This is a genomic window from Roseburia sp. OF03-24 (genome assembly GCF_003463035.1).
GTDB classification, from domain to species: domain Bacteria; phylum Bacillota; class Clostridia; order Lachnospirales; family Lachnospiraceae; genus Roseburia; species Roseburia rectibacter.
The window spans coordinates 327-57997 of the sequence record NZ_QSCK01000027.1 but is presented as its reverse complement, the minus strand read 5'-3'; the positions used below and the strand labels follow the sequence as shown (position 1 = coordinate 57997).

At 41.5% G+C, this 57671-nt stretch carries 46 protein-coding genes, 1 tRNA gene and 1 rRNA gene (2 of these 48 cut by a window edge); 1 reads left to right on the top strand and 47 read right to left on the bottom strand.

The window, feature by feature from the left end:
* The 32 genes from DXA60_RS13775 to DXA60_RS13615 form a co-directional block, all read right to left on the bottom strand.
* Positions 1-2605 carry part of the coding region annotated (locus DXA60_RS13775; protein ID WP_199536233.1) for a DUF6531 domain-containing protein on the bottom strand (this coding region is incomplete at its 3' end). Its footprint begins 1116 nt before the window's first position, so 2605 of the 3721 annotated nt are shown.
* 48 nt (positions 2606-2653) lie between these two features.
* A complete protein-coding gene (locus DXA60_RS13770) occupies positions 2654-3124 on the bottom strand; it encodes a DUF4280 domain-containing protein (protein WP_015520294.1) in 471 nt (156 codons plus the stop codon).
* A 1-nt stretch (position 3125) separates the two neighbouring features.
* Positions 3126-3638, bottom strand: a complete 513-nt coding sequence (locus DXA60_RS13765; protein WP_147345398.1) for a hypothetical protein — start codon at positions 3636-3638, stop codon at positions 3126-3128.
* Complete coding sequence (locus DXA60_RS13760) at positions 3610-4620, bottom strand: pentapeptide repeat-containing protein (RefSeq protein ID WP_117921953.1); 1011 nt, start codon at positions 4618-4620, stop codon at positions 3610-3612. The genes DXA60_RS13765 and DXA60_RS13760 overlap by 29 nt, the downstream gene beginning before the upstream one ends.
* Positions 4621-4637: 17 nt before the next feature.
* A complete protein-coding gene (locus tag DXA60_RS13755) occupies positions 4638-6104 on the bottom strand; it encodes a contractile injection system protein, VgrG/Pvc8 family (RefSeq protein WP_117921952.1) in 1467 nt (488 codons plus the stop codon).
* Positions 6105-6119: 15 nt separating this feature from the next.
* On the bottom strand, positions 6120-6743 hold the full coding sequence (locus DXA60_RS13750) for a hypothetical protein (protein ID WP_117921951.1): 624 nt from the start codon (positions 6741-6743) through the stop codon (positions 6120-6122).
* Positions 6744-6800: 57 nt separating this feature from the next.
* On the bottom strand, positions 6801-7574 hold the full coding sequence (locus DXA60_RS13745; RefSeq protein ID WP_117921950.1) for a hypothetical protein: 774 nt from the start codon (positions 7572-7574) through the stop codon (positions 6801-6803).
* Positions 7575-7588: 14 nt separating this feature from the next.
* The gene (locus DXA60_RS13740; RefSeq protein ID WP_117921949.1) at positions 7589-10180 is read right to left on the bottom strand and encodes a molecular chaperone; all 2592 of its coding nucleotides are present in this window, start codon (positions 10178-10180) and stop codon (positions 7589-7591) included.
* Positions 10181-10197: 17 nt separating this feature from the next.
* Positions 10198-10890 carry a hypothetical protein gene (locus DXA60_RS13735; RefSeq protein ID WP_117921948.1) on the bottom strand — a complete coding sequence of 231 codons (693 nt, stop codon included), beginning with the start codon at positions 10888-10890 and terminating at the stop codon, positions 10198-10200.
* Positions 10891-10963: 73 nt separating this feature from the next.
* Positions 10964-12208 (bottom strand): hypothetical protein, encoded by a 1245-nt coding sequence (locus DXA60_RS13730; RefSeq protein WP_117921958.1) that lies wholly within the window; start codon positions 12206-12208, stop codon positions 10964-10966.
* 5 nt (positions 12209-12213) lie between these two features.
* Positions 12214-13965: a hypothetical protein gene (locus DXA60_RS13725; RefSeq protein ID WP_117921947.1), complete on the bottom strand. Its 1752-nt coding sequence runs from the start codon at positions 13963-13965 to the stop codon at positions 12214-12216.
* On the bottom strand, positions 13962-14792 hold the full coding sequence (locus tag DXA60_RS13720) for a PP2C family protein-serine/threonine phosphatase (protein WP_117921946.1): 831 nt from the start codon (positions 14790-14792) through the stop codon (positions 13962-13964). Before DXA60_RS13720 ends, DXA60_RS13725 begins: the two co-directional genes overlap by 4 nt.
* The gene (locus DXA60_RS13715) at positions 14789-15295 is read right to left on the bottom strand and encodes an FHA domain-containing protein (RefSeq protein ID WP_006858377.1); all 507 of its coding nucleotides are present in this window, start codon (positions 15293-15295) and stop codon (positions 14789-14791) included. Before DXA60_RS13715 ends, DXA60_RS13720 begins: the two co-directional genes overlap by 4 nt.
* Positions 15296-15318: 23 nt before the next feature.
* The gene (locus tag DXA60_RS13710) at positions 15319-15855 is read right to left on the bottom strand and encodes an FHA domain-containing protein (protein WP_055193079.1); all 537 of its coding nucleotides are present in this window, start codon (positions 15853-15855) and stop codon (positions 15319-15321) included.
* Positions 15856-15907: 52 nt separating this feature from the next.
* On the bottom strand, positions 15908-16351 hold the full coding sequence (locus DXA60_RS13705) for a J domain-containing protein (RefSeq protein WP_015520284.1): 444 nt from the start codon (positions 16349-16351) through the stop codon (positions 15908-15910).
* A 108-nt stretch (positions 16352-16459) separates the two neighbouring features.
* Positions 16460-16885 (bottom strand): membrane-associated protease 1, encoded by a 426-nt coding sequence (locus tag DXA60_RS13700; RefSeq protein WP_117921944.1) that lies wholly within the window; start codon positions 16883-16885, stop codon positions 16460-16462.
* A 17-nt stretch (positions 16886-16902) separates the two neighbouring features.
* Positions 16903-17331 carry a hypothetical protein gene (locus DXA60_RS13695; protein ID WP_006858383.1) on the bottom strand — a complete coding sequence of 143 codons (429 nt, stop codon included), beginning with the start codon at positions 17329-17331 and terminating at the stop codon, positions 16903-16905.
* A 34-nt stretch (positions 17332-17365) separates the two neighbouring features.
* Positions 17366-19546, bottom strand: coding sequence for a hypothetical protein (locus DXA60_RS13690; RefSeq protein ID WP_006858384.1), 2181 nt, complete (start codon positions 19544-19546; stop codon positions 17366-17368).
* A gap of 11 nt (positions 19547-19557) precedes the next feature.
* Complete coding sequence (locus tag DXA60_RS13685) at positions 19558-21315, bottom strand: vWA domain-containing protein (RefSeq protein WP_055193076.1); 1758 nt, start codon at positions 21313-21315, stop codon at positions 19558-19560.
* Positions 21287-21886, bottom strand: a complete 600-nt coding sequence (locus tag DXA60_RS13680; RefSeq protein ID WP_117921943.1) for an accessory gene regulator B family protein — start codon at positions 21884-21886, stop codon at positions 21287-21289. Before DXA60_RS13680 ends, DXA60_RS13685 begins: the two co-directional genes overlap by 29 nt.
* Positions 21883-22035: a cyclic lactone autoinducer peptide gene (locus tag DXA60_RS13675; RefSeq protein WP_241070752.1), complete on the bottom strand. Its 153-nt coding sequence runs from the start codon at positions 22033-22035 to the stop codon at positions 21883-21885. The genes DXA60_RS13680 and DXA60_RS13675 overlap by 4 nt, the downstream gene beginning before the upstream one ends.
* 161 nt (positions 22036-22196) lie before the next feature.
* On the bottom strand, positions 22197-23492 hold the full coding sequence (locus DXA60_RS13670) for a sensor histidine kinase (protein ID WP_117921942.1): 1296 nt from the start codon (positions 23490-23492) through the stop codon (positions 22197-22199).
* A complete protein-coding gene (locus tag DXA60_RS13665; protein ID WP_117921941.1) occupies positions 23493-24209 on the bottom strand; it encodes a LytR/AlgR family response regulator transcription factor in 717 nt (238 codons plus the stop codon).
* A 24-nt stretch (positions 24210-24233) separates the two neighbouring features.
* Positions 24234-24503 (bottom strand): helix-turn-helix domain-containing protein, encoded by a 270-nt coding sequence (locus DXA60_RS13660; protein WP_015560316.1) that lies wholly within the window; start codon positions 24501-24503, stop codon positions 24234-24236.
* A 683-nt stretch (positions 24504-25186) separates the two neighbouring features.
* Positions 25187-25438, bottom strand: coding sequence for a hypothetical protein (locus tag DXA60_RS13650; protein WP_243006892.1), 252 nt, complete (start codon positions 25436-25438; stop codon positions 25187-25189).
* Positions 25439-25539: 101 nt separating this feature from the next.
* Complete coding sequence (locus tag DXA60_RS13645) at positions 25540-26745, bottom strand: ABC transporter permease (protein ID WP_117921940.1); 1206 nt, start codon at positions 26743-26745, stop codon at positions 25540-25542.
* Positions 26742-27518, bottom strand: a complete 777-nt coding sequence (locus tag DXA60_RS13640; protein ID WP_330418430.1) for an ABC transporter ATP-binding protein — start codon at positions 27516-27518, stop codon at positions 26742-26744. The genes DXA60_RS13645 and DXA60_RS13640 overlap by 4 nt, the downstream gene beginning before the upstream one ends.
* A gap of 64 nt (positions 27519-27582) precedes the next feature.
* Positions 27583-28218 (bottom strand): DUF4190 domain-containing protein, encoded by a 636-nt coding sequence (locus tag DXA60_RS13635; protein ID WP_117921938.1) that lies wholly within the window; start codon positions 28216-28218, stop codon positions 27583-27585.
* Between the two features lie 14 nt (positions 28219-28232).
* On the bottom strand, positions 28233-29246 hold the full coding sequence (locus DXA60_RS13630; protein ID WP_117921937.1) for a glycosyltransferase family 2 protein: 1014 nt from the start codon (positions 29244-29246) through the stop codon (positions 28233-28235).
* A gap of 15 nt (positions 29247-29261) precedes the next feature.
* Positions 29262-30425, bottom strand: a complete 1164-nt coding sequence (glf, locus tag DXA60_RS13625) for a UDP-galactopyranose mutase (RefSeq protein WP_117921936.1) — start codon at positions 30423-30425, stop codon at positions 29262-29264.
* 440 nt (positions 30426-30865) lie between these two features.
* Positions 30866-32053: an A/G-specific adenine glycosylase gene (locus DXA60_RS13620; protein ID WP_199536232.1), complete on the bottom strand. Its 1188-nt coding sequence runs from the start codon at positions 32051-32053 to the stop codon at positions 30866-30868.
* 66 nt (positions 32054-32119) lie between these two features.
* On the bottom strand, positions 32120-33298 hold the full coding sequence (locus DXA60_RS13615; protein WP_117921935.1) for a pyridoxal phosphate-dependent aminotransferase: 1179 nt from the start codon (positions 33296-33298) through the stop codon (positions 32120-32122).
* Between the two features lie 179 nt (positions 33299-33477).
* Between DXA60_RS13615 and DXA60_RS13610 the strand changes: the two genes are divergently transcribed.
* The gene (locus DXA60_RS13610; RefSeq protein ID WP_117921934.1) at positions 33478-34281 is read left to right on the top strand and encodes an enoyl-CoA hydratase-related protein; all 804 of its coding nucleotides are present in this window, start codon (positions 33478-33480) and stop codon (positions 34279-34281) included.
* A 70-nt stretch (positions 34282-34351) separates the two neighbouring features.
* On the opposite strand, the gene DXA60_RS13605 is transcribed toward DXA60_RS13610, so the two are convergent.
* From DXA60_RS13605 to DXA60_RS13535, 15 genes are all read right to left on the bottom strand, one after another.
* A complete protein-coding gene (locus tag DXA60_RS13605) occupies positions 34352-35944 on the bottom strand; it encodes a response regulator transcription factor (RefSeq protein ID WP_117921933.1) in 1593 nt (530 codons plus the stop codon).
* 14 nt (positions 35945-35958) lie between these two features.
* Positions 35959-37716 carry a sensor histidine kinase gene (locus tag DXA60_RS13600; RefSeq protein ID WP_117921932.1) on the bottom strand — a complete coding sequence of 586 codons (1758 nt, stop codon included), beginning with the start codon at positions 37714-37716 and terminating at the stop codon, positions 35959-35961.
* A gap of 117 nt (positions 37717-37833) precedes the next feature.
* Entirely contained in the window at positions 37834-39393 is a 1560-nt protein-coding gene (locus DXA60_RS13595) for a glycoside hydrolase family 43 protein (RefSeq protein ID WP_117921931.1), read from the bottom strand.
* A 47-nt stretch (positions 39394-39440) separates the two neighbouring features.
* Positions 39441-41177 (bottom strand): SGNH/GDSL hydrolase family protein, encoded by a 1737-nt coding sequence (locus tag DXA60_RS13590; protein WP_117921930.1) that lies wholly within the window; start codon positions 41175-41177, stop codon positions 39441-39443.
* Positions 41178-41297: 120 nt separating this feature from the next.
* The gene (locus DXA60_RS13585) at positions 41298-44186 is read right to left on the bottom strand and encodes a glycosyl hydrolase 115 family protein (protein WP_117921929.1); all 2889 of its coding nucleotides are present in this window, start codon (positions 44184-44186) and stop codon (positions 41298-41300) included.
* Position 44187: 1 nt separating this feature from the next.
* Positions 44188-46104 (bottom strand): alpha/beta hydrolase-fold protein, encoded by a 1917-nt coding sequence (locus DXA60_RS13580; protein ID WP_117921928.1) that lies wholly within the window; start codon positions 46102-46104, stop codon positions 44188-44190.
* A gap of 19 nt (positions 46105-46123) precedes the next feature.
* The gene (locus DXA60_RS13575) at positions 46124-47770 is read right to left on the bottom strand and encodes a sugar ABC transporter substrate-binding protein (protein WP_117921927.1); all 1647 of its coding nucleotides are present in this window, start codon (positions 47768-47770) and stop codon (positions 46124-46126) included.
* 72 nt (positions 47771-47842) lie between these two features.
* Positions 47843-49246 carry a family 43 glycosylhydrolase gene (locus DXA60_RS13570; RefSeq protein ID WP_117921956.1) on the bottom strand — a complete coding sequence of 468 codons (1404 nt, stop codon included), beginning with the start codon at positions 49244-49246 and terminating at the stop codon, positions 47843-47845.
* 26 nt (positions 49247-49272) lie between these two features.
* Positions 49273-50421: a glycosyl hydrolase family 8 gene (locus tag DXA60_RS13565; RefSeq protein ID WP_117921955.1), complete on the bottom strand. Its 1149-nt coding sequence runs from the start codon at positions 50419-50421 to the stop codon at positions 49273-49275.
* 83 nt (positions 50422-50504) lie between these two features.
* Entirely contained in the window at positions 50505-51401 is an 897-nt protein-coding gene (locus DXA60_RS13560; protein ID WP_117921926.1) for a carbohydrate ABC transporter permease, read from the bottom strand.
* Positions 51402-51413: 12 nt separating this feature from the next.
* Positions 51414-52370: an ABC transporter permease gene (locus DXA60_RS13555; RefSeq protein ID WP_117921925.1), complete on the bottom strand. Its 957-nt coding sequence runs from the start codon at positions 52368-52370 to the stop codon at positions 51414-51416.
* 67 nt (positions 52371-52437) lie between these two features.
* On the bottom strand, positions 52438-54165 hold the full coding sequence (locus DXA60_RS13550) for an extracellular solute-binding protein (RefSeq protein WP_117921924.1): 1728 nt from the start codon (positions 54163-54165) through the stop codon (positions 52438-52440).
* Between the two features lie 62 nt (positions 54166-54227).
* Positions 54228-54614, bottom strand: a complete 387-nt coding sequence (locus DXA60_RS13545) for a hypothetical protein (RefSeq protein ID WP_117921923.1) — start codon at positions 54612-54614, stop codon at positions 54228-54230.
* A 141-nt stretch (positions 54615-54755) separates the two neighbouring features.
* Positions 54756-54826: transfer RNA gene (locus tag DXA60_RS13540), tRNA-Trp, on the bottom strand.
* Positions 54827-55002: 176 nt separating this feature from the next.
* Positions 55003-57671 (bottom strand): 23S ribosomal RNA (locus DXA60_RS13535) (it continues 245 nt past the right edge of the window).

The window sequence follows — 57671 nt, the reverse complement described above, 5'->3', positions numbered from 1 at the left end:
CCAACACATGTGAATCCTGGCAATTCTCTTTTAAAGCCACCTGTGTAATGCGTCCTTCAGGGTTCGTTATGACATCCAGTTTCCTTCCTACACTATCTACCACTTGACATAAATATCCGTTATGGTCATAGAAAAACTGTATGTGATGCCCCTGCGGATTCTGTATCTTAGTAAGTTTATACGGTAAATAACCATTTGAACTCGGATCAAACAGATAACTATATCTGCTTTCCGGATCAAACAATTGGTAATGATCCTCTTTTCTTCTTAAAAGAAGTTTATTTTCATCACTAAAAACTTCTTCCCCTATTATAATATCAGGGAATACACATGCACGCCCATCATTTAAAAAAACTATTACTGCCAGTTCCTCTTCCAGTACTTCCAATCCCATCTCATAATTGTAACGTGTCCCATGTCCCAGATGCCCCGCAACTTGACTAGCGCTGCACCAGATACGCCGCCATTGTAATGGTAAAGGTCCCGGCAATTCAAAATCAATGGTATCATATATCACATTTCCTGTAATTAAATCTACCGGATCTCCACCCAATTTACAAAATGCTTTTTCTAACCATTTAGGCATATTTTTACCAAATTTTTCCAATAGCTTACGAGAAGTCTTTCGAATTGCTACAGATGTTGCCGGCATTATAAAACCTATTCCAAAAGATATCAATCCCTGTTTCGAGTCATAAGTTCCACCTTTAAAAAGAATATCTATCCCTTGCGAAATTGCATCTGTCAAAAAGGAAACTCCACCACTGACGAACATTTTAGTAAGGAGCTTCGCTCCCTTTAAAGCTTTGATTCCCAAAATTGCGCCAGATACTGCTCCCTCGATTGCTCCTTTTGCACCAGCTAAAGCATAATCCTGCCAGTCACTTACCTCTCCCCGCATAATATCTGATACCGCCATCACTCCAACTGCAAGCGTCCCGCTAATTGCAGCCCCCATACCTACCGCAGATGCAGAAACCCCGATAGCAGCCAATGCAGCACCTCCCGAAGCCACTACTGCTGCCGCCGCCACTGCAACCACTGCAACCACTGCCAAGCCAATCAATACGTTTTTCAGTAATTTTCCCCACTCAAATTTCTTTTCTTCATAAGCAATTTCTTCATTCAGCCGGTCAGTAAAAATCGCCTTTTTTCGCCCTTCATAAATCAGATTATTTCCTGCTTTAATATGAGTATCACCATCTGAACCCCCAAGCAAATAAAGTGAAGATTCCTCCTTTGCCCCCGCAACAATATTTCCTGTCTTGGCAAATATCTTTATTAATTCTTTTGCTTCCAGAGAAAGTTTCTGTTTCGTAAAAATATTTAAGTCTTTATCGCTTCGAATAGATACCCCATTTTCGGCAACCATTTTCATAAATAACTTTTCGTGTGCCTCAAAACTAATATCTGTTGCTCCCAGCTTTAATTCTTTTCCCTCCGGTATTCCCATGTATTTCAGCCTGGGGTTGGAGGTCTTAGCACAACTGCCCCCATTTTTCCGCACTGCATTCATCGCAATCGCACTATTTTCATCGCTGCTGGAAAAATACAGCGAAAGAGTACTGCCAATTTCAGGCATACAATAAAACAGGTTATTTGCCTGCGATGCATAAGGAAACCAGCAGGCAGGCCCCATATTATGCCCCCCATCTATCTTAAGTTCTAATTTTACCCGCTGATTTTCTGTTTCCAAAACCTTGCCCAGTAAAGAAATTCCCTGTATATGAGCATTACTTTTTTTAGGTATGCTCAATGAAGCTTCAAATCCCAATATGTAAGTATAGTAAAGTGCACCTTTTATTAAGAAAGTCTGACTTTCTTCTATTACCATTGGATGTCCTTCATACTCTACAATATTACCCAGTTCGAAACGTTCTTTACTTCGTAGATGATACTTTACAAACTGCTCCTCCTGCACCCAAAAACCGGCTGCAACTGCCTCCTGATACTGTGTTGCATCCTTCTGGATGGTTACTTCACCCGCGCTTTTTATTGTTTCAATATTTTTAGGCAGACCAAACCAGAGCCTTGGTCCCCTTCCTAATACATCTGCTACCAACTGTGTTTGAAAATGAGTTGCCAGACGTTTACAAAACTCCCAGTCTGTTTCCCGATACTGAAGAATAAACTTCCCTATTTCCTGATCTGGAGATGCTGTGCTATTGACAAATGCACTCCCCTGGTAATTTGTCAATACCTGTTGAATTAATGCAGAGTAACTCATTTCTTTATTCTGAAAAGAACGGCTCTTTTCCTCATAATCCAATAAACTGCTCCATGATAATCCATTGATTTCTACATAGTAAATACAATCGTGGTAAGATATACTTACATCTGTCACAACACCAGAAAAAAGTAATATTTTCTCCGAATCTTTCTCTCCATATACAACAACAGGGGCTTTGCTCCCTACCTGATGAATGCATTCCTTCCCCGCTTCTTCCTGTAAAACACCTTTTACCCATATCTGACCATGTTGGTTTAATTTTCTGGTAATCCTCAGTTCATAAACCATTTGAAGTAAATATGGACATTCTACTTTTATCTGCCCCTGCATGAATTCATCCGGAATTCCATCAAGAGAAAGTTGATTATCACTCATTTTTATTCCTCCTTTGCGCGTACACGGAAGCCCTATCCCTCTCTTACATTAGTACACTCCCTGTCCGGCATCCATAAATCCAATAACCCCTCCATACTTACAGGTAATTGTGCATTTTACAGTAAGCGCCGGTTCTCCATCCACCAACGTTTCTTCTTGCGCATCTGCCCATTCCTTTGCTAATTCTGGTTCACACAATTTTCCCTCTATAGGCAATGGAACCTCAACTGGATTTCCATCCTCGTCCGTAACTTGTAACAAATCCTTTGTATCCTCAATCTTTATATCTATCCCATCTTTTGTTTCTGACCGACAAGCCCCAAAAGGTGGAATATTCTTATCAATTCCCACTTTACAATCTGTCCTATTCATCATCGCTTTATCTCGTATATACGAGCCATGAGATGCCGGCATATCCAATTTTCTTGTATGTGTTCCACAAGAACAATACATAGTTGCCCCCCGCACTACATAAGGATAGTGCATCTCTTCTGTTTCAGTTTTCATTTCATCTGACATTTTATCTGCTCCTCCCTGCTATCTTCACTGGCTCGAACCAAATTCCATTAGCCTCTCTCCGCAAAATACTTTCTGCTATATCTAACCGCACCACAACTTCCCTGTTAAAATCCTTTGCCATAAAGATTTTCCGCCCCTCTGTCTTTTCCACATCTAATACGAACTCCTGCACATTCCCTTTTTTATCATATTGGGACTGACTTGAATCTGCACATACAATCTCTGCCGGACGTATCAAACAATACGGCGTTTGCTTTCCACTTTCTTTTTCAATCAGCATCACCCGTTGAAGATCCATATCCTGCTGATACTTTTGTAATATTTTTCTATATTTATCTGCAATCAAAGGATATGGTTTTTCCAGATAATCCGGATAGTCTATACACCGCCCGGTATATTCTTTTACATATGCAATAGATTGCTTCATAACATTCGTACCAATACCCTCTTTTGAAAACTGTATTTGCGGCAACAAACGTAATCGTCTATCTGTTTTCATGATAAAGTAATCCACTGCCAACCTCCTCCGGGAACTTACAATCCACAATCTGAGCATCTTGAAAATTAATCTCTTCTGCCAGCAATACTTTTGAAAAATCTACTTGAATCAATTTTGCTCCTGCAAAAGAGACATGCTTTATTTTTGCTCCTGCAAAATCAACTTGTTCTAACGTTGCTCCTGAAAAATCTGTATCAAAAATCTTCATTTTTTCCATCTTTGTGTTTTTCAGCATCGTATTTTGTAAATTACTAAAAAGTAAATGGCTCTTATTCCAACTGCTTTGAGTAAAATTACATCCTACAAACGAAGAAAATTGAAATTCCAATTCTTCATAATTTCCTTTTGACAAGTCTAAATTTTCAAAAATCTCATAACTAAAAAGTTTTTTCTTTTTGGATTGTAGATAACTTCTTACCTCTTTGCTATCTTTTATGGTATTATCTTCCTTATACAAAATATCAAACCGATCCAGATACCCACCAATACAGACTACAAAACACGGTGCCCTCTCTATCCTCTGGTACGCCTCTGTCTGAACAACCTTCCGCATCCCTGCCCGAATCAATTCAGCAATATAAAAGAGATACAACTTGCTTTCTGCAAATACCCTTCTTTGTGCCTCTGCCAAGCTTGTCTTTCCATTGGATTTTTTTCGTAACTCCTCCACCAAATCCCCATACTGCTCTAAATAAGAATAAAATTCTCCCACATGATAACTGTCACTACATTCCACGTAATCCAAAAACCAATTCTCATCATACGCATCCAAACGGATTTCATGCTTTTTCAATAAAATATTGGTTTGCAACACAGAAAAATGGATATAGGCAATGGCTCCTTTTCTTCCCTGCCTCTGCATTTCATAGATTTTATTACAATATTCAGAAAAACAATCTACAAACTGTTCAACTAACTGTTCAAAATGACTTTTCACATAGTAATCCAGTTCAGCAGCCAACTCTTTACCTTTTCGTTGAAGGTCAATTCCTTGCACACACTGCACCCCCTCACCTAATTAGATTTTACTTCCTGTCCTGTTACTTTTATATCTTCTTCTATTTTGACAGATGCTGTTTCATTACAGCTTAAATCAACTCCCGTAAGTCCGATAATATTTATATTTTCCTCCGCACTTAAAACTATATTCTGATCTGATTTGAACTCAATATCTTTATCGCTTGTAATTAAAACACCCCCCTCATCCGTTAAGGTAATAACTGTACCATCCGCAATAATATAAATACCTCCCGGAGTTAAACGAATTTCTTTGCCGTCTTGATTACGAAGAGACTTGACACTAGGATCATCTCTCTGCCCACTATATTCTCCGCTGCCTCCAGAAACACTATCACTGCCTCCACCAGGAGAACTGTTATTTACTTCTTCATGTACAGAACTTATCGCATAGCTATGCTCTTCCACACCATCTGGAAAGTAAACTCTTACACTATCACCAATCTCAGGCATACAATACCATCCACTTCCATCTTGTGATGAATAAATTGTTGAATAAGGGAAAAAACACAATTTTCCCGGATTATGTCCTGAAATTTCATCTATTTCCAGTGAAACCTTTACCTGATCATTTTTAATTGCAACAATTTTTGCATTTAATGAAGCTCCGGCTATCCGTTCATTCCATTGGTGAAGCTGACTCATTCCTTTTCGGGTTGTTAATGTCAAATGGTATACAAAAATTCCCTTTTCCATACGTGCCATAATCTGATACACATATAATGTCTGTCCCTGAAACTGTACTTCATCTCCGATATCCGCAGGTGAATATGTTTCCACCTCATAGTAAATAAAATCCTGTTCGCTCAATCCACTGATACCACTGTTTGACAATTTTAAATACTTGCCAATATCTTGTTTTACAACATAGTTAACCGTTTCTAAGTTCAGTTTTCCATTGTCTGGTACACCAAAATAACATCTTGGACAATTTATATGAACATCATTAACCAAGCCCGTATGAAAATGTGAGGCCAGTCTTCGAGAAAATTCCCAATCTGTCTCTTCGTACTGCACAATAAATTGTCCTATACTTGCATTTTGAGTAATAACATCCCTAAGCGCAGCATCCGCATAATCAGCGGCTACCTGATTTAACAATTCACTGTATAGCATTTGTTTATTCTGAAAGCTCCGGCTCTTTTTCCCTATATCCAAAAGATAACTGTAGGAAATAGCATATACTTCCATATAATAAGAACCCTGTATGGCTTTGACTTTCACATCCTGCACAATTCCCTGAAACAAAATATCTCTATTTCCGTCAGTTTCTCTGACTGACAAACTCACATTGCTTCCCTGACTGTTATTTATCACATAACTGTCCTTTTTTTCCTCTGGAAGCAGTGCCTTAAAATAAAATGTACCATGTTCATTCATTTGTTGATCAATACGTACATCTAATAATTGTTCTACTATATAGGGGGCTACTTCTATATTTTGAAAAGAAATAATTTTTTCCATATTTACTTCTCCCCCCTATTCTATTGTTTCTACCGTTTCGATTGACTGTATCATTTCGAAGGCAACTGGTCTCCAATATTTCATCTCTTTGGTTCGACAATTAAAACTTCCCATCAATGGTTGTCCCTTCACTGCCAAATAGAACATAAGATTGTATAATTTCCCGTCCATAGCAGGATTTGAAAACTCCACATAAGCAATCTTTTTCCCTAAAACATCCACCGAACCTATTTCTCTCTCTTTAATGCCTGGATTTACTCGTTTCATCATACCAAAAATCTGATTACGAAAATTTTCTATTGTTGCATCGCTTACCTCTCCTTCCATATATTGAAACATCAGATTTATGGTTCCTGTTTCATCTGTAAGAATTGTTTCCGGTCGATGTTCAGACGGATATTTATTTTTAGTCATATCTGGATCTAATGGTACAAAATTCTTCGGCAGCATCATGGTAATTGTATCTTTTGCCAGAAGACTACGTTCAAAATATATCCATTTTCCAAAAATCCTGACACCAGTATATATATTGCGTTCTTCCACTGTTTCTGACTGATTAACCTTAGAACTTTCTTTTTTTTGTTCTGCCTTATTCATCATGTCAATAATTTGTTCATCAAAAAATTCTTCTTTTCCCATCTTTTTCTCTCTTTCTTAAACCATCATTCAATTACTATAAATTTGCAGTTTGTCATTTCAATCCACAATAATCACTCTGGTATTTACTTTTTCTTTTTTGAATTTTCCCATATTATCCACGATATTCTCCAGCTTCTCATATACCATTTGGTTATCGTACGACATGATATTAGCCACTACAGCTTTCTTCATCTTATTACTTAAATATGCCGCAATCACTTTTCGCTCCACCCTCCCCTGTGTATTCCAAACCAGACTGCAAAATCCAAAATCAAACTGATCCTTCTCCTCCATGTTCCAAAGCTCTTCACCAAACTGCCTAACCACCACCGGATGCAGTGTTTTCTCCCCAACACCTGCCACCGTAGCATAAATCAGATTTATCGTATCGTACTCCGTTGACATATCCGCAAAATTCTTATAACTATCCCGCAGCACCGACCCCTCCCGCAGATAAAACCGACACATTTCTATCTGGTTCTCCCCCAGTTCCATCTCTTCGTCCAAAAAGAATCTAACCCGGTATGCCTTATAGTCCAGATTTGTCTCATCCTCTGAAAATTCTGCTTTCAACACCTGCCACCTGTTCTTCGGCTGATAATCCACTCTCTCCTCTTCCATCATCAGATAAATAAAATCGTGAAATTTCAACATTCCCTTCCCAATGACAAGCTGACCATCTTCCGCCCGTATATCACAGCCTTTTAACAGACCGTCTGTATACTCCGAATAATACAACTGCCATCCTGCATAGGTGTAATCCCTGATATCCCACAAACTTTCTTTTTTCAAAATACGCCTGCCCGCAAACACCGGAACCCTGATTTCCATGAAACTTCACACTCCTATTTCTTCCCGTCAAAAAAACTGTTCACCCAGTTATCACTCTCGAAACTGAAAAATTCTGCTTTCCCCAGATAAAGCTCATCCATTTCACAGTAAACCGGAACAACCTGAAATCCCCATTCCTCCTGTTCTGCCCATACGAAGAACTTCACATCTCCATTCTCAATACTGTCCGTCTCTTTCTGTAGAATATGGGAACCATAAACCGCCTCAATCTCCTCATAGCTTTTCTGTGAAAAATCTTCTTGCCTGCATACATACTGAAAACGGCAATGTTCCTCCCCGTCCGTATTTTTCAAATACAGCGGAAGAATCAAATCCTCCATATTCCTCGAAATAGTTCCCGCCGTATCCCAGTCTTTAAAACCATCCACCAGTACCACTTCTTTTCCATTATGGGTATAAGCGGTAATCCGATAGGGGAGCACAGCTTTACCATTGTTCAGGTGAATATCTGCCAGCCCATATTTCCGGTCACGCAGATATTTCAGCGCCCCGTCCACACAAGTCATCTTTAATTCAAAATCTGCCGCATCAATATTCGCCCTTTTCCGAAACTGTATCATTCTCCCCGGAACGAACTCTTTTAACGCATCCTTGAACAAATCAATCTTGCAGGACTGCCCCGTCAGCTTAATAAAGGAAAAATCCTGTATTCTTCCGCTGTGGTATAATTCCTCCATAAATTTCTGTACAATGCCGTATATCTCGCCGGATAACAGCAGCTCTATCTCAAAATAGTTCATCATCACTTCCGGTATCATCTTTTCCACCGTAAGGCTGTTCCCTTTCCAGAAAGACAGCTTCCACTTATCCAATAAAACAGTATTTTCCCGCTGTCCTTTTTGTTCCGAAGTAACTGTGACCTCCAATGCTCCGATTTTTCCGTAAAATAATTTTTTTATCTGCTCTGCTGTATTGAACAAGGTATAAAAATTATTTTTCACCTTGTAATACTCGCTGCGGTTATATCTTTCAAAATCGGCAAAACGCGTGGGAAGTGTCTCTTCCGCTTTCTGATATTCCTGCTCTAAATACTGATAAAACGCCTTTACTCCATGAGAATCAATAAAACGGTAAATATCCGTATCCATATATTCCAGGATTTCTTTCACACTGCTTACATTCTGATTTCCTTTGGCACGCACCAGTGCGATTTTCAATATCTGCATGATGCGGTATGTCAGGTTATTTCCACCAAAGTCCGTATCGCCATTCTCATAGGCAGTTTCCATATAAATTTTGTAAGCAGCTCTGCGATCCTGAATACGGAAACGGTACGAACACAAATCCGTTGTTCCTCCTCCACAGTCAATGATAAGCGCTTCGTATTCTTCATTTTCTTCCAGAGTCTCCTGCTCTAACATATTGGAAATGGTGTTATATAATACAGCCATTCCCTCATCGAGCATCGTTTCCTGACCCGTCATATATTCCGGCAGTATCTCCCGGAACATTCTGCGGAAATAATGCTTCTGCTTCACCGGACTTGAGATATGTACCTGAGAAATGCGGCATTTAAAACGGTTCTCCGTTTTTCTTATGATATACAGGAAAAATCGACGTAAAATCTCCGCCCGCTTTACCAGCCTCCTCCGTCCCTGTCTGTCAACAATTTCTTCCTCTTTCTCGTATTCCCCAATCCAGCGTTTCACATCATAAAAGACACAAAAACCCTCATCCACATAACTTGCATTTGCCAGCCTTATCGCATCATAACCGAACAGCAGCTTGTAATCCTCTTCTTCCACTGCCAATACTCCTATCACGCTGGGCAATAGCATACTTTCCCCTGCGCCGTCCTCAAAAACCGTATAATTGATTTCATTTTCCCTGCAATTTTTTACCGCAGCCTGCTCTCCGACATTTTCAAAATAAGCAGAATCCAGATACACCCCGGCAGTGGTATTTACAGAACCAAAATCAATCGCCATGGGCAGCATCAGTGTGACAGGTTTTCTCACCACAAAATCGATCAGTGGTATACTGTAAACCTCGATATGCTCCGGCAATATTGTGTGCTCACCATAATACAAATGATACAAGCTCTCCGATGTCTGACATCCCATACAGAAAATTCTGTAATCTTTTCTCTGTGTCTCCCGTGTCTCTAACTCCGCAGCCTTGGTCAGATACAATTTTTCCCGTTTTCCCCCATGCTCTTTGAGATTTAAAATCGCACAGAGCGTCTTATCGCTTCCCATTAAAAAGGCATTTGTTCCTGCCAACTCTTTCTTATAAGGAATGGTATAGTCGTCATAATACTCGATAGACAGTCCCTCATAAGCTAAAATCTGGGACTGGCAGTATAATTCTTCACTGGGTTTTATTACAATCCTGGTATTTTTTAAAAATTCCTCTACCCGCTCTTCTCCCCCTTTTTTCCTGTCACAGATAAGGAAGTCCTGTCTTTTTCCCATGTAACGCATAATCGTCTGGATCAGTTCTTCTTTATCGAGAGGGTGTATCACACCATTCATAATCTTTTCACGACGGCAGATTTCCCTTAGCTGATAGGTGGTCATCAACTCCAGTTCTGATTTTTCATATTTCATTTCGTTTTTCATCATATCTGTTCCGGTTGCCTTCATACCTATCACCTCCGCATTTATATTAAAAGTACCTTATCTATCACCATGGTTTCTTCCATATCAAGGATTCCAAAATGTTCCAGATAAAAGACTTCTGTCCTCATACCTATTGGTAAAAAAGTGTCTAATAAAAATTGAACCCTTTTCCTTTCTTCCTGCGTTTCTGCACTTCCAACGTAAATATAAAGTTCATTGGCACAATCCATGCTGACGTATATCATGGAATTTATATATATCTCCTGAAACAACCATTTGAAAATTTCAAGATAATTGCGGGAAGCCACCACATCCATGAGAGCCAGTACAAGATATCTTTTTTCATACCGTGAAAATAACCGCATTGCCGCCTTTGCCTTACTTCCAAACTGTCCGCTTTCCAATTCCTCTGCTAAGAACTTAAGATAGTAATCTTTTTTGCTCATGCCCATCCTCAAGTCCGTCAATGCCAGATAATGAAAGACTGTATCCACAAAGATTTCCCTTGTCTTTTCATATCCCTTTTGGTTAATATCCAATATCTCACTGAAGATATCAAAAAAGCGGTAAAATGGATTCACCTCTACGGCAGTCTGCTCCACTGTCTGCGTATTTAAATCGTAAAAGGAAACCTCCAGATATGGGCTTCGCACCTCTGCCACCTCATACCGCAAATCGGCTTCCCTGATTCCGTTTTTTTCCGCTGCCAGCACAACCTCCCAGATATACTGCATACACTTAAACTCCTTTGTCCTATGTCCTGTCTCCCTGTCGTTTTACAAGGCTGTACCGCCTAACATAAAATGGTTAAAGGTGCGAATCCATCAAAATACCAACACACTTATATTCACAGACAGATAGCTGTATCTGTGACACGAAAAAACGTACCATATCTTCGCAAAAGTTCTTTTTCTGTCCCTTTCGTGTGAAATACAATGCCAACGTTTTTCTTGTCTCCATCGGGAAAACGGTATTTCCCAAAAATGGATTCATATCCCCTTCCAGACAGGACTCCGGTGGTGTTTCAAGCACCTCACACTTTTCTAACTCTACATAAACATTATGTTCAAAGCTCTGTACCATCCAAAACAACTCTGTCCGGCTGTCAAGGGAACTTTCCTGCCGTTCTCTGTAATTTTGAAAAAAACTGCTTTTTCTGCTGTTGCTTAACATTTCGCAGGTATACCCATGGGAACTTGTATCTGTCTTTTCAATGAAACGATATGCTTCCCAATCCCGAAAAGATTCTTTCAGCGACGTCATAATAATTTTATCTTTTTCATGCCTGACTTTAAGGATATCTTCATTGATTCCAAGCATATATCCGCTGTCCAAATCATAGTTTTTTAAATCCAGTTCATGTTCATAATATTTCTCATCAATGCACGGAACCATAAATTTACGGCACTGAAATGTGAACTTTTCTATATTCCATAACAGCAGCATGTCATTTTTAATATCTTCCTCATAGCTGCCAAAATCTATTTTCAAACCGTTTCCATCCGTTTCCCCGTCCGTATCTATTTCATAAAATCTATCCAGATATCCCGTATTGACTGTTGTCCAGCATATCTTGTTATAGACGAATACCTGATACAGCTCCGACAACGCCTGCTGATAACATTTTGCTTTGCGCACCCGGACGGTATAGGATTTGCCGCTGTCATCGACCCCTTGAAAATCTGCTGCTTTTTCAAATTCTGCTTTCTTTTGATAACTGCCCGCAAAATAGATAATGCAGGGCATTGCTTCCGTCTTCTCCTGCTCCTTATCCTCCTGCACTAATACAGGAATAACCGGATACAGCGTTCCATTGATGGGGTCATAGTCCTTTTGCTTTATAACCGTCATAGAAACTGCATATTTTTCATTCGGAATCTCTATTTCCCGTTTGATTTGATTTTCCAAATCCAGATACCGTTTTTCCATCAGTTCAAAAATGGGCACAAGACCTTCCAACAATATTTCCCTTGCGTCCTTCCGCTCGTCCAGATCCTCTATTTCTGTCAGCCTTTTTCGTATGTGCTGCTGTAAATCTGTAATACTTTCCACAATGTTCACCCCTCTGTGATCTGCATATCAATATCGCTCAAAATTCCCTCTATCCTCTGCACATCTTCATCACTCCCAAGTTCCTGATAAACCGATTTTGCAGACAGATACTGTGATTTTGCTCCCCACAAATCCCCGGACTGCCGGCAGGCTTCTCCCTGGCTTTCATAGGCAGCCGCCGTATTTTTCTGTTCCTCCTGTTCACTTAACTTTTCTTCTACGGCATCCAATTTTTTCTGTGCATCTTCCTGTCCCGCCGTATCCGCTACTTCACCATACTTGGCAACTGCCATCGTATAATAAACTTTCGCCCCAACATAATCTTTTTCCAGACATGCCTTATCTCCTGCTGCCACCATCTCCGCTGCGGCAACTGTCTGCTGTGCCTGACTGTCTGCTTCTTCCTGTGCCGCGCTCTCGGCATCTGCCTTTTCCTCATAAAGCTTTTCCAGCGAATCCATAACAGTCTGTTTGCCCTCCGCATCATGTACGGACAACGCGGCTTTTTTTGCCAGCAGATACTTCTCTTCCGCCCCATCATAATCGCCCTGCTCTAACAGGGAATCTCCAAGGTTTATATAATCCTCCACCGACAGGAATACACTGATATTCTCCAACTTATTTTCTATGTAATCCGTCCCTACATTGTCCGCATATCTGGTGCGATCCAATGCAGAAAGATAGTATTCTTCGGCCGCTTCATAATCTGCGCTGCTGTAGCTTTCATCTGCCAGTATCACAGTCTCTATCACAAAGGAATATTCCTGCAGACGGTTTCTCATACTGCTGTCTTTCAGCTTTTCTGCCAGTTTCTGCGCCTGCTCGCATTCCTCCTTTGCCCTGACATAATTTCCGGTATTGATATATTCCACCGTATTGGTAAAATGATAATTCATATCCTCAGTACGCTGCACTTTTCTATCACGCAGAAACCACAGCACCACACCGATAACGATTGCCGCTATGACAACAATAACCGTAATCATCACTATTTTTTTTATCCGTTTCCGCTTCTCTGGATTTTGGTATACTTTATTTACAAAAATAACTGCCAGCGTATAGTTGTCCAGATTCTCCGGCTGTCTTGAAAGCAATAAGTCCTCGATATTATCCACCGTTGTCTGCACTTCGTTGTCAGCTTCTGCAAAGACATCATCCAGTTCCGCCTCGTCCACATTCTCCCAGATTCCCCTTGTATACAGAGCAATCATGTCGGTTTCCGCCAGCTTTATCTTCTTTGAAACCACGGGCTTAAAATTTTTCTGTCCCAGATAGGCATAAAGATTATTCCTCTCTTCATGCTGCATCAACTCATCTTTGGCAATTTTCTCCTGCTCCACCATCTCCTGGGCAAGAGACATATCCCTCGTCTGACGGTAAACCGCCCCTCCCCGGTACATGCGGAGCCTTGTGTTCCCCACATAGCCATATCTCATCTTCTGGTAATCCGTTACAACCACTGTAATAGATGCCTTTAACCGTCTGTCACTTTCTTTTCCTAACAATGCCCGGTTTGCCCGCTTTAACAATCTCTTTACAGCCCACTTTGACAGAGATGGATTTTCCTGAAAACTAAGAATGACAGTCTCAATGGCAAGCCTTGCGCTTTCTACATCCGTGACCTCCGTAATTCCGTCTGCGATGACATAGCAGGCGAACTCATCTAATTCCACATACCCAAAATAATCTCTGTTTTTTAACCTGCTTCCCTCTTCGGAAATAAACCGTGCCTCAAAATCACTGTTCTGTTTTCTCATGTCATTTCTCCAACTCTTATCAGAATTACGCTGGCATTATCCTTATCGCCTTTTTTCTGATTTACCAGTTCCACCAAATCAAATGCCATTCTCTTACAGCTTTTCTTCCGGGCTAAGCAGTCTTCCATCTCTTTCCATGTCACGCTCTCCTGCATTCCATTACTGAAAACTGCCACCACATCCCCTTCCTGTAAGCGAACCGGCTTGTCGTAGAACTGCATTTCCTTAAAACCGTCTCTTCCCAGGTAATTGTAAATTCTTTTTTCCTGCAGCATAGACAGGGCATCTTCTCTTGTCAGAACGCCTTCCACATACTTATCCTGTGCCAGCACATCTACGGTGTGTCCCGTTCCAAGGGGAACCAATTCCTCATTTCGGAATACTGCAATCTTTACATTCCCGACAATCCCGTAAAACAGAAATCCTCCCTGTATCATAACGGCGCTGACTGCCGCCATTCCTCTTCCCTCATCCATCTGTTTTAAAATTTCCCGGTTTGCCGTCTGAAACGCTTTCTTAAAAAAATAGGACGGGTGGTCTGCCATGTTGTACGTTTCAAAAATTTCTTTAAAAACCCGAATGACTGTCTTAGCAGCAATTCTGCCGCCCGCTTCTTTTCCCATTCCGTCTGCTAAAACCGCCAGTAAACCATTCTCATTTTCTTCTATTGTAAAGTAATCCATCTGTATTTCACGGCTGCCGATGGTCTTGCAGGCTCCCGTCTCATATCCCTCTCTGCTGCTCTGGAATACCAGACAAAAACGGTACAAAAATGCAATCCCTAAGAAAGCGCATAAGATACAGACTGTCAGGTACGGGACATTCATTTATCGTCCTCCCACATATAATGCTCCCCGCAGAAAGGGACAAAAAGGAATGTGCTCTCCCCCATCTCAATCACGTCATATGCACTTAACGGCTGCGGCAGATAGACCGCTTCACCGTTCAGATAGACCAGACCGTTGCTGTCTCCCGGCAAAATCATGTTCTCCCGTTTCTTCGCATCAAATACAATCACCGCATGATTTCTCCGTGCGATTTTGTTATCCCCCAGAATCTGAATGTCCATATCATCTGCCCGTCCCACAAAATTCTTTCCGTCCATGACCCGGTAATCTTTGCCTCTTCTCGGACCTTTTACGCATACAATCCAGCCGCAGACCGGATTCTCCTCCTCCAGAAAAAGAATGTCCTCAATTTCTTCCTGCGATTTTTCCACTGACTTTTTTTCTTTCGTGGCTGTCTCAATATTGCAGTACGGACACACTGTTCCATATCTCCTGCTTGAAAAAAGATGTCCGTTCTGACAGCGAATTAAATTTCCACTCATGTTTTTTCCTCCATATGTACACGCTATTTTGCCCCTAATCTGGTATTCCCGATAAAAATAATATCGCCTGCGTTAATCCGGCAGGGATGCTCCCTTGACACCTGATACACTTTGCCATCCTTCGCATCCTGGATTCTTACACCGTTTCTGCTTCCTAAATCTTCAATATACCACTGCCCCGCCGCATAATTTAACACGGCGTGCTGACGGTCTGCCATTCCGCCATACTCTGTATTCTGAAGATTAATGTCCACGTTTTCCTTATGCTCGTCCCGTCCGATTAAAAGGGACGTCTTTCCGCCAATATGCCAGGCTGATATTTCGTTTCCCTCTTCATCTAACAGCAACAGTTCCTGTATTCCCCGCCCATTTCCTCTTTTTTTCTGTCTGCCGGACAGAGAATCCGTCACTGCCAGCAGCAAAAATGCCAGAAATACAATCCCGCAGACAGCCATAAGCGTATCCCGCCCCCTGCTCTGCTCCATATATGTAAAACATAGAATTATAATTGCAGCGGAAAGACTGCATATCATCATGTCCATGAAATTTTTCTTATTCATTTTCACCTCAATATCACCGCAAATCTGCGTCTGAAAAATCAAATCGTCTTTCTCAACGTTTCAATCCCATATAACGTTCAAATAAATCTGTCACATCCATGGGATTAATCTTTTGTTGCGTGCGATTCTCCTTTTTCTCACTCTGCTTTCCCATGGAAAAAAATCGTTCAAATTCCTTTTCAATATCTCCCGGATCAATCGTTCCTCCTCCGGTATTCTTTCTGCCCGTCCCAGCACCGTTCCTGCATGTCCCAGCGCTGTTCCTTCCTGCCGCACTTTTCTGTTCTTTCTGCGCTGCCCTAGCGTTGTACTCTTCCCTCTTTTGTTTATCGCTCAGAATCCGGTATGCCTCTCCGATTTCCTTAAACCGTTCCTCTGCCCGCTTATCTCCCGGATGTGTATCGGGGTGGCATTCTTTTGCCGCTTTTCTATATGCCTTTTTTATGGTGTCCTCATCAGCCGTTTGCGAAACCCCTAATACCTGATATGGATTCATATTTGTTCCAACCTTTCATTCATGGCAATAGAAAGCCCGTAAAATGCGCTTTCTATTGCCGATTTAAGGCGCAGGCTGTCCTATTTGCTGACAATCTGCGCCCTGCTGTTATGCTGAATAATTTCCTTCTACCGCTACAGAAGCGATTTTGTCTTTCTTCTGTCTGAGTACTAATGTGAAGGTTCCGGTTCCCTCTACATCGCCAAACTCTTCTTTGTAGTCAAGCACAAATGCGTTTGGGAAACAATATTTTCTCTCCATTACGCCGCCTGCCACATGCTCTACTGTCACCTTCCGATAACAATCCGCTTTCTCCGCCGGAACAACGGACCATAATGCCAGCTTCCTGGTACTGTCAGTAATATCCCCGTCCAAAGCCGCTAAAATCTTTCCGGTAATTACCATAGTTGCGCCGACATCCTTCGTTCTCGCATTAGAATCCAGCGGAATATCAGTAGTAACCTTTACGCTTCTGACACATTCCTTCTCCACTTCAAAGCTCTCGCTTCCTTCGACTTTTACTAAAAATGACATAATTTCCTCTCCTTTCTTTATTCACCGTAGCCGCCTTCGATCTTCACCGCATCATTCTCGTCCTTTTTCTGCTTGATGTGGAGGTAAAATGTACCCACACCGGTTTCATCATCCATATGCTCCTCATATTCCATGACAAACGCATTGGGGATTGTGTACTTTCTTACCACCTGTCCTGCTGATACAACATCGATCTGTGCATTTCTGTAGCAGTCTGCCTGCTCGGACGGAACCTGAGACCATTTGGATAATCCAAGTGTTCCGTCTTCTCCGTCTGCTCCCACCTTATACAACATTTTTCCGGTAATCTTTACTGCAATGCCAAAATCTGTAGCCCTTGCGTTGGAATCTGTTGCGGAATCGGAACTGAACGTAACTTTCTGGATAGTTTTCTCGTCCAGATTGATGTTCTCTGCGCCTCCACTCACTGCTAATCTAAAACCCATGTTCGTTTCCTCCTTCTTTTCTTTTAGACTTTATTTAAAATGTTCTGTCCTCGCTGTTGACCCGGTTAATCTCGATTTCGAGATTCTTCACGTTACCGTTAAATGCGATATCAAGCGTGCAGTATCCCGCTGCCTCGTCGATGGAATACCGGATATCGTCTCCGTTTCCGATAATCGCATTGATGCAATCCTTCTTCTCCATCCATCTGCTTCTCTGGCTGGTAGGCTTGCTGGAGAAAAACTCCACAATATTTTCCTGCTTAAAATCGCCTGTCGCTAAACGCATCACTCTCTGAATGTAAGTAGTCACCTGTGTCTTATAGATTGGCTCATAACTCTTTCCGTCTGTCAGCAGGTTACGTGCCTTGTAGACCATAATGTTCTGGATATTCATATCCTTAAGCACTGCATTTTCGGAAGAAAATACAAATCCGAAATTCTTCCGGTTGATATCGCTCTTGATATCGTTGGTGTATCCTGTAATCTCTTTTGCCATGGTAGTCCGAACCTGCAGTGCGTGATCTCCTGACTCAATGTCAAACCGGACACCCGGAAGCTCATCGTCCACGTTTTTCTTAAACACTTCTTTTAAGTAGTCCGGACTCTGGTAAGCTGCCACCAAACCGGCTGCCACATAAGCAGCTCCTATGTAGACACCATCAATCCAGATTTTCATAACATCTTCTTTTTCTTTAGACAGCGCTGCCGTATTCTGCTCTGTAATGTACATTTTGTTATCCAGAATGACGCCGGACTTGTCTTTTGGTATTACGGTAAAATTCGGGATACAGGGAATTGCATATTCACTAAAAGGCTTGCCAATCAACTGCGTGCATTTTGTTTCATATTTTTCAATTCCCTCTGTCGCCATAACATTAAAGGTGGTCTTATCCCCCGTCTCATAGCTGAAGAAACACTGCACTTCATAATCTTTCAGCGCATCCAGAATCCGAACCAGCGATTCCATGCTGTTCACATCCTCTTTCTCTACGTTCTCATTTCCTTTAAAACGCTCCTTTACCGCCTTCAGCTTAGAACTGCTGTTTAAGGAAACCGACGGAACAATGGCATACCAGATGGTATTCTCAAAATCATTTTTTGCGTTTACCGTATTGAGATATGCTAAAAGTCGCGGAATGTTGCTGCTCTTTGCCAGCATATCGTTGCTCACATTCGATACCACCAGAGAAGGTTTCATTCCCTTGCAGTTTCTCGGATACTGCTCGAAGAAAGCCCATACCCCCATGATTTTTTCCACCAACGGTTTTACTGTCTTGATAAAATCATCCTTGCTCCGCTTGTAGAACTCAAGGTAAGAATTGTAGTTCGCTACTTCTTTCTCAATATCTACCACACTCTCCATCGTAGATGCCAGCGGACAGAAAGTTCTTGCAACCAACGACATAACATACTCATTTCCGTCCTCGTTCAAATCCATATAGTCTTTCTCGATTGCCTGAATCAGTCCGGCGTTGGCATTGTCGTCTAATACCATCAGCTCTTTTTTGTTTTCCTTCGGCGCCTCTAAAATCTTAAGTTCTCCGTGTTCATCCATACTGAGCACGCCAATGCTTAACGGCGCTTCGTCTTTTTTCTTCTGTCCATCGCCCAACAACAGCCTTGTCTTGATATCCTCTATCGCAAGCGGCAGCATTGCCATTACATTGTTGTAATTGACACTTGCTTCTTCAAACATCAGATTCAGCTTATCTGCCGTATCTAACTTCTTCGGATCGCCGTCCTCAAGTTTCGCATATTCGCTGTAGGTATACTGAAGTTCTTTTCGGTTCTGTCGGATATCGTCCATGACCTTTTTGGGTGAAATCATATCCGTCAGTTTCTCAAATTTAAAATCTACGTTGATGCTTCCCTCCGCCCGCTTTGCCTCAACAAGCGTCATCAGCATTTTCAGATAATCATTCTGGCGGTTCAGATGAATTTCACTCAGTAACTCATCTTCAATCGTTTCAGGTTTTTTCAGCGTATAGATTACTTTCTGATTGTTTGCGTCAAAATACGAATACACCACCGGCTCAAATTTCTCCAAAAATTCGTCAAAACTTCTCACCAGCAAGGCATCGTTTATTTCTTTGATTTTGTCGTCACTTACGCTGTTTACCCCCCTGACGTCTCCAACAAGTGTCAGAAGATTCAGCTTTTCCGGATTGATTTCCTCAAAGAGAATCGTCCTGTTTGTCTGTGTTATTGTATTCACTTTGTTCCTCCTTACCTTTCGCTTGGTTTCATATTTTTATAATGAAGTTCAATTTCTGTTCCTCCATTATTAAAAATCAGCAATATTTTTTCTCCATAGTATAAAGAATACTTTCTCTCCCGTTTCAAAATCTGGTTTTCTTTTACGATTGTTGCATAACCACTGTTTTTGAAACACAGTGCATGGTCTTTTCCGCCAGTAAACCTGATTTTATCTGCATCCGATAATTTATAGTCAATCCCGCAGCGGTCTTTGATCCAGTCAAAGGATATACTTTTTCGTGATTTTCCGAATAACTTAATACTGCAGGGCGCAACGTCGTCTTCCTGCTCCCCCTTTAACAAATATACCGCCAACTGTCCCGAGAAATCATATTTCGGCAGCACAGGAGGTTCCGATTTCTCTATGATAATGGAACCCGTCTCACCATCGTTTTTTTTTTGCTTTTTCCTTTCATATAAAACAGAGAGCAAAAGTACCACTGCACATAAAGATATAATTACAATCCAAAGAACCGTATAATCAGGTTCCTCCTCTACAACCGGAACTGTCAATTCCACCGTATCTGCCGTTTTTATGTAATGAACCACATTTCCCGACGGCTGAATTGCAATTTCCACATTCACTTTTGCCGTCTCGTCTGTCTGATACGGAACCATCGCCGTGCCATTTTCCACACGGTAAGACGCTTCCTTGCCATTAATCAAAACAGAAATACTGTCTTTTAAAGTTTCCGAATCCAAAACCGGCTTCTCCTGATGGTTTACAACATTTACCTTCAGGGTAAATGTCCCTTCCTCTGATGTATAGGATTTCTCCATATCAGCTTTTAAAAAATATTCTTTTATCAGATAAGTATGGACATTTCCTCTGTTTTCCAGAGAATAGTCCATTGTAATCTGCCGTTCCAATGGATTTTCCAATTCAGCAACCGCAAACTTGTTTCCCTGAAGCATATTCAGGCTCTCACACTGTCCTGCAACATGAAAATCCTCGATGTTTTCCCCTGACACGAGAAGTATCTTTGCATTCTGCATATAAGTATCCTGCAGATCCACTGTCATATTTCCTTCTCCGGAAACCGCCTCGCCAAGTTCTATTTTTTCTATCTGTAACGTCTGGAACAGATATTTTGCAGTGATTTCTTCAATCGTCTGGTTTTCGCCTACTGTATACTGCTCTCCTGACGTCACTTTCGTTCCATACGAAACCTCATTCTCCGTCTTATCATTGGGGATTGCAAACATGTCAATTTTTATTCCCTGTTCTGCAATCTGATCCACCATATTTTCAAACTGCCTGATTGCAGTTTCTGTTTCGCTTTGATCCCGCAGAGAAATTTCCCCGTCGGAAATAAATACCACTCTTTTATCTGCCGCCGCACTGTCAAACATATCAGCCGCCGTTTCCAACGCCACCGCTGGGGTGGTGTAGCCCTGCAGTTCTACCGTCTCGAGTGCATGTCTGGTTTTCTGATTAATGTTTCCGAAATCTTCCTCATAAACAATTTCCGTGTTATATACCAGCAATGCCACTTCGTATTCTTTCGGCAACGCCGACGCTATCATGCATGCGCTGTCCGCTGCCTCAATCCACTGTCCGTCTCCCTGCATTGATTTGCTTGCATCCAGCAAAAATATAATCTGCTTTTTTTCGGTGATTTCATTGATTTCATTCTTCTCCGCTGCCAAAACCCTTGCCGGAAACAGCAAAGAAAGCCCTATGAACAGCATTGCCAATTTAATTGTTATCTTCTCTACTTTTCCCATTTTTCTCCGTATATCTTTTTACTGACCATGCCAGATAACTCACTCCACACCAGATAACTGCGCCCAAAACCGCATATGCAGCTCTCTGATTTACCGCTAAGAATACCATTCCGAGTATCAGCTCTGTTACAACTATGATTCGCGCCTTTTTTCCGATTACTTTCTTTTCTGCTTCCTCCAGAGGCTTATTTTTATCCTCCAGGGGAGCAAATAGAAATATCCCCATCCCCGCAGCCAACGCCGCAGCGATTGTAAGACAGGTCTGATAAGCAAATTCTGCTTTTATCCATAACAAGGTTAAAACCAGAATCCCACATGAAAGAAAATAGCAGCTCATCCATCCCGGTGCGTGATATCCTCCTGCTTCCTGCCGCAACAGCATAAATGCAATCAGAAATATCATGCAATATAACAATTCCCCAAAGGCCGCGCCAATGACAACACCCGTTCCAATATTGAAAGCATATACAGCAATGGTCTGCAACGCAAATAGATATATATCCCTGTACTCCGATTGAATGCTTCCATTTTCTTCCATGAAGTCTACGATTCTTTCAAAAAGTTTTCTCATTTCTTACTCTCAGAAAACTTTTTGAGATTTTCCGGCACCTTGGGCTGATGCAGAATAAAATAGCAGCATTTTGTTGCAGCGCCTGTTGCTACTTTCTCCAGTCCAAATGTCATTAAATTGCTCAAATAGCGGTTTAACAGATTTCTCATCTTGATTCCCCCTCTCTTTTTTCCTAATAATACCATTTTTCGACACAGAATCTTCAAAACGTCAAGAATCGTATGGTTATCTGTAACTTTTTTATTTTTATGCAAAAAAAAAGAGACGCCTGTCTCTCACTCACGCATCTCTTATTTCCCTTTACATTTTTTTACATAGAAAAAATCTCATACAATAATACTGTCACCACAAATTGATGATTCCCATCATCAATGATAACCTCCCCATCATACCGTCTGGCTATCTTCCTTATTATATTCAGTCCAAATCCATGCCTGTGTTTTTCTTTTTTTGTTGTCATATAATGATTTCCGCTCTTTTTCCGTTCTTCTTCGTAATGGTTAGAAACCATCATCATAAGGTTTCTTCTATCCACTCGTATTTCTACGCAAACACTACGTTCTTCTGCTTTCACTTTTTTGGATGCCTCTATCGCATTATCCAACAAATTTCCAAGACAGATACAGATATCTTCTGTTTCCACTTTTAAATCTCTCGGTATCATCAGCTTTGTTTCAAATTTAATATCAAATGTCTCAGCAACCGCCGCTTTATAGTTAATAATACTGTCAAAATAGAAACACCCTGTATTAGATACTTTTCTCTGCTTATGTAACTTTTCTAAAGAATTATCGCAATATTTTTTGAGTGCCTCATAGTCTCCTTTCTCCAGATACATTTTCTCCATCAGATACCGTTCCGTCATATTATGGCGGAACTCACTCATTTCTACCCACAGATTCATGTTTTCATTGTACTGTCTGAGATAATATTCACTTTGCTCCTGTAAAACCTCTTCCCGTACTCTTTTTTCTGCTGTTTCTCCAATTTTATCATACAAATAATATGTAAAAATATTTATCAGCATTACCATAAGCGCTGCCACAAAATCCAATGTCTCGCTCATGCTTTCCTTTTGACAGATCATTTCAGCTAAAATGACAATGCTTCCTCCGGGAATCATAAAAATTTCAACCCATTCCTGTGTATTCAACCTGATATTTTTATGCCGCTTGATAAGCGCCAGCAATATTTTTATAAAGAAAAACATAACTAGCTTGGAAACCAGCAATAGTAAGTAATCCTCATTTGCCGTATCTACTTTGGCTCCACTTTTCTGAACAAATATCTGCCATCCATAATAAGTCAATACTTCTGATAATGCTCCGCTAATTGCCATAAAAGCAGTAACTGCCGATAAAACCCATGCAGAATCTATATATAAAATACGTAAAGCCAAAAAAAATGAGACAACAAATATTCCTGTATTGTCCCACGCACTTTTTGCAAAACTGTAAGTAAAAAAATTAGAAATAACAAAATACATTCCCCATACAAAACACTCCCACACTCTGCCATGCTTTCTTTGTGTCAGGACTTTTTGTGCAAAAATTCTCTGATACACTAAAGAAAAAATTTCAATGGCTGCCAGCATTACTTTCATCATTTAGCTTATCCTCATCAATTCAATATAACTTTTTCTTATTTTATCCTTATATCTGGGACCTATTTTAAATTCTTTGCCGTCATCCATCACTACTTTTTCATACCGAAATTCCTTTACATAGTTCACATTGACCAGATAAGATTTACTAATCCTTAAAAACTTGATATTCATCTGTTCTAACTGTACTTCTACTTCATCCAGTTTTTTATAAAATGAAGAAACACCGTCTGTACTGTAAAGATTCACCTGTCGCTTATCACTCTCAAAATAACGAATTTTATTTACCAAAATCTTATGTGGAACTTTTTTATATGTATACTCAAAAATTTCTTCTTTTTGACTCATCGCCTTAAACGCTTCTCTAAACCCACTATCCAGTTCCTCCTCCGAAACAGGCTTGTCTATAAACCGAAATGGCTGTACATTAATGATTTCCTTACAATACTGTTCATAGTAGGAAATGAAGAACAAAATTGCCCTGTTATCCTTTTCCCGAATCCGTCTTGCCGTTTCAACTCCGTTTATCCCGCCCATTTCAATGTCCAAAAGAATGATATCCATATTGCCTTTTTGTTCCATTTCCCATAGCAAATCTTCTCCACTTTGAAAACATTTTATTTCTGTATTCAGCCCCAAACGGCAAACGATATTCCTAACCATCTCTTCCTGTATCTGAAGTTGTTCTACTAAATCATCACAAATCCCGATCCTTATCATATATCTTTGCCCCCACTGTAACAACTAATGTTTCCGTTTTGCCAGACTCTTAACCAACGCTTTTACCATATCATAAACAATTCTGATGTCTTCTTCACTGCATTCTTCCAATTCCTGTGAAATTTCTTCATCAAAAACAACTTTCCCTTTCACCAGATTATCACAAATCAATGCGTCAAATGTCGTATCAAGAGCGTTTGCAATATCTATCAAAGTTGCCAAGCTTACTTTTGTCTTTCCCCGCTCTATATTACTCATATGTGGATTAGAAATTCCAACAGTAGATGCCAGCATCTCCTACGACCATTCTTTCTTCATCCGACGCTCTTTTATTCTCATACCTATTGCGCAATAGTCTAATTTCATTTCTATCTCCGAAACTAATTTTCCTTTATCATATCTTTTCTTTGACTATTTAAGAATGCTCTGTATACTAATTTATTTTGCTATGGTTTAATAATCTACAAGAAATTTTTTATTTTATTTGCAAAATTATCATTTTAAGCTTAACATATACGTCATTTTACGTTTATTACCAATGTGTAACCAGACTATATTTCTATTTTATCCTAAATACTTTTTTTCAGTCTGTTTCCTTTGACATTGCTTAGTTTTCTCCTGCTGCGTCTCTGCATTTGCGTGGCTCTTGATTCTGTGGAAAGCCCTTAGAAACTCTGCCATTCCCTCTACCGCCAGTGTTTCCGACTGTACCGGAATAATCAGACTGTCACAGCATATCATCACATTTTTTATATGCACTTGGATAAAAATAGGGTTAAGCACTTGCCTCCTCCCGATAAAAATTAAAGCAGAGCTAAATCAAGTATCCCATTTTCATGGAATTTAGATTTAGCCCTGCTTTGGTCATAACGACATCAGCCAATATCCCTAATATTGACAGATCCCGGCTATTCACTATAAGATTTTAATATAACAGCGCTGCCCTATCTACTCTCCTTAGAATAGCGAAAATAGGACTAAATCATAGAAACCGCTTCTTTATAGCTAATCTCTTGACTTAGTCCTATTATAACGTCATCATCAAAAGTAATCGCCACCTTTTTTTCTGCGGTATCTTCCTGTGCCGCAAAAGACAATGTCTCTCTGGCATTTTCATGATTGCCGCCCCACTGACAGACTGCTGCTGCAAAAATAACTGCAGCGATCAGAACATCTTTCGGATAATGAACTCTTTGTTTATGAAAAATATTTTTTACAGATAAAAGCACCCGCGCAATCTCCCATATTTGTATAACTTTATATTTTCTCTTATCTGTAATATATGACTGATATTGCGGATTTTATACTTTTATTTATAACCTGCTGCCTCTCAACTATACATAATCTTCTCGCTGTCAAAAATCTTCGCAAGCCCTGCTGTCATGATCAGTGCATACAAAATGTTTGCCACGATTGTCACCACAAAATTAACCGGAACAAGATCAAAGGAAAAAATTCCGTTCATGCACTGTACACTGTTATAAAACGGGATCAGATACCAGTAAACCTCCTTCGGCGCACCATCCCCGAACATCGTCGACACACCGATCAGCATGACGACGATCATCAGAGGCGAAACCATCGTTCCTGCCTCTTTGACGCTCTTTGCCAGGCCGGACATCAGGGAGATTGCACCGATAATTACCAGAACCGTACTTAAAATGACAAATAACAACAGTACATAATCAGCTCCACTGTATACTGCTGCACTCACCCCGTCTGTCATACTGTCATCCTCAAGCGCCGCACCGCCCATCAGATTCGGAAGTGCCAGCATCGTGCCGATAAAGCTGGAAACTCCGCCCAAAAGTCCGATGACACTCAGACTTAAGACTTTTCCGACGGCAAGCTCGCCGCGTTTCATCGGTGTGACAAGCAGCGTTGCGATCGTTCCGCGCTCCTTTTCCCCGACGATGGATTCCGGGGCAACCGCCATACAGCCACTGAATAAAAATGACATCAAAAGCATCGGTAAAAGCATGGAAAAAAGTTGCGCGGAAGTATCTTTTTCCGTTGCAACATCATATTTCACACCTTCTTCGGCATTGATATCAAACTTATTTGCCAGAGAAGATTCATAATCATCAAAAACCTGATACATCTGATTGTAGATCGTCGACGATTCCGTCGAAACTGAATTATAGTACATGTTGATATCCGGTGCTGCCTGCGTGGTATCTAACGGATCATATGCAGCGACAGCCGCATCAAAATCCGACTGGAACACCATCAAAAGATCTGCTTCCTCCGCCTCGATCTTTTCTAAGACATCAGACTCTTTTTCTACTGTAATTTCCGTCACTTCCAGATCAGACTCTGTCTTTAAATAAGAAAACGCCTCCGGCAGATCCACCGTATAGATCTGATATACATAATCCTCCGAAGCGGCAAACTGCTTCATAATTCCCTGCCCCAGAAATGTATACACAATATAGATCATCAATCCCGGCATCAAAATCGTGGTAAATACCAGTCTTCTATCTCCAAAAAAGCGGGCGAACTCTTTTTTCATGATTGCAATCATTTTTTTACTCATACTATCTCACCTGCCGTTTCCCGATAGATTTCAAAGAACTTATCCTCAAGTGGCATTTCCGCCGTCACATGGGAAAGCGTATCACACAAAACCATTTTCCCATTGATGATAATGCCGACACGGTCGCAGATCTTTTCGATCAGTGAAAAAATATGTGTTGATACAATGATCGTTTTTCCTTCTGCTTTCAATTCCTGCAGAAAATCGGTCACAACCTTCGCCGTGATAACATCAAGTCCGTTTGTCGGCTCATCAAAAATAATGATCTGCGGATCATGCACCAGTGAAATGATCAGGGATACTTTCTGTTTCATACCGGTGGAGAGATTTGCAACCTTCACTTCCGCAAACTCATCCACACCAAACTTCTGAAACAGAAGCCGTTTTCTCTCATCCCGCTCTGCCAGATCAATACCGTATAATTCGGAGAAAAAGTCAAACAGGTAATTCGGTGTAAAAAATTCTTCCAGTTTTAATTCACTCGTCAGAAATCCGATCTTTTTCCGAACACCGTTCGGATCTGTCACAATACTGCTTCCGTCAATCAGAGCATCACCTTTATCCGGTTTGATCAGCGTTGCTAACATGCGAAGCGTTGTTGTCTTTCCCGCTCCATTGGGCCCTAATAATCCAAAAACTTCCCCCCTGTAAGTACAAAAGGAAAGATCATCCACCGCAACCTTAACTTTGGCTGCGGTCTTTTCCAGTTTCTGTTGTTTCTTCGACAGATGAAATGTCTTAGACAATCCACTGACTTTCAATAATTCTTCCATAACCCTCTCCATAAAAACAAATGAATCCTTCTGTCATCATCTATGCTGTTCCAGCAAAAATTTTTCAGATTGTTCCATCATCCATGCTATTTTCGATATCATCATAAATATCATCGTAAATATGATTGTAAATATCATCATAATTACTATACGATCCAAGACCGGTAAAGAAGATCAGAATATACAGAATGACCGATGCGATAAATCCGATTCCGCCTGTGATCAGACCAACGATCGCCATTCCTTTTTTATTTCCTTTTACAAGCTGTATGATACCAAAAATAATCGCAAGAATACCGGTGATCCAGCTGATACAGGTACAGAACAGCAAAGCCGTAATGATTCCAAGTACTAACGACGCAATACCAAAGCCTTCACTTTCTGACTTATTACTTCCATACCTGCCAGCCGGTTGTCCGTAATTATATTCTGCACTTCCGTTTGACTGTCCGTAATTATATTCCGCGCTTCCATTCGGCTGTCCATAGTTATAACCTGCACTGTCATTTGCCTGTCCGTAATTATAATTTGTACCACCGTTTCCATATGAAGTATTTGTATAATACGGATTGTCTGCTGTATTCTTCTCTAAATTTACCCTTTGCGCATCATCAGTCATATTTTTCTCCAGGCTGACGGGATTCCCCTGATTTATATTCTGCTCATTTGTTCCATAATCCCAGTTATTTTCTTCACTCATATTCCCATTACCTCTTAATTAAATCCAACTACTTTCTGCGACAAACGATATGCAGCAACCGAGATCTTTCTGCCTCCCTTGCCCGGCAGATTCATTGCATTCCCCATGATTCCTGCACGTAAATGATGGAATAAACGGATATCGTGGTCTTTGATGTACTTCCAGAGTTCACGTTTTTTCAGGAGATTTTCCTCGGTGCCGGAGCGGATCAGCATAATCGTGGAAATAACCGTGATGATTTCCAGATAATTAAACATGTAATGACGCAGTTTTCGGTTTGGAATCTTCCAGAGATCAAATTCATCTACCATAATCTTATTTACCTTGATCTGCTGGTCGATACGGCTGATCATCACTTTCTCATTGACCGACTGATCTTCCCTGCCAATAAAGTAACGGTAAAAATCTACATCCATATAATACAGTGTTTTTACACTTGGTAATGGTTTGTACACATAAATATTATCCACATAAAATGTATGTTTCGGCAGTTCTAATCCACATTCACGCAGCAGTTTTGTACGGTAAATCACAGAATGCATCAGGATATACTGGCCTTTCCGGAAGCGTGACACATCATTCCATGTAAAAATCTGGTCTTTCGGCAGGTTTGTGTAATGCATTACCTTTTTATGGCGTACACCTTCTTTTTCATAGACATAATTGGCAATAAACATATCAAGCGTCTGATTGCCGCCGGTCAGCTCACGAAGTTTATCTAAAATCTTCTTATAAGCCTCCCCATCTACCCAGTCATCGCTGTCTACCACTTTAAAATAAAGTCCTGTCGCATTGCGGATGCCTGCATTAACTGCTTCCCCATGTCCTCCATTTACCTGATGAATCGCCCGGATGATCCCCGGATATTTTTTCTCATAAGCGTCTGCAATGTCTCCGGTACTGTCTTTTGATCCATCATCAATGATCAGTATCTCAACATCATCACCTCCCGGAAGCAGTGATTTGATACAGTTTTCCATATAATCCTGTGAGTTATAACATGGAATCGCAAATGTCAGTAATTTCATATATAAATCCTCCGATCAGTTTTTTGTATTTTCTGCCATGATCGCATCGGCAAGTTCCATCGCTTTTTTCGTCATCGCATCGATATTATAGTATTTGTATTCTGCCAGTCGTCCGAGCAGATAAAAATGCGGCAGTCTGCCAGCAAGTGCATGATATTTTTCATACAGTTCCTGGTTTTTCGGTTCTAAGATCGCATAGTAAGGAATTTCTCCTTCCGCTCCTGTATAAGCAAACGGATACTCCTTCACGATCGTGGTTCCATCCGTGTCTTTTTGTCCGGTCAGATATTTAAACTCTGTAATTCTCGTAAAATCTTCGCTGACCGTATAGTTGACCACACTGTGTCCCTGATAAGATTCTTCATTATAATGTTCAAAATCGAATCTTAAGGAACGGTACGGAAGTCTTCCAAACTGACAGCCAAACAATTCATCCAGTGCACCTGTATAAATAACATCCCCATCAAACGGTCTTCCATCAAAATAAATCTGATCTTCCTCAAAATGTAGCCGTTCTTTGCAGTCAACACCTGTCTCAACCGTGATATTCTCATGATCTAACATACGCTCAAACATCGGTGTAAATCCTTCTTTGGGTACTCCCTGATATTTATCCTGGAAATAACGGTTATCATAGGAAACCAGCACAGGAACTCGTCCTGTTACTTCCGGACTGATATCCTCCGGTTTTTGTCCCCACTGCTTCATTGTATATTTTAAAAATACATTTTCATATACAAACTGTGCGATCTCACGAATATCAGGATCATCATTTTCACGTAATTTCATGATCGGTACACGGCTTCCCTCACCGTATGCAGCGATCAGTTTCTGCTCTAAGGCATCCGCTTTTTCCTTATCATATACCATATGAAGTGTATTTAAATTAAATGGAACTGGGATCAGACGATCTCCAACCTTTGCTACCACCTCATGCCCAAATGCATACCAGTCCGTAAATCTTGACAGATACTGATACACTTCCTCAATTCCTGTATGAAAAATATGTGGTCCGTAATTATGTATTAATATTCCATGTGCATCCGGCTCATCATAACAGTTGCCTCCGATATGACTGCGTCTCTCCAAAACCAGCACTTTCTTTCCGGCTTCTTCCGCAAGTTTTCTCGCACTGACAGCACCTGCAATTCCTGCGCCGATCACGATACAATCGTACATAAAATCCTCCTTGTTTTCCGAAGGAAAATGCGAGTCCCTGGCAAGCATGCCCAGCAAACTGGGCACGATTTTCCTTCTTGTTTTCCGATTTTCATAACATCATAGCCACTTTATTATACACATTTTCCCACTGCAAACCAATCAATTTTTTCTTTAGATATTCTTAATTCTTACCATATTCCGTAGTTGTTCATATTTTATTTACATATTTCTCACAAACAAGGCATACGACGGTCACAATTCCCCGGTATACTAAACTCAAAGTTAAGGCAACAAGTTAAAATTTTTCATAGAACTTTTTTTCATACCTGATGTAAGTCAGGCAGCCTTGCTTATCAGATAAGCAAGGTTCCTCCCAGCAAATAGTGAATCACTTCACTTTCCATACACACTCTTTTTCATAATGAATAGCCGGTGCTGTTGCACCGGCTCCCTCTTTTTTATCTGTTCTTTTCATTTCCAAGCAAAATATTCATATACTTTGCATAAGCAGCAAATGCAGATGGTATGGCGTATTTTTCTTTCGCATCTTCTGCATCCACAAATAATAATCCGTCTGTACCAATTTTTTCGCTCTGCACCTGTGGCTGCATTTCCGGTTCCTCCACACGGACCGCATATCCTGTCATATGCCATTCTATATGGGAAAAAATATGTTTTGCATCCCCCAACGGCTGAATACGGATCGGTGCATATCCCAGCTCTTTTACCAGAGAAAGTACTTCCTCCTGACCCAGATTTCCCTCAACATTTGGAAGTTCATACAGTCCTGCCAAAAGTCCCTTTCCAGGTCTTTTCCGTATCGCAACCTTTTGATCATCCCTTAAGATCAAAACCGTCTTTTCTTCGATCCTGCGTGGCTTCGCTTTGCTCTTGACCGGTATCTGTTCTATCAGTCCCTGTTTTTTTGCCTCACACAGTTTTTCCCACGGACATTCTTCACATAACGGCGCACCGTTTGGCACGCAGACAGTTGCTCCAAGTTCCATAAGTGCCTGATTAAACGCACCGGCAAGGTTTCCGTGATATACCTGTGCCTTCAGATTCTCTGCATCCTCCATCCATGGGAATACATTTTTCTCATTTCTGTCACCAGTCCCATGCATCAGTTCTTCCAGCAATGCTTCCATCTCACTCCGGAAAGACTGTTTCATAATATCCGTATCATCTGCCGAAACGCGTGTTAAAACACGAAGCACATTCCCATCGACTGCCGGAACCGGGATTCCATATGCAATAGACGCAACCGCACCTGCTGTATAATGACCGATTCCTTTCAGTTTCAACAGTTTTTCATAATCTGCCGGAAGTTGTCCACCATAGTTTTCCACGACTTCCACAGCAGCTTTCTGCATATTCCGGACACGGTTATAATACCCTAATCCCTCCCAAAGTTTTAAAAGTTCATCCTCCGGGCAGACAGAAAGTGCACCTGCATCCGGCAATGCCTTCGTAAAACGTTCAAAATATGATTTTACTGCCTCCACTCTTGTCTGCTGGAGCATGATCTCTGAAACCCACACCCTGTATGGCGTCGGTTCTTCACGCCACGGCAGTATGCGGGCATGGCTTAAAAACCACTTTAATAATGGGGATACCAGTTGCTTTAAGTCGTAATCTTTTAACATGTATCTCTCAAACTTTCTTTTATAATATTCTTCATTTCTGTGCTCATTTTTACACAGTTCAGCACTTTACTTTAAGTCAAACCGGCTGACAAATACTGCGATCTTATCCAAACACTGCCGGATAATGTCTTTGGAATAAGCATAAGAACAGCGGATATAACCCTTTGCACAATTTCCAAATGCATCCCCCGGAATGACTGCTACTTTCTGCTCCTGTAACAGACGGTTACAAAATTCCATACTGGTAAGTCCTGTCTTTTTCACCGATGGAAATACATAAAATGCACCTTCCGGCTCTGTCACATCAAGTCCCATGTTCTGAAATCCGTCCACCATGATCTTTCGCCTCTCATCATATTCCTTCCGCATGACTTCAATCTCTTCGTCACGAACCGGACTTGTCAGTGCTTCAAGGGCTGCCACCTGTGAAGTCGTTCCTGCAGACATGGTTGTAAACTGATGGATCTTATTCATATGGAAAATGACTTCCGCCGGACCTGCTGCGATACCCATGCGCCATCCTGTCATTGCAAATGCCTTTGAAAAACCATTTAATACCACACAGCGTTCATACATATCCGGCAGTGCTGCAATCGACGCATGCTTTTTGCCGTAAGTCAGCTCTGCATAAATTTCGTCAGTGATCACAAAAATATCATGTGCGATCACAACCTCACGGATCGCCTCTAAATCTTCTTTTTCCATGATCGCTCCGGTAGGATTGTTCGGAAATGAGATCAGCAGAACCTTTGTTTTATCTGTGATCTTTTCTTCCAGTTCTTCTTTTGTCAGACGGAATTTATTTTCTGCTTTTAATGGAATTGAAACCGGAACACCTCCACATAATTCTACACACGGAATGTAGGAAACATAACAAGGCTCCACAACCAGTACTTCATCCCCCGGATCTACCAGTGCACGAAGTGCCAAGTCTATTCCTTCGCTTGCCCCCATTGTGATCAATATCTCATCTTCCCTGTCGTAATGAAGTCCGAACTTTTCCAGATACTCTGCAGCTGCCGCACGAAGCTCTACGGTGCCACGGTTGTCCGTATATTTTGTCTCTCCCCTTTTTATAGAAGCGATCGCTGCCTCCCTGACATGTTCCGGTGTCGGAAAATCCGGCTCGCCGACACCAAGTGACAATGCTCCCTCCATCGTATTTGCAATATCAAAAAAGTCCTTGATCCCTGAATCCGGCATCTCCTTTACTACCTTAGATAAGTATGATTTGCTTGTGCCCATGGTTTTTCCTCTTTTCTGTATCTTTGTCAAAATATCATACCACCTATCATAGCACTTTTTCTACCGAATTTATAGTGAATTTTTCCCATAATCTATTGACAAATTCTAGGAAAAGCTGTACGCTATTAATAACGTATATTGTTAATTTTTTATCAAACTATTCAGGAGGGTTCCAAACGATGAGCGATTTTAACAATTTAAAACTGGAAGTTGCTGAGGAGATTGCAGTTCTTACAATTTCAAGACCAGCAGCATTAAACGCATTAAACAGCGAGACTTTAGACGAGTTAAACACAGCCTTAACTGAGATCGAGGCAAGAGACGACATCAAAGTTGTAATCTTAACAGGTGGTCCTGACAAGAAAGGCAACGAATTCAAATCTTTCGTAGCAGGCGCTGATATTTCTGAGATGGTAAACTTTACTGCAGCAGAGGCAAGAGCTTTCGGTATGAGAGCTTCCGTACCATTCTTCAAATTAATGAACATGCGTCAGGTAACGATCGCAGCTGTAAATGGTTTTGCACTTGGCGGTGGATGTGAGATTTCCATGGCATGTGATATCCGTATCGCATCTGACAACGCTACTTTCGCACAGCCAGAAACAGGTCTTGGAATCATTCCTGGATTCGGCGGTACACAGAGACTTGCCCGTTTAGTAGGCATGGGACGCGCAAAAGAGATGATCTTTACCTGTGATTCCGTTGATGCAGCAGAAGCTTACCGCATCGGTCTTGTAAATAAAGTAGTTGCTCCGGAAGAGTTAATGAACACAGCAAAAGCTATGGCAAAGAAAATCATCTCCAAAGGAAGCTATGCTGTTTCCGTTGCAAAAGCAGCTATCAACAACGGTTATGATATGGACATCAAGAACGCTGTTGAGATGGAAGCAAACTTATTCGGCGTAACCTGCTCTACCCACGACAAAAAAGAAGGCATGACTGCTTTCTTAGAGAGAAGAGCTGCTGATTTAACAGATTTCTAGGATTTTTCTAAAATATAAAAAGGCATTGGAGCTTAGATGCTTCCAGTGCCTTTTTTGTACTTCTGCTATTTTAATTTTGTAACATGTTCTTCCGGAATTTTGCCGGTGTACAGCCCTTTACCTGTATAAAACGGTTTACAAAATAATCCAGGTCACGATAACCCACATCTTCTGCGATCTGTGCGATCTTCTTATCTGTATGAAGCAAATAGTCTGCTGCCTGTTCCATTCGGTAATTATTTAGGTAGTCTTTGAATGACTGTCCGTATTTTTTTCGAAACAGCTGTCCTAAATATGCACTGTTGACATAATATTTTTCACTCAGACTTTTTAACGTGATATTTGATGCAAAATTTTCTTTCACTTCTTTTTCTACCATACTTAAGACACCTCTGGAAACATTTTTCCGAAGCTGTGAAAGATAGTCTGCATATTCACAGGCAAAACGTGTCAGGTGTGCCTTACTTCCTCTCTTTACCCCGGTCTCAAAGCTGCTTTCACTGATCAGCCTTAAGATTTTTTCCTGATTCACATCATCATCCTGCTCACAGGCAAGATGGATCAGCTGGAACAGAAGATAATTGATATTCAACGTCATTGTCTCACCGCAGATTCCCCTTTTTCCCATTTCTTCATAGAAATATTCCACCGCACTGCGGATTCCGACATGATTGTTCTGCTCGATCATTTTTAACAGCCCATCTAAACTTTCCTTACATAAAACAATACCATCCGGCGATACCTGAACTTCCTCTTCATAATAGTAAATCTGTTTTTTACTCCGGAATCCCTGAAAAGAACGAAGCATACAGGTATTGCCATATGACCTTGCTATATTACTGATGTCCTGTACTTTTTTCCCGACTAACATAATGACCGGCTGATTCATATTATTTTCCAGATACTCACGGAAATGTTCTAAATAATCCTGTTCTGACATCCCTGCTTTCTTTGCAACACGGTCAAAATATAAAAAACAAACATCATAGATTTTTTCATTTACCGATACATCAAACACGCATAAATCGGCATCTTCCTTTAAATATTCCATACACAGATGGTAAAGTTTTCTCTGTGCTACCCTCATTTCCTGATCGGACGTTTTTTCTTCATCAAAAATCTCTTCCATCTGGATTTCCACATAACGTACGCCTTTCGTACATTCCATATGCTCACGGACATATTCAAGATTAAGCTGGTCAAATTTTCCCTGGACAAGTGAAATAATATGTCTTGCCAGATATGCCTGTTTCATTTTTTTATTCTTTTCAATGTCCGACTTCTCCTGACTGCTTAAAGCCATCACCTTGTTTAACATCTTTAACAGGATCTCTCTGTCTACCGGTTTTAAAATATAATCTGTGCACCCATGCTGCATTGCCTGCTGTGCAAATCCAAATTCCGCATATCCGCTTAAAACCACAAAACATGCATCAGAAATTGATTCTTTACGGATTTTCTCTAAAAGCTCTAATCCCGTCATCTGCGGCATCTTGATATCTGCAATGATCAGATCTGCTTTTTTCTTCTGTAAAAACTCCAATGCCTCAAGTCCATTTGCAGCCGTCCCTGCAATCTCAAATCCTTCCTGTTCCCAATCAATCAGATGCTTCAGTCCCTCTAAAATGAAGGGCTCATCATCAACCAGTAAAACCTTTAACATTTCCCTAATCCCCCCTATACATACTGCAATGGTATCTGTATCAGAACCGTAGTTCCCACACCTTCTTCTCCGTCTAATTGAAACTCTACCTGATTTTCTGTAACCAGTTTAAGACGGACACAGGCATTTAAGATTCCAACTCTTCCATTGCTCTTTAACATTTCAATATTGGCACTATTCATTTTCTTCTCCAGTTCTAAAATTTTCTCCTCTTCCATTCCGGTTCCCGTATCCTCAATTTCAATGTAAAGTTTTTCATCCTGTCTGTTTATTCTCACAAATATCCATCCCGGCGATGCTTTACCCTCAATCCCATGTACACAGGCATTTTCAACAAATGTTACAATCGTTAATTTAGGAATCCTGTATGTATCACACCCTTCCTCCACATCAATGCTGTAATTTAATCTGTCCCCAAACCGGTATTTCTGAAGAGCCAGATATGCTTTTACAAATTCGATTTCATCTGTAATGCTTACGGAATCATTTCCCCATTCCACATACTGTCTCTGCATGATGGCAAGTTTTGCCACCATATCTGCTGTCTCATTTTCATTTTTCAGAATACTGTGCATTCGGATACTCTCAAGAACATTAAACAGAAAATGTGGATTGATCTGGCTGTGCAGGGCTAAAAGCTCTGCATTTTTCTGTCCTACTAACATTTCCTGTTCCCGGATCTTATTTTTATATACTGTCTGGATCAGTTCATTCGTCCTGTCTACCATGCGGTTATAATTCCGTATCATGCTGCTGATCTCATCTTTTCCACCCTCATAATACATCGGGATCAGATGATCACTGTCCACGGACTTAAATACCCTGCTGAGTTCTGTGATCCTCTTCGTAAATGACCGGTTAAAAATCTGTACAAAACAAAATGGAAAAAGAGCATTTATCATAACAAGAAGCAGCAATATTGGCATTTCATTTTTAATGCCGTTCCAAAATCCATTCTCTGCTTTTTTTACATAAATCTGCAACTCTGTCCCATAAAAACTGAATGAATGTTTATATGCATCTTTCGTATTTCCCTCTATACTCTGAAATTCATTTCCATAACTTCCATAATTGCCATTAGAAAGAACAATCCGGTCACCCTCACATACCAAAACCTCATTATCATAATTCATGTTTCTGAGTATTCGTATCATACTATTATAATCAAATTCAATTTTCAGATATTTTTCCGTACCAGCATCATAAAAATCCATCTTCTGCAGATAGATGATCCTTCTTTCTTTTGTCATCTTCGAGCTGCTGTCATCATAGACAAAAAAGATTCCCTTGCTTTTTCCACTATCCTTTAAGAGCTGGTACCCCTGTGTCCCTTTTATTTTTTTCAGGCTGTTTACACGTCCGCCATTTACAATGGTATCATTGTCCGTATACAATGTAAAAACCATATTGTTCATTCCTAATGCATTTTCTAACAATGTATTACCAAAAAACTGCTGATAAGCCGAAACATATTCCGCAGAATCCGAATATTTTTTCGACAGAAAATTATTAAAGTCCTTATTTGTATAGATACTGTTTGCGATCTCCCGTACATTTCCAGCCATACTGCTGATACTGTATTCTACCGCATTTGCGATATTTGCCATCTCATGCACTTTGCGTTCCCTGTCAAATTTACCGACCATAAAAATGACTACACTATCCGTAATGATCAATGGAATCAGAACACATAAAATATAAAATATATAAAATTTCTTTTTGATCGTAAGATTATTCATATAATGATCTATCCGATTCAATAATTTTTCCATAAAAATACCCATTCCTGCGCTGTCTTTCACATAACCGAAAGAGAGCAGACACTTTTTTGCCTGCTCTCAACGTATATATCTATTATACGCAATATTTTTATTCCCTGCAATGACATTTTATAGTGCTTTCTGAAGAAACCAGCCAAAATCTGCATGATTCTGACTTTCCACTCCGTTTGCAGATGCATACATACCGATCGTACAGCCTACAAACCCTCCGGCTTCCTCGGTTGTATACGGAAGAAGGCTGATATCTTTCGCACACAAAATCCATTCTTCTCCTGTCTGAATCCATACACATGCTTTCTGCCTGTCACACAAAATACGGATTCTGGTTATCTTTTCATTACCATCCATCGGTGTCACAGAAATGATCTTTTCCTCTCCCTGTATACAGGATGTCACTGCAAAACATTTTCTTCCATCTCTCCTCATGATCTCCATACGAAGATGGTTTGCATGATTCTGATACAATACCATACCTGCAGTTTCTTTCTCCTGCACCGGCTCAAACTCTACCCCGGTCTCGGCATAGAACTGATAACTTTTCTGCCGTATTCCAAAATAAGCACAATTGTTCTTATCTGCAATACGTTCCTTTCTGTTATAGAGTCTCAACATGCCAGCACGCTCTGTCAGGGAATAAGTCTCCCCATTTAAACTCTCAATACTTACCAGCCGCTTGTCTAACTTTGCATCCCAGAACTGGATATAATCAGAAGCACCAACCTCCTCTGTCAGCCTGCATTCTTCCATTGGGATTTCAAGTTCTTCCTCAAGATGTCCGACTCCCTCTGCAATGACCGGCCATCCGTTTTCCCATGTCACTTTTGCAAGGAATGTCTCTCTTCCCATGCTGCTGTGTCTTTCACATGGCCTTGATGCAAGCATGACAACATACCAGTTTCCATGACCATCATCCACCAGATCGCCATGACCTGCATAAACAACCGGATAATCCATTCCAAGATTACGGTGTGTAAAAATCGGGTTTCTCGGACATCCCTCAAACCATTGGAACAGCTTCTTACTTCTTGCAATACTGATACTGTGTTCCGGACCTGTCCCTCCTTCTGCATGCATCAGATAATAATATCCGTCTATTTTATAAAGGTGTGGTCCCTCCGGCCAGATCACATCCTTTACCGCACCTTTCCAGATCGCCATGCTTTCGCCTACAAGTTTCATGGTGTTAAGATCAAGCTCCTGCACCCAGATTTCCCAGTCCCCATTATACCGGACACCTTCCGGGTTCGGTCTTGTTCCGCAATAATAACATTTTCCATCATCATCAAAGAACAGGCTCGGATCGATACCCGGTGCTTCCTCTCCAAGATAATATGGATCTGACCACGGGCCTGCCGGGTTTTTGGCAGTCACAATAAAATTGCCCCCATAGCTGACATTCGTTGTTATCATATAAAATGTTCCATTATAATACCTTATCGTTGGTGCATAAATTCCTTCTGAAATTTCACTTCCTTTTACCGGAAGCTGCTCTTTTCTGTCTAAAATATTACCGATCTGTTCCCAGTGTGCAAGATCCCTGCTATGAAAAACCGGAACTCCCGGTCCATAAACAAAACTTGAATTTACAATATAATAATCCTCCCCCGCCCTGCATATAGAAGGATCAGGATAAAATCCACATAAAATCGGGTTTTTTACTGTTACCATGTCATTCTCCATTCCTGCGCTGTCTTTTGCGCACCTTTTGTCCGTGCTTATTCCACAAATCCAAATCCCAGTATCGTAAACTGTTTTTCCAGATCTTCCTCTGCGATCTCAATCCGGATTTTGTGTTCTTTTCTTTCCTTCTCCACAAAAAGTATCACCGCATTACAATGCTGCCAGTTATTGATATGGGGATCTGCGGTAAGACAGTAATCACCATCTACATATACTTTTGCCTTTCCGACATTGACTTCTCCGGAATCCTTAAATACCAGAAGCAACGACCGGCACCGGATCGTCATTTCAAACCAGTTTTCTTTGCTTTTTGTTCCGTCGTACATCCAGTTATATGGAAATTCCGGCGTTAATGTAAGATCGGTATCCATTTCCACACTCTGAAGCTTGGTATCTGTCCAGACAAAACCACCTTCTGAAATGTCAGCATAAGAATATGTATCCCTCTTATCGAGCAGTTTTACCTGTTCAAAATCTGCACCGATCGCAGTACCTTCGAAAAGCTGCTGCTCTAAAATTTCTTCCTCCGTCATCCCCTTGGTAAATGTATCCAGACGCGCATGTTCTGCCGCTTCACAGCGTTCAAACAGATACTGCAGACAATCTGCCATAATGGTATGTCCAATATTATCTGGGTGAAACATATCATAAAAAAACTGATTTTTCGAAAGTACTTTTCCCTCTTCCTTCTTCTTTGTAAACTGTGGCGTTACTGCATCCATGATACTTACCATCGGCAGATCATAGCGTTCTCCTACCGGCCGCAGCCTCTCCTGAAGATTCCAGTCATTTGCAAATACAGAGAATAAAAGCACGACTGCCGGTTTCCACGGAAGATTTAATACCTTCCGAACAAGACTTTCATAACAGTTTCCTTTCGTTTCATCCCCCTCATCATTGACTGCAAACTCGATGACTACAATATCCGGTTTTTCTCCATTTCTCAATACATCCCGGTCAAACCGTATCATTCCAAGCTCGGATGGTGTTCCTCCCACACCTGCTTTGATAAATTTTACATTATCCAATACAGCAAAACGTTTTTGAAATAACTGATAAGATTTATATGCATAACATTCTGTATTGATCGGCGTTGCACCTGCCCCCTGTGTAATAGATCCTCCGATATAAGCAAGTGTTACCTCTTTTCCTGCCCTGGATTTTTCAATCGCCTTCCGGATACGGTATGTATTTCCAAGATTCATTAAAGAATGACTGATCATCTCACAATACGCTTCCGAACCGGCATCCACCGCCTCATCTTTGATCTCAGGCGGTGCATCATATCCATCATTTAAATAAAAACGGACACTGAGCTTTCCCATCTGCTCCGGTGTCTGAAACACTACTTTGATCTGTCCCGGAACATCATCATCTTTTGTCCACTTTTCATCTGCCAGATAGATCTTATGTTCCATTCCGTCACAGGTTACTTCTGCCTTAAGATTTGTTCCGCCGCCATATAAATCTTTTTTTCCATACATCTGGAAAATAAAATTGACGGAGTCATTTGGATCATCCGTTTCCACGGATATCCCGATACTGTGAACAAGCTCTGCAAACCCGTCCACTGTCCCCAGCAGTTTTAATATTTTTTCATCTGTGATATTTCCAACAATCTGCGCACTGTTGATCAGACGTCCATCATTCTCATAAATAAACTGTATCCCTGTTCCGTCTTCCTGTCTTGATCCAAAAATATCTTTTTCTTTTATAATATAAAAATATGGTCTTGCCTTTTCCGGATCTTTCGGTGCTGCCGGTCCTCTCATATCAATACCCTCTCTTTATCTTTATCGTTTTCTTTTATTGTAGCAGTCCCTGCTCCTTTTTCTACCCGATAAAGTATATAAAAGCACCGCATTTATTTCACATTTTACAATTAAACATGTTCACGTATGAAATGTTTCCGCCGGTCCTAAGTAACTTTCTCTGATCCTGTATCCCTTCGGATAAATCACAAACTTTTCCAATACAAATCCGGGTGTCAGTGGATAAATACGCAAAGCATTTTCCCCTTTCTGGCAGACAACCTCTGCACATTGCTTCCGGATCTGTTCTAATACTCCCTTTGACCAGGCTTCCTCCCTGTCCCCGATACGGTAGTCCCTGTCTACTTCATTATAAATCACAGTTTCTGCTTCATTCATCTGCACACCATAGAGGATCTCATTATCCCTTGTCACCGGATTTGACGGCTGCAGATAAAATTCTATCTCATATGTACCGCCCTCTCTTAACATAAAACGATACTCCAGATAAGGTGCGTTTTCATCCAATGAAAAATATGCCGTCGAAGGAAAATATTTAACGGCTGACAATGTTTTTCCATATCCCTGCAAAATGCCAAATCCACTCTCTCCATCCGGATTTTTGATCCATGCACCAGGTTTTGCATCATAAAAATGTTCTGCCTCAATAGAAATATATCCCGCCGTATCTTCAAAAACATTTTTTGCAGACAAATATTTTTTTCTGTTTACCGGAATTTCTATCTCACACTGCCCCGCCGGAGTTTCTATCACAAGTGTTCCACTTACATTTTCTTTGTCCTGAAGGAAACTGCCCTCGTCAATCGTTATTTTAATTGTCTGTTTTTTGTGTAAAATCCCATCCACACTGCCTTCTGTGACATCTGTTTTGATCCAGTCCGTTTTTTCCTTAACAGAAAAATGGCTCTCTGTCTTACTCCTGCCATAAACGGTAACATATGCCTCCATACATTCCGGATTCCGGAAATTCTCCAGTATCATTCTGTTATCTAACCACATGCTTCCTTCGGCATGCTGGCTTGTACCATTCACTGCTACTATCACCGATGGTTTATCCAGTAATAAGACCTGCATGATAACCGGATTCTGACATTCATCCTCATTCCAGTGCGTAAACCCGATATGCTGTGAGGCTCCCATACCATACCATCTCTGCCCGTCTAACTGGTGATACCATTCGGTAAGTTTCCTGTCGCAGGAAAAACACGCTGCTGCCTCTTTCCCATAATCATTTGCAATTGCCGCCCCGATTCCGGCATAATAATGATTTAACCCGGTAAAGACCTGCATCTTCACCAGATTCATTGTCGCAACAGCGGGATAATAAATAAGTGCTGCAAACGCTGCCTGATTATCTGCAGACTCACACTTTAATTTTGTACGGACTCCTTCTGCTTTTTTTATGATATCATCTGCCTCTGACAGAATCCGTTCACTCTCCTCCTCATTGACCGGATGATAGGTATCCGCTCCCAATGCTTCTGGTCTGCGCCTGTGAATCACTTTGGTATATCCGTTTAATATCTCTGCAATTTTCTGTCTGATTTCTTCTGAAAAACTGCCAAAAGATCTTCTAACCCACTGCCTGACATACTCCTGCACACAATTTACCGCCCTGCTTCCAAAGCGCTCAAAATCATAAGCCATATCCATAAGAAAAGACAATGGAAGTTCCTGCGTTGCAATATCACCGACATTGACCATCCATAATCTCCTGACACCAAAATCATACGCCATACTCATCTGTTCCCATATTTTAGGAAGATAGGAACTGTTGATCCATTCATAGGAAACCGGCCACCCATGATAATCCAGATGATAATACATCCCATATCCGCCCTTATGTTTCCTCATCTCTTCTGTTGGAAGCGTTCTTAAATTTCCATAATTATCGTCACAGAGCATCAAAATAATATCTTCCAGTTCCGGTTCCTTTAAAAGTCCCGCCGTATCTTCTGTTCCGTAAAAGAACTCCTCCACCTCTTTATAAAGTGCAAGCATCCGCGGTACTTTTTCTAAATCCTTATTTACATTTTCCCGGATCAGTTGATTCTGTACCCTAAGAACCTCCCGTAACAGCGCAATATTATCCGCAACCGCAGCATTCTCTCCAAGGATTGCCGTGTCAGCCTCTCCACGCATTCCCACAGTTATGACATTTTCAAACTGTCCGCTCCGTTTTAATCCGTCCTCCCAGAACCGTATAATTCCATCCCTGTTTGTCCGAAAATTCCATGCATCACCATAAACAGAACCTTTCCCGCGGAGATATTTATACTCTTCTCCCTGTCTTAAACAGGGCTCATGGTGTGACATTCCCATAATAATGCCATATTCATCTGCTAAAATGGCATTCTTAAGGCCAGGTCCGTCATCCTCAAATCTTGCACTCCACATCGCCGGCCACAGATAATTGCCTTTCAGACGAAGAAGCAGCTCAAAAATATGCTCATACATATCTGCACCAAAACCGCCAAAATGATGCATACACCAGTTTCCGAACGCAGGCCACTCATCATTGATAAAAAATCCCCGGTATTCTACTGACGGTTCTTTTGAAACACACTCCATATCCCACGCAAGAATAATTTTGTCTCTATGGCAGGGTTTTATCCCACACCAGTCAACAAATGGAGAAACTCCCATCTGCTCGGAAAGGTGAAACAAACCATATATCGTTCCCCGCTTGTCACTGCCTGCGATCACTAAAAGATGTGGATTTTCACTGTCTTTTTTCTCTGGAAATGCAAAACAGTAACATTCTCTTTTCCCTTCTATTTGATCAAGTGGAATCCTTCGTCTTATCTCTTCTTTTTCCAGAACTGCGCTTTTGCCTATCGTTGCTGCCACAACTGTTAATTCATCCGGCACCCGTAACATATCTTCTGTGATATTTTCTGCTGCCAGATATTTCGTTTTTCTTCCAGTCACAAGTTCTGCATCCTTCGCTACTTTTTCTGCGATCTTAATGACACCTGAATAAGCACTCTGTTCTACGATCAGTCTCATTTTATCTCTCCATAAACACTGCCAGCCGGTGTCTGAAAGCAGTCCAGTTTTCCCCTTTCATCCGCTCTATTACTTTCATTTCTTCGCAGACACCATACTTATTTAAGACTTCATTTATCTGCTCCTTTGATGCATCTTCATTCACCATAATTAATAGCTGCTTTACTCCGTCTTTTTCTGTGCTGATGCGGTCAGCTATATTGGCTGCCTTTCCCTGATGCAGAAAACAGGATGCCGTCTCATCCATAAGTGCCTTTAACAGGATGACATTTTCCCGGTTCTGCACTGTTTTAGAATCCCCTGCAGATGTGTAAGTATAGATCATATCAACTCTGTCTGCTTCCTTATGATAAAAATAGTGGATGTGTATCTGCCCATGCGGCACATCTGCCAGTTCTGCCAGTGAAAAATCCGTCTCTTCCATTTCCAGATAATTTACCGCTGTTCCATCCTCATACCCCACCGGTGCATCCGGATTCAGAACTGCTGTTCCATTTACAGAAAACCATACTCTGTGATATCCACCTGTGATATTTTTCACTACTTTTGTCCAATATCCTTCTTTCTTTTGCGACCGCTCTAATGCCTGCTCCTCGCAGCCATCTACCTTTACGGTCACCTTTGACGCCTCCGGTGCATAAAAATTAAATTCTGCCATCCCCGGTTCTAAAACAACGACACCGTGCAAAACATCCGGGTATACTCCTGCCGGTTTTCCATCTTTATCTGTTTCAAACTGAATCTGACGATACACCGGATCAAAGAAAAGCATCTGTTCTTCTTTCGTCTGGATCTTCAACTGTGTATCTTCCACTTTTACATCTTCCATACATGCAATATCTGCCATCTCAGAGGAATCCCACCGGAAAAGCAGCTGCACAAAATCATATAGACTTTTTCTCCAGACATGCCATTCATGATAACCCTCATAAACAAAAGTTTTGCAAGGTTTTCCTGCCTGGATCAACTTTTTTTGCATCTCATCCATACCGTGTCTGATTTCTTTTTCTTCACTGCCGCAGGATAAAAATACTTCTTCCAGCTGATGCTCATTCTGACAGATCCGCTCAATCTCATGAAGCGCAACACCGGAAAAAACTCCTAATGCCGAAAACAGCTCCATATGTTTCGCCATGCTGTCAGTCGCCTGTGCAGAACCTAATGACAATCCTGCCAGCGCCCTGTTATTTCTGCCTTTTTTCGTCCGGAAATGTTTTTCTATATAAGGAATTATATTATATATCAGTTCCCGGTCAAAATCCCCAGGATAAAATACCGGTTTTTCATCTTTATAAAATGCATAACCACAGCCTGCAACAACAATCATCCGTGCGCATTTTTTTTCTGCGATCAGATTATCCATAATATAATTCATTTTTCCCTGCCAGATCCATCCGGTCTCATTCTCCCCAACCCCATGCTGCAGATATAAAACCGGATAGGTTTCATCCAGATCCTGTTCATAACCATACGGCGTATAAACATAACATTCCTTCAGATGTCTGCTTACCTCTGATACATATTTACAGATATGCACTGTACCATGTGGAACTTCCTTCGCATAATAAAAATCTACACCGTCTTCCGGTATCTCAAACGTGTTAATCGGTGTAAAACAGCCATAGGATATTCCTGCATCCGGGTTACAGACACGCTCGCCATCCACAAACCAGAAATAGTAATGCATTGCCCAGTGCATCTTAGGTACTGTTCTACAAAATCCTCCCCTTCCATCTGACTCCAGTGTAATTTTCTCATTTGAAAAATAACCGCCTGCACCTGCAACCTGTACCTCTTTTGCATTCGGTGCATACATGCAAAAAGTAACCGTACCATCTTCATGTACGGTTACTGGTCTTCTTTTCCCCGCCATATCCTTTCCTACCGGATACTGTTCTAATCCCCCGTTTTTTACCATAACCCCTCATTTCTGCTTCCTAATCAGAGATATCCTGTTCCACTCTTTTATTTACCTCTGACTGCAGATCTTCAAGATATGCAGCCGGATCACATGCGTTATACTCCTGCATATAATTTTCCCATGCAGTATCGAAATCATCTGCCATGATAACCTGCGGAAGCCATTTATGTTTTACCTCATCTAACTGTTCCCTGATCTGCCCTGCCTGTGAATTAACTGACAGTGCTGTTGTGTAAGAATACATCGGATACCAGGTGCCAGGCGCTTCATTTGTTCCAAGCATCTCAACATAATTTGTAACCCCATAAGCCTCAAAACATTCTCTCACATCCTGTGGCTGATTTTTCAAAAACTCCGCTGACTGATATTCCATGGAAAATGCATTTTTTCCATCCGGCAGAAGCCCTTCTACTTTTGGAAAATAAGAATAAGAACAGAAATGATTTTCTGCAGTCTCCTGATCGCTCCGTCTCTCTCCCTGTTCTTCATTCATATAAAACATGCCATTCTCATCAACAGAATAATCAATTCCCTCTTCTCCCCAGAAACGTAACTTAACAATCTCCGGTTCCATCAGATCACTGATAAACTGCATGGCTCCATCAATATCCTGACAGGATACTGTAATGGATAATCCCGTCGAACTGTCAAGTTCTGCGGAACGTGTCACATGCCATTTATTTTTGATTCCTTCCTCACGTGTAATTGGCAGAGGGACATAATCACACCCTAAATCCCGCAATCCGTTCTGGTCATAGATACCCACGATTGCATAATAAAACTGCCACCACTGATCCGGCATGCCACACACAGCACCCGTAGACAGCTTTTTCAGATAATCATCATAAGTTGCAGTAAAAGATTCTGCATCCAGAATCCCTTTATGAAATTCTTCGTTCAGCTTTTTAAAGTACCACTGTGCCGTATCTGTCGTATTATAATCCACTACCTGCAGCGTATCAGGATCAACAATACAGCTTCCATCATTCGGATAACCATCCAGAAACTGCGGCACATTTTCCAGACAGAAATATCTCCATCCATCACACAGCACCGTAAACGGAATATTTTTCGTTCCATCCTCCATCGCAGGATTTGCTGCAACATAGCGTTCGATCAGATCAAAATATTCATCTACGGTATGAATCTTCGGATATCCTGCCCATTTCAATACTCTTGTCTGTATCCAGAATGCCTCTCCGGTATGTGTTACCTCCACATCTTCCCCATGGGATACTCCAAATTGCGGAATCCAGTAAATATGACCGTCTGCCTGCCGGAATCTGTCCCACTGTTCCTTAGTCAGGTATCCTTTGATATTCGGATATTTATCCCAATATTCATCTAATGGTATCAATGCATTTGCTTCATATAAACTGACCTCTCCTGATATAAAATCCGGATATTCCCCATTCACTATATAAGCATTCAATGCATTTTCCTTTGTCTGCCCGACAAGCCATATTTCCTCACAATCTGCACCTGTCAGCTGTGCGATCTTCTGCCGGATTTCGTTATTTGGTTCTAACGTATCTCCTTCTACCGAAAAAAAAGCGGTAAAATGTTTTATATTTTTATCCGGTACACTGCTCCCTTTTGAAACATGTACCAGACCTGCCATACATACAACTACACAAAGTGCTGCTATCACTCTTTTTTTCATAATATATAAATTCCTTTTTCGTTTTTATAAATGTTTATTATAGGAAATTTACATATTAAAGTAAAGGATAACTTATGTATTGTCGTCAAACGTAAAAGATTTTAAATCTGCAGTACCTTCTCCGCGAAATGTCAGATAAAGTGCCTGTACTCCATCCTCTATTTTCACAGGTGCCTCATAGTTTTCCCACACATTTGTAAACTCAACAGGAATCTTTCCACAGACAGGACCATCCCATACAGTCCGGACCTCAAATTCTCCTCTTGCATATCCTCTGACACAGATTCCTAATTTTTTGATTCCTTTACAGGAAAAATACTTAAATCCTGCTGTTGCATGATCTGTCATATTTGTAATATAGGCAGGGACATAATCACCATCACACCCGTCCTGCATAATATACGGCTGTTTTTCCCCACCGACATACATTTCTTCTTTGTCCGTAAAAAGGTTGCATGCGATATAAGACGGATATGTCCCTTCTCCTCTTAAGGGACTTCCGTTTAGTCCACAGGATGTCATCTCTGCCTGACAGATACGTTCTCCCTGAAATACGATCGGTTCTGCGCATCCCTGCCTGCAATACCAGGAATGATTTGTATGCCTGTGATAAAAAATATACCACTGATCCATGATATCTATGATGCTTCCATGATTATTTGCACCATATGCCACAGGTTTTTCCGCCGGTTTTCCATTTGTAATGCCAATGTCACAGTTGCTGACGATCACGCCTCCATAAGTAAAACCTTCCAGAGGATTTTTACTGACTGCATAACAAAGTTCATGCATCACAACAGAAGAATATATCAGATAGTAATAATCTCCCTTTTTCCGGATTGACGGTGCCTCAAAAAATTCATGTTCTTCAAATCCGGTTCCTTTTCCGTAAACATGATTTGGCAGAACGATCCGGGGTTCTTCTATGACTGTCAGCATATCCTTACCAAGTGCCATTCCCATAGCACCGTGCCTTGACGCATCATTCGCCGCACAAAATCCTGTATAGAGATACGTTTTATCGCCCTCTGTCAGTACAGCCGGATCAAACTGCGGTTCATCCTGACTGCGCTCCCCGATCCGGTTTCCGTTTTTATCATGCACATACCCATAAAACTTATACGGGCCATCCGGTTTTTCTGCTACTGCCACAGATACAACAGATACCTTATCCAGAACATAATATAAATAATATCTTCCATCTGCCCCTCTTGTCACATCCGGTGCATACAGACACATTTTCCCGTCTTTGTTCAAAGGATCGTCTGTTTTCCGGTAAATGGTTCCACTACAGTGCCATTCCCCCAGACTGTCTAACGGCGCAGACCAGCACACATAATCATTCAGGCAGAACACATGCCCATTGTATCTGTCATGTGATCCAAAGACATAAACTCTGTCCCCGAAAACATATGGTTCACCATCCGGGATATATTCCCACGATGGCAGATATGGATTATATACCTGTTTTTTCATTTCCATCCCCATTCCTGTATAAAACATCACTTCTGATAGATCCGGTAATTTCCGGAAAGTGCGAGCATTGCAAACATATAAAGGAAATTATCATAATATCTTCTGTCTCCGGTACGAAGCGGCGTATCCCACAGACGATCCACACATTCTTTCACATATGGCCCGTCTGCCGCTAAAGATGCCTGTGCATTTACTGCAACAATGGCAACCGGATGAAGTGCCTTCTCCTCTAATCTTGTTCCATCGGTCAGAAATACTCCGTCCCAGTGTTCCTTCTGCTCGGCACAGTAAAAGTTCTGTAATCTGTTTGCGATCTCAACCTGCCAGGGATCTTTTTCAAACCAGAGATGATCCATGCCTATATTTGCAATGGTACGGTAAGCATCACTGTAATACCAGTCATGACGTCCGAAAATTTCCTGATGCCCAATATGAGGCTTTCCATCATAATCCGCATACTCGGCAGACAATCCGGTCTTCGGATGGCATGCCAAATGCAGATAACCTCTGCTTGCCTCCGCTGCCTGTTCCCAGAATGTCCGGTCACAGGGATCTGCATTTTTTGCAAATAACTCATAAAAATGCGGCAGATGATAGGATGGATCAGAAAAATCAAATCCCGGCACAAATTTGATCAGTTTGTTTGATGGCTCCCACATTGGCTCTCCCGGATGTGATGCTTCCCCTTTGTGGACACATTCTCTTAATATCGCTTTTGCCTCTGCGCCGTAATTAAAAATTCCTTCTCCGTCTCCCCAGCGTGCAGACGCAAAAAACAGTGCCATTGCAAAATATTCTTCTCCATCCGGAGCAGGACCGTCTGCATTCTTACTTCCATCTAACCCGCAGGACCAGACAAAATAATTTTTATTTGGTCCGTTTTCAATATACATATAAGTGCGTACCCACTTCCAGAGACGATCAAATTCTTCCTTTTTATTCATCTGTACGCAGACCATCATCCCATAGGACATGCCTTCGGTACGGACATCATGGTTTCCGGTATCCTCCATATAAGCCATGTCATCTCCCACTTCATGGTAAAACCTTTCCTCTTCTTTTCCATAAAAAATGGTTTCAAATGTCTGCTCTACTCTTTTTGTTATCTCATCCTCAGAATATCCGCACTCTTTAAAAACATTGCGGTATTTTCCTGTCAAAACTGCTCCTGCCATTTTAATCTCCATTCCTGCCGCTTTCCAGGGCATTTTTAGTTTGTGCTCCGGCACAAATTCTGCACAGCCTGATCTTCTGTCCTTTACTCTTTGACACCGCCAAGGGTAAGTCCTGTCACAAAGTATTTCTGTAAAAACGGATAAATACAGATGATAGGAAGCATGGTGATAATGGTTGCTGCAGCACGAACAGAAGTTGGTGTAACGGTTCCTACTGCATTTTTCATAGCCTCTGCGTTGGTTCCCTGGTTTGTTACGGATGATAATAATTTCATTAACTCATACTGAAGCGTTGTTAAGTTATCACTCATACGGTTATATAACATTGCATCAAACCATGAGTTCCACTGCCCGACTGCAACAAATAATGCAACTGTCGCATATACCGGTTTACACAGCGGAGAATAAATTTTTAAGAAAATCGTTGTATATCCCGCACCATCTAACTGCGCAGATTCCTCTAAACTGTCAGGTATACCATTCATATATGTACGGATGACAAGCATATTAAATGCACTTACCATGCCCGGAATTACGTAAACCCAAAAACTGTTTGTAAGTCCAAGTCCTTTGTATAAAAGGAAGGTCGGAATCAGTCCACCATTTACATACATGGTGATAACCCAGAAAAGAGATACTTCTTTTTTGAATAAAAATCTTTTTCTGCTGACGATAAATGCAAGAATCGCATTTGCGATCAGTGCAAGAACCGTACCGATGATCGTTCTTGCGACTGTAATATAAGCTCCGGTGATCAGATTATCTTTCTGAAGCACAGTCGTATAGTTTTTCCATGTAAACTTTCTCGGTAACAGATAAATCCCGCCCCTTAAGGCATCTGTTCCATCGTTTAATGAAATTGCCAATGTATTTAATACCGGATACAGGGTAATGATCACAAACAGGATCATTATGACCGCATTTACGATCGGAAATACCTGTATCTTTTTTGTTTTCTTTCTTTTTTGTGTCTTTGCCATGACCAAAACCTCCTAGAATAACTGTTCCTCTCCATTTCGTTTTGCAATCTGGTTTGCAATTACGATCAGAATAATACTTACAAGACTCTTGAAGATACCTGCTGCAGTACCGATTGCATAATCTCCCTGACTGATACCCCATTTTAATACATAAATGTCAATGGTCTGGGATACTTTCTGTACAAGTCCGTTTCCTAACAGATACTGAATCTCAAATCCTGCATTTAAGACATTTCCTACATTCATTAAAAGTAAAATAATAATAGTTGGTTTGATTCCCGGCAGAGTAACATATTTAATTTTCGCCCATCTTCCGGCACCATCAATCGCTGCTGCTTCATAAAGTGACGGGTCGATCGCTGTGATCGCTGATAAATAAATAATTGCATTCCATCCTGTTTCTTTCCACACATTTGCAAATGCAACGATCGGCCAGAAATATCCCGGATGTGCAAAAAAGTTGATCGGCTGTTCTATCAGATGTAAATTTACAAGCATTTCATTTATGATTCCGGTTCCGGAAAGCATATCATGTAAAATACCTGTTACAATGATCCAGGAAAGAAAGTGCGGCAGATAAGATATCGTCTGTACCACTTTTTTCCCGCCTTTTGTGACCATCTCATTTAATAAAATTGCAAATGCGATCGCTGTCACAAATGTTACCACAAGGTTAATAACACCCATTGCAAGTGTATTTCTGATTACCCGGATAAAAGTCATATCCGAGAATAACATTTTAAATTTGTCTAATCCGACAAATTGTGAATGGAGGATACCAAGCTTTGGTTTGTAATTCTGGAATGCCATTGCCCATCCTGCCAGTGGCAGATAATAAAATATCACTCCATAGATGACAAGGATCGCAGCCCAGAACAGTAAAACTTTCTGCCTCTTGATCTCTTTCCATGTAATTTTAGTCCGGTTCTCTTTTATTTTTTCTTTTGATTTTGTTCTCGCTAACGACATGACTTCACCCCTTAAAAAAATGGGCAGATGTTTTCCATCTGCCCGTTTTTAAATTATATTTCTTCTCTTATTTGAACTGAGCAGCCTGTTCCATTCTTGTATCAAGTTCTGTCTGTAATTCACTAAGGAAATCTTCCGGCTGACATGCATTATATGCATCCATGTAAGCTGCCCATGCACTGTCAAAATCATCTGCCATGACAACCTGTGGAAGCTGTTCATGTTTTACTTCACCAATCTTTGTCCATGCCATACCACCCGGTGTACTTGTCGTAAAGTTATTTGAGAAAGACCACATCGGATACCAGTCACCAGGAGCCTCATTTGTTCCGAGCATCTCTACATAAGTTTCTACGCCATATGCTTCAAATGCTTTTTTTACATCTTCATTTAAACTATCAAAGAATTCGTTTGCCTGTCCTTCCGGTTTGTTTGCATTGATTCCGTCATCACTTGTTCCACTGTACTGTGGGAAGTATGAGTATGAGCATAAATGTGATGCTTTGTATGCTGTATCAGAAGCCTGCATTCTCTGATCATCATTTCTGATAAACTCGCCGTTTTCATCTACCTGATAGTCAACACCTTCAACGCCCCAGAAACGAAGGTTATGTGTATCCTGATCTAAAAGATCACTGACAAATTTAGCTGCTGCATCCGGATCTTCACATCCTGTTGTGATAGCAAGACCTGTTGCTTCATTGAAAGCTCCGCCTGAGTTATGCCACTGGTTTTTCACACTCTCATCAATTGTGACCGGAAGTGGAATGTAATCACAGCCCTGTTTATCTAAGCCTGCCTGTTTTAATGCATCACCTGCTGTGTAAGCGAAATCCCACCACTGATCGATCATACCAAGAACACGTCCGGTAGAAAGTTTTGCGATATACTCATCATATGTCTGTGTAAAAGATTCCGGGTCTACGATACCTTTTTTGTACTCCTCATTTAATTTTTTGAAGTATTTCACTGCTGTATCAGATGTATTGTAGTCAAGTACTGTAAGTGTATCCGGATCTACCATACAGCTTCCATCGTTTGGATATCCATCAAGGAACTGTGGTGCATTCTCTAAGCAGAAATATCTCCAGTCATCGCAGAGAATAGTATAAGGAATATTTGCTGTTCCATCCTCCATGGTAGGATTTGCATCATTATATGCTTCGATCAGATCAAAATACTGATCCATGGTTCTTATTTCCGGGTAGCCTGCCCACTCTAAAACTCTTGCCTGGATCCAGAATGCCTCATCATTATGTGTACAAACTTTTTCTTCATTTTTAATGCAGCTAAACTGTGGAATCCAGTAAATATGTCCATCATCCTGACGAAGTTTTTCCCACTCTAAATCTGTGAAAAGGTTTTTGATATTTGGATACTGCTCAATGTAATCATCCAGTGGAATCAATGCATCTGCTTCATATAACTGCATCTGTCCGCTTCCACCTTCAATAAAGTCCGGATATTCGCCACCGGCAATCATTGTTCCGACTGCCTCATCTGCTGTCTGTCCGGTAAGCCATGTCTCCTTTACCTTCACCCCTGTTTTTTCTGCAATGATCTGCTGGATCTCATTGTCATCATTGATCTCAGATCCCGGTACTGCAAAGAATGCTGTAAACTCTTTCACATCACCATTTTCTGTTCCTGCATCTGCAGAACTTTCTGTTCCCGCAGCAGAAGATCCTGCATTTGAGGTCTTTCCGTTATTTCCGCTGTTGCCACCGCATCCGGCGAAAAGTGTTGCTGTCATTGCTGTGATCAATAACATGCTTACAAGTTTTTTCCTTTTCATATTGTAATTACCTCCCTTTCGATAAGACTATTTTACCTTTTCCTGCCGTACAAACAATCAGACTAAGTATAGTAAAAAGCAGGGTAAATTATAGATATTCGGATAGAACGACAAAGAAGTGCCCTGCTTCTCTGCTCATAATCCTCTTTCATCTGCTCATTAAATATGGCATATGGTTTCACATACTGATTCGGGATATAGGTTTTTGCAATTTTGGCACGGTCACACATATCTGATACCTGCAATGTAATATCTTCCGGTACATAATAAATCCCGCATCTGCCATACAGATCGATCCTTATATCCTGCTTATCATAAATTCTATGTAAAAGCTGTGGTAACTTATCCAGATTAAGATTCTTACAGTCAACAAGCATCACAAACTTATCTGCTTCTGTCCGCGCAAGCGCAAGTGGTTTTAAAAAACTTGTCTGATATGCGTTTGCCACATCACGTTCTCACATTGAAACTGCTGAGTATGGGAATATATAAATGTGAAGAATATTAACTGGATGGTGCGTGAAAAAAGAAAACATATAACAAGAATCAACACGAAAAAAAGAAGCCTTGAAAACCAAGGCTTCTACAAGCAGGGGATGAGAGAATCGAACTCCCACCAAAGGTTTTGGAGACCCCTATCATACCATTTGACCAATCCCCTATATATAAAATGACGTATCAGATACGTCATTTATTATTTTACTTATTAGCTTCACAAAAATCAATAGGTCTTTTGTCTTATCTTTAGTACCTTCAAAACTTCATACAGAACACCATCAATAACATAATCTGTGAAGTTGCGAAGCAACTTCCAATGCGAACATCGTTCGCTATTATTTGGTCAAGCCCTCGATCGATTAGTAACAGTCAGCTCCACACGTTACCGTGCTTCCACCTCTGCCCTATCTACCTTGTACTCTTCAAGGGATCTTACTCACTTTTGTGAGGGATATCTCATCTTGAGGGGGGCTTCACGCTTAGATGCCTTCAGCGTTTATCCCTTCCGGACTTGGCTACTCTGCCATGCCGTTGGTCGACAGCAGATACACCAGTGGTCCGTCCATCCCGGTCCTCTCGTACTAAGGACAGCTCCTCTCAAATATCCTCCGCCCGCGCCGGATAGGGACCGAACTGTCTCACGACGTTCTGAACCCAGCTCGCGTACCGCTTTAATGGGCGAACAGCCCAACCCTTGGGACCTGCTACAGCCCCAGGATGCGATGAGCCGACATCGAGGTGCCAAACCACTCCGTCGATGTGAACTCTTGGGAGTGATAAGCCTGTTATCCCCAGGGTAGCTTTTATCCGTTGAGCGATGGCAATCCCACTTTATGCCACCGGATCACTAAGTCCTACTTTCGTACCTGCTCCACCCGTCGGTGTCGCAGTCAAGCTCCCTTCTGCCTTTGCACTCTTCAAATGGTTTCCGACCATTCTGAGGGAACCTTTGAGCGCCTCCGATACCCTTTCGGAGGCGACCGCCCCAGTCAAACTCCCCGCCTGGCATTGTCCCACCGCTGGATCACAGCGGCTGGTTAGAAACCCAATACTGCAGGGGTGGTATCCCAACAGCGACTCCCTTGAAACTGGCGTCCCAAGTTCTCAGTCTCCCACCTATCCTGTACGTGCAGTACCGAATCCCAGTACCAAACTGGAGTAAAGCTCCATGGGGTCTTTCCGTCCTGGCGCGGGTAACCAGCATCTTCACTGGTACTTCAATTTCACCGGATGCATTGTCGAGACAGTGCTCAAATCATTACGCCTTTCGTGCGGGTCGGAACTTACCCGACAAGGAATTTCGCTACCTTAGGACCGTTATAGTTACGGCCGCCGTTTACTGGGGCTTAAATTCAAAGCTTCATCTTGCGACTAACCTCTCCTCTTAACCTTCCAGCACCGGGCAGGCGTCAGCCCATATACTTCACCTTACGGTTTCGCATAGACCTGTGTTTTTGCTAAACAGTTGCTTGAGCCTATTCTCTGCGGCCCACCCTGAAGTGGGCACCCCTTCTCCCGAAGTTACGGGGTCATTTTGCCGAGTTCCTTAACAATGCTTCTTCCGTCGGCCTTAGGATTCTCTCCTCATCCACCTGTGTCGGTTTACGGTACGGGCACATATAAAACAATAGCGGCTTTTCTCGGCACATGGCTCACACACTTCGCTACTTTTATTTCGCTACACATCACGTCTTTGGCTTATCAGGCGGATTTGCCAGCCTGACACCTCTTCCGCTTGTACCGGTATTTCCATTCCCGGCTTATGCTTTCCACATGCGTCCCCACAGTTCTGTTTATATGTGGTACAGGAATCTAAACCTGTTGTCCATCGGATACGTCTTTCGACCTCTCCTTAGGCCCCGACTTACCCAGAGCAGATCAGCTTTACTCTGGAAACCTTAGATATTCGGCCGGAAGGATTCCCACCTTCCTCTCGCTACTCATTCCGGCATTCTCTCTTCTTATCCCTCCACTGCTCCTTCCGGTACAGCTTCGTCGGTCTTAAGAATGCTCCTCTACCAATCACTATGTGATTCCTAAGCTTCGGTGTCGTGTTTCAGCCCCGGACATTTTCGGCGCAGGACCTCTCGACCAGTGAGCTGTTACGCACTCTTTGAATGTATGGCTGCTTCTGAGCCAACATCCTGGTTGTCTTTGAAATCCCACATCCTTTTCCACTTAACACGCACTTTGGGACCTTAGCTGTAGGTCTGGGCTCTTTCCCTTTTGACCACCCAACTTATCTCGTGCAGTCTGACTCCCATTCATCATCTACATGGCATTCGGAGTTTGATATTCTTTGGTAAGCTTTGACGCCCCCGCGGAAATTCAGTGCTCTACCTCCATAAGACTAAAATGAGGCTAGCCCTAAAGCTATTTCGAGGAGAACCAGCTATCTCCGGGTTCGATTGGAATTTCTCCCCTACCCACACCTCATCGCCACCCTTTTCAACGGATGTGCGTTCGGTCCTCCATTGCCTTTTACGGCAACTTCAACCTGGACATGGGTAGATCACCCGGTTTCGGGTCTACGCGTGCTGACTGAACGCCCTGTTCAGACTCGATTTCTCTTCGGCTCCACACCTTAAGTGCTTAACCTTGCCGGCACGCGTAACTCGCCGGACCGTTCTACAAAAAGTACGCGGTTCATCATATAAAGATGTTCCACAGCTTGTAAACACAGGGTTTCAGGTTCTCTTTCACTCCCCTCCCGGGGTCCTTTTCACCTTTCCTTCACAGTACTATGCGCTATCGGTCACTAAGGAGTATTTAGGCTTACGGGGTGGTCCCCGCTCATTCCATCAAGGTTTCTCGTGTCTCGATGTACTCTGGATACCGCCATGTCATCTTTCCTTTCGCTTACGGGGCTTTCACCCTCTCTGGCAGGCTTTCCCAAAACCTTTCTGCTAGGATCAACGAATCAATTATGCGGTCCGAACCCCACGGTGCACGCACCATGGTTTGGCCTCTTTCCATTTCGCTCGCCGCTACTTTGGAAATCGATTTTT

What these genes read in the sequence shown, in the direction of transcription:
- DXA60_RS13770 (WP_015520294.1), bottom strand. Translation starts at nt 3,124, where the DNA reads ATGTCAGATGAAATGAAAACTGAAACAGAAGAGATGCACTATCCTTAT.
- DXA60_RS13755 (WP_117921952.1), bottom strand. Translation starts at nt 6,104, where the DNA reads ATGGAAAAAATTATTTCTTTTCAAAATATAGAAGTAGCCCCCTATATA.
- DXA60_RS13750 (WP_117921951.1), bottom strand. Translation starts at nt 6,743, where the DNA reads ATGGGAAAAGAAGAATTTTTTGATGAACAAATTATTGACATGATGAAT.
- DXA60_RS13745 (WP_117921950.1), bottom strand. Translation starts at nt 7,574, where the DNA reads ATGGAAATCAGGGTTCCGGTGTTTGCGGGCAGGCGTATTTTGAAAAAA.
- DXA60_RS13740 (WP_117921949.1), bottom strand. Translation starts at nt 10,180, where the DNA reads ATGAAGGCAACCGGAACAGATATGATGAAAAACGAAATGAAATATGAA.
- DXA60_RS13735 (WP_117921948.1), bottom strand. Translation starts at nt 10,890, where the DNA reads ATGCAGTATATCTGGGAGGTTGTGCTGGCAGCGGAAAAAAACGGAATC.
- DXA60_RS13725 (WP_117921947.1), bottom strand. Translation starts at nt 13,965, where the DNA reads ATGAGAAAACAGAACAGTGATTTTGAGGCACGGTTTATTTCCGAAGAG.
- DXA60_RS13720 (WP_117921946.1), bottom strand. Translation starts at nt 14,792, where the DNA reads ATGAATGTCCCGTACCTGACAGTCTGTATCTTATGCGCTTTCTTAGGG.
- DXA60_RS13715 (WP_006858377.1), bottom strand. Translation starts at nt 15,295, where the DNA reads ATGAGTGGAAATTTAATTCGCTGTCAGAACGGACATCTTTTTTCAAGC.
- DXA60_RS13710 (WP_055193079.1), bottom strand. Translation starts at nt 15,855, where the DNA reads ATGAATAAGAAAAATTTCATGGACATGATGATATGCAGTCTTTCCGCT.
- DXA60_RS13705 (WP_015520284.1), bottom strand. Translation starts at nt 16,351, where the DNA reads ATGAATCCATATCAGGTATTAGGGGTTTCGCAAACGGCTGATGAGGAC.
- DXA60_RS13700 (WP_117921944.1), bottom strand. Translation starts at nt 16,885, where the DNA reads ATGTCATTTTTAGTAAAAGTCGAAGGAAGCGAGAGCTTTGAAGTGGAG.
- DXA60_RS13695 (WP_006858383.1), bottom strand. Translation starts at nt 17,331, where the DNA reads ATGGGTTTTAGATTAGCAGTGAGTGGAGGCGCAGAGAACATCAATCTG.
- DXA60_RS13685 (WP_055193076.1), bottom strand. Translation starts at nt 21,315, where the DNA reads ATGGGAAAAGTAGAGAAGATAACAATTAAATTGGCAATGCTGTTCATA.
- DXA60_RS13680 (WP_117921943.1), bottom strand. Translation starts at nt 21,886, where the DNA reads ATGAGAAAACTTTTTGAAAGAATCGTAGACTTCATGGAAGAAAATGGA.
- DXA60_RS13675 (WP_241070752.1), bottom strand. Translation starts at nt 22,035, where the DNA reads ATGAGAAATCTGTTAAACCGCTATTTGAGCAATTTAATGACATTTGGA.
- DXA60_RS13670 (WP_117921942.1), bottom strand. Translation starts at nt 23,492, where the DNA reads ATGATGAAAGTAATGCTGGCAGCCATTGAAATTTTTTCTTTAGTGTAT.
- DXA60_RS13665 (WP_117921941.1), bottom strand. Translation starts at nt 24,209, where the DNA reads ATGATAAGGATCGGGATTTGTGATGATTTAGTAGAACAACTTCAGATA.
- DXA60_RS13660 (WP_015560316.1), bottom strand. Translation starts at nt 24,503, where the DNA reads ATGCTGGCATCTACTGTTGGAATTTCTAATCCACATATGAGTAATATA.
- DXA60_RS13645 (WP_117921940.1), bottom strand. Translation starts at nt 26,745, where the DNA reads ATGAGTAAAAAAATGATTGCAATCATGAAAAAAGAGTTCGCCCGCTTT.
- DXA60_RS13640 (WP_330418430.1), bottom strand. Translation starts at nt 27,518, where the DNA reads ATGGAAGAATTATTGAAAGTCAGTGGATTGTCTAAGACATTTCATCTG.
- DXA60_RS13635 (WP_117921938.1), bottom strand. Translation starts at nt 28,218, where the DNA reads ATGAGTGAAGAAAATAACTGGGATTATGGAACAAATGAGCAGAATATA.
- DXA60_RS13630 (WP_117921937.1), bottom strand. Translation starts at nt 29,246, where the DNA reads ATGAAATTACTGACATTTGCGATTCCATGTTATAACTCACAGGATTAT.
- glf (WP_117921936.1), bottom strand. Translation starts at nt 30,425, where the DNA reads ATGTACGATTGTATCGTGATCGGCGCAGGAATTGCAGGTGCTGTCAGT.
- DXA60_RS13620 (WP_199536232.1), bottom strand. Translation starts at nt 32,053, where the DNA reads ATGTTAAAAGATTACGACTTAAAGCAACTGGTATCCCCATTATTAAAG.
- DXA60_RS13615 (WP_117921935.1), bottom strand. Translation starts at nt 33,298, where the DNA reads ATGGGCACAAGCAAATCATACTTATCTAAGGTAGTAAAGGAGATGCCG.
- DXA60_RS13610 (WP_117921934.1), top strand. Translation starts at nt 33,478, where the DNA reads ATGAGCGATTTTAACAATTTAAAACTGGAAGTTGCTGAGGAGATTGCA.
- DXA60_RS13605 (WP_117921933.1), bottom strand. Translation starts at nt 35,944, where the DNA reads ATGTTAAAGGTTTTACTGGTTGATGATGAGCCCTTCATTTTAGAGGGA.
- DXA60_RS13600 (WP_117921932.1), bottom strand. Translation starts at nt 37,716, where the DNA reads ATGGAAAAATTATTGAATCGGATAGATCATTATATGAATAATCTTACG.
- DXA60_RS13595 (WP_117921931.1), bottom strand. Translation starts at nt 39,393, where the DNA reads ATGGTAACAGTAAAAAACCCGATTTTATGTGGATTTTATCCTGATCCT.
- DXA60_RS13590 (WP_117921930.1), bottom strand. Translation starts at nt 41,177, where the DNA reads ATGAGAGGACCGGCAGCACCGAAAGATCCGGAAAAGGCAAGACCATAT.
- DXA60_RS13585 (WP_117921929.1), bottom strand. Translation starts at nt 44,186, where the DNA reads ATGAGACTGATCGTAGAACAGAGTGCTTATTCAGGTGTCATTAAGATC.
- DXA60_RS13580 (WP_117921928.1), bottom strand. Translation starts at nt 46,104, where the DNA reads ATGGTAAAAAACGGGGGATTAGAACAGTATCCGGTAGGAAAGGATATG.
- DXA60_RS13575 (WP_117921927.1), bottom strand. Translation starts at nt 47,770, where the DNA reads ATGAAAAAAAGAGTGATAGCAGCACTTTGTGTAGTTGTATGTATGGCA.
- DXA60_RS13570 (WP_117921956.1), bottom strand. Translation starts at nt 49,246, where the DNA reads ATGAAAAAACAGGTATATAATCCATATCTGCCATCGTGGGAATATATC.
- DXA60_RS13565 (WP_117921955.1), bottom strand. Translation starts at nt 50,421, where the DNA reads ATGGCAGGAGCAGTTTTGACAGGAAAATACCGCAATGTTTTTAAAGAG.
- DXA60_RS13560 (WP_117921926.1), bottom strand. Translation starts at nt 51,401, where the DNA reads ATGGCAAAGACACAAAAAAGAAAGAAAACAAAAAAGATACAGGTATTT.
- DXA60_RS13555 (WP_117921925.1), bottom strand. Translation starts at nt 52,370, where the DNA reads ATGTCGTTAGCGAGAACAAAATCAAAAGAAAAAATAAAAGAGAACCGG.
- DXA60_RS13550 (WP_117921924.1), bottom strand. Translation starts at nt 54,165, where the DNA reads ATGAAAAGGAAAAAACTTGTAAGCATGTTATTGATCACAGCAATGACA.